This window comes from Mesorhizobium sp. M7A.F.Ca.CA.002.15.2.1, from assembly GCF_003998715.1.
Lineage (GTDB): Bacteria > Pseudomonadota > Alphaproteobacteria > Rhizobiales > Rhizobiaceae > Mesorhizobium > Mesorhizobium ciceri.
Genome location: NZ_RZPI01000002.1, coordinates 1 through 45,196 on the forward strand (window position 1 = coordinate 1; position 45,196 = coordinate 45,196).

Genomic DNA, 45,196 nt, shown 5'->3' on the forward strand with positions numbered 1-45,196 from the left:
GTCGTGTGCGGACCGGGGTCGATGGCGCAAGGGCACAAGCCGGACGAATTCGTCAGCGTCGAGCAGATGCGCCGCTGCGACAACATGCTGGAAAAATTGCTGAAGCGGCTTGCCGACCAGCAACTGGCGTAAGCGGGCGCTACTTCTGCGGAAGCGCTGCCTGGCCGACGGCCCGCTCGGCGCCGAACACACCTTGCTCGACGACAAAATGCCGGCAGTGGTCGATGAACGCCTGGGCGGATTGCGTACGATGTTCGGAATTGGGCAAGGCGACGCCCATGGTCAGCGGCCGCAGGTCACCGTCCAACGGCACGAAGACGAGCGGCTTGCCGTCCGGCGCCAGCGTGTTGAGCGGCCGCATGTTGGCGATGCCGTAGCCGAAGCCGTTGGCCACCATGGAGCGCATGACCGCAATGTCGCCGGTGCGCTCGGCAATGTTGGGCCGGATCCCTCGCTGGTGGAATGCCGACAGGAAATATTCGCGGCTGTACGGCAGGTCGAGCAGCACCATCGGCTCGTCGGCCAGTTCCTCCGTCGTGATCGACGCCTTGGCCGCGAAACGATGGCCCGCCGGCAGCATGACATAGGCCGGCACCAACATCAGCGGCTCGAAGGTCATATCCTGCGACAGTTCGAGATCGTAGGTCAGGGCAAGGTCGATTTCACCGCGCTGCAGCATCTCAAGCAATTGCCCCTGATTGCGCTCGAACTGGCGCACGCGCACATCGGGATAAGCACGCTCGAACCGCATGCGCAGCGCCGGCAGCACGATCTGCGCAAAGGTCAGCAGGCATCCCACCGCCAGCGGGCCGCGCACCTTCTCGGCAAAATCGCCGGCGACGTCATGCAAGGCATCGGCATCATTGAGCAGCCGGGCGGCTTCCTTGAGGAAGATGCGGCCACCGGCGGTGAGCGAGAGGCCGTGCGAATGCTTGCGGACAAAAAGCTGGACGCCGAACTCGGTTTCCAACTGCGCGATCGAGGCCGAAATCGATGGCGGCGACACATTGACCTGCTCGGCCGCCTTGGCGATGGAGCCGGCTTCGCCCACGGCAACGAAATATTCCAGCTGTCTGAGCGTGAAGCGTAGCGGCATGGCTGGCTATGTTGCCGGTTTGAGGGCTTCGATCAAGCCTAATGCATGTCGCGCAAAAGTGGCCCCGGTTTTGCGCAAACGACATGCATGGAGCAAAGGCCTAAAGCGCATCACTTGAATCCGTTCGATCGCGATGCGCTCTAGGCGCCCATCAATATTTGATCCATGTCGTTTTGAGCGCGGTGTACTTGTCGAGCGCATGCAGCGACAGGTCGCGGCCGAAGCCGGATTGCTTGAAACCACCGAACGGCGTCATCGGGCTCAGAGCGTCGACCTTGTTGACGGAAACTGTGCCGGCCTGCAGCCGCCCGGCGATGCGGTGCGCGCGCGACAGGCTGTCGGTCCACAGCGATGCGGCGAGCCCGTAGGGGCTGTCATTAGCGATGCGGATCGCGTCGGCCTCGTCATCGAAGGCAATGACCGAAAGCACCGGCCCGAAGATCTCGTCGCGGGCAATCGGATCGGCAGGCGTGACATCGTCGAAAATGGTGGGCTGGACAAAGCTGCCGCGCCCATTGACCGTGACCATGTCGCCGCCCGCGACCAGGCGCGCGGTCTTTTTACCGGCCTCGACGAAGCGCATGACATTGGCGGCGTGGCGACTATCGACCATCGCGCCCATTTTCGAAATCGGATCGAGCGGATCGCCGGGCTGCGTGGCCGCCGCACGCTGCACCAGTTTCTCCACCAAGGCATCCTTGATGCCGCGCTGGACGAGCAGGCGTGAATTGGCGGAACAGACCTCGCCCTGGTTGAAGAAGATGCCGAAGGCCGCCATATCGGCCACCACATCGAGATCCCCGCAGTCGGCAAAGACGAGGTTGGGGCTCTTGCCGCCGGTCTCCAGCCAGACCTGCTTCATGTTCGACTGCCCGGAGTACTGCAGGAACATCTTGCCCACCGCGGTCGAACCGGTGAAGGCGAGGCAATCCACATCCATATGGCGGCCAAGCGCCTGGCCGGCGGTTTCGCCAAGGCCGGGCACAACATTGAGCACGCCGGCAGGCAGGCCCGCCTCCATCGCCAGCTCCGCCAGGAGCAGGGCCGACAGAGGCGACTGCTCGGCGGGTTTCAGCACCACCGAATTGCCCGCCGCCAGCGCCGGCGCGCACTTCCAGGTCGCCATGTCGAGCGGGAAGTTCCACGGCACCACCGCGCCGACCACGCCAAGCGGCTCGCGCCGCACCAGCACCAGATCGCCTTCGCCGGTCGGCGCCACCTCGCCATAGATCTTGTCGATGGCCTCGCCATACCATTGGAAGATCGCCGCCGAACCGGGGACGTCGACCGAGGCCGCATCCCTGACCAGTTTGCCCATGTCCAGCGATTCAAGCAGGGCCAGTTCATGCAGGTTGTCGCGCAGCAGCTGCGCCAGCCGCAGCAACACCTCCTTGCGGTGCGCCGGGCTGGTGCGCGACCAGACGCCGGCGTTGAAGCTGCGCCTAGCGGCGGCAACCGCCAGATCGATGTCTTCCTCGCCGCAGGACGCCACTTCGGCCAGCACCTCGCCCGTTGCCGGATTGACGCTGGCAAAGGTCCGGCCCGAACGCGCCGCGACCGTCTTGCCGTCGATGAACGCCTTGTCACGAAAACGGATCGCGGACGCCTTGCCGATCCAGTCCTTGTGGCTGAGTTCACTCATCGCAGGTGACCCCTGTCTTGACTATTCGTCGCCCGGCACGCCGTAGCTCGGCGCATCGGATGGGTTGATCGCGCGGGTCACATAGGCATCGAGCTGTGGCTTGTAGAGTTGCCACAGCGCCGCCAGTTGCTCGATAGGACAATCGTCGGTCCAGTCGCAGCGCAGGTCGGCGACCGGCCACGCCACCTCACGCACCAGCTTCATGCCGGCGGAATGGACAGGGCCAGCCTCGCCGCCGGCTGTCAGCGCCGCGCGCATAGTCGCGATGAGGCGGTCGCCGAGATGCCCCTCCGACGCCAGGAAGGCCTCGACCATCGCTTGCGGCACGCCATCATGGGCCAGCATGTTGCCGCCGCAGGCGACATTGTCAGCTCGCGCCTCCGCCCAGATGCCAAGAGCTTTGGGACCCGAATGGATCGCGGTCGCTCCAGCGGCGTCGACAGCCAGCACCTGCCGGTATTCGGGATAGGCACCGGTGCGCTTCAATATGGCAATCGCCTCCGCCGCGGACGCGCCGCGCGCCAGCAATTCGAGACCGCGCAGTCCAAGCGTAGGATCGGTGACGTTCTGGCTGGCAATGGCCCCGGCGCCCGCCTGCGCATAGGCGCAGCGCGCCGCAACAGCAGGCGACGAGGAGGACACCGCGACCCCGAACATGCCGGTGCGGCCGCACCGCGCGACAATGGAAAAGGTCATCGCAATCAGTCCGGAATGACGGCGGTGCCGTCGATCTCGACCAGCCAGTCCGGCCGCGCCAGGGCCTGCACGACAAGGCCGGTCGAGACGGGATGCACGCCTCTGATATACGCGCCCATGGTACGGTAGACCGCCTCACGATGGCGCACATCGGTGATGTAGACCACCACCTTGACCAGGTGCTCCATGGTGCCGCCGCACTCCTCGATCAGCTGGCGGATGTTCTGCATGACCTTGTGTGTCTGCTCGACCGGATCATGGCTGTCGATGTTCTTGGCCGTGTCGAGGTCCTGCGGACATTGGCCGCGCAGATAGACGGTCCTGCCGCCCCGCGTAACGACCGCCTGGCACAGATCATTGTCGAGCTTCTGCTCGGGATAAGTGTCCTTGGTGTTGAACTTTCGAATTCTTGTATGCGCCATCTTGGTCTCCGTCGGATCAGGCTCGAGGTCGGGGCATCCCGTTTGAGGTGCCGTGTCTATGCCACCTTGGTCTCGCGCTTCGCGGACGCATGGTAGGCTAGGTATTTGCGCTGCGTGGAAATATGGTCGGCCACATGCTGCGCGTCGTGCCAGACGCCCCAGATGAAGCTCGACCCCCTGCGCGATTGCCAAGGCAGTCCGAGGAAATAGATGCCGGGCTCGGTCGACACACCGCGCTGGTGCTTCGGCTTGCCCCTTTCGTCGAACACATCGACCTTCAGCCAGTTGTAGTCGACGGTGAATCCCGTCGCCCAGATGATCGAACCTATCCCGGCTTCCGACAGGTTCAGCTCGAGAATGGGATCGGTCATGCATCGCGGGTCCGGGCCGATCTTGCGGGCCTCGGGCTCTGGGGGAAGGTCGAGGCCGTTGCGGGCGACATAGGCATCTGCCTCGTCCAGAACCGACATGTAATTCGCATCGCCGCGCGCGATATTCTTGGCCAGATCGGGTGCGAAAATCATCACACCGTGCCTGTAGGATTCGGTCCGGCCAACCAGCGTCATCCCTTGCGCGGCAAGGCGCCGGAAGTCGATCGTCTGGCCGCCACGCGCGCCGCTGACCGCGATGGTGACATGTTCGGTGCCGGGCGCAGGCGCCTGCGCGTCCCACTTGCCCAAAACCCCCAGCCACCAGCAGAAGTCACGTTCGCGATAGGCCCGCGGCGGCCGATCGTGCGGCCCGACCGAGAGATAAACCCGCCGTCCCGCACGCTGGAGTTCGTCGGCGATCTGCACCCCCGAAGACCCGGAGCCGACCACCAGCACCGCGCCTGCGGGCAGTTGGCCGGGATTGCGATAGGCGCTGGAATGTATCTGCATAGGTCCGGCGTCCCCGGGAACGACGGCCGGGATGACCGGATGCTGGAAAGCGCCGGTGGCGGCAACCACGCTCCTGGCTTCGATCACGCCATCCGAGGTTTCGATCCGGAAGCCGGGACGGCCGACAAGCCTTTCCACTTTCCTGACCTCCACGCCGCAGCGGATGGGGGCAGCGATCATGTCGGCGTAAGCGACAAAATAGTCGGCGACCTTCTCCTTGCCGATAAAGGCATCCGGACCGGCATTGGGAAATTCCATGCCGGGAAAACGGTCATGCCAGGCGGGACCATTGGCAACCAGCGAGTCCCATCTCTCGCTACGCCAGCGTTCGGCGATGCGGTCCCGCTCCAGCACGAGATGGGGCACGCCGCACTTGCTCAGATGCTCGCTCATCGCCAGCCCCGCCTGGCCGCCGCCAACAACAAGCGTGTCTACTGTTTCGACTGGCATTCAGCGGCCCTTTCTGGCTCTCCCCGAGAGTTTCTGCGCATGCGGCGGAGGTCTGATCGTTGGTTTACTGGAGGGACCGGGCAGCGAAAATTACGATTTCATGTGGCAGTGGTTAGCTTGTTCCTAAATGCTGAATTGGCCGCGCGCAGACGGCTACGCCAGTATTGCCATAGCCGCCTTTTCGCCAATCATCATGGATGGCGCATTGGTGTTGCCACCGATCAATGTCGGCATGACGGAGGCATCAGCGACGCGCAGATTGTCGAAACCGCGCACCTTGAGACCGGCGGGATCAACCACCGCCATGGCGTCGTTGCCCATCCTGGCCGTGCCAACCGGATGATAGACGGTAAGAGCCTCGGCACGCAGATAGGCGAGAATCTCGTCATCGGTGTTCACGTTGGGCCCAGGCAGGATTTCCGGTCCGCGGATGCCGCCGAAAACCGGCGAAGCCAGGATCGAACGCGCGACCTTTATGCCCTCGACGAGGGTCAGGGCATCCTGTTCGTCACTGAAGAAGCGATGGTCTATGAGCATATTGCGGCGGGTGCCGTCGCGTTGAAGCGTGATTTCGCCGACGCTCCCGGGTCTCAACACACAGGTGTGCACGGCATAGCCGTGGCCATATTCGACGAGCCGACCGCGATGGCTGCGATAGCCCGGCACGAAGTGGAACTGAATGTCGGGTATGCTCCCGGCATACTTCGTCCTGGCAAAGCCGCCGGCTTCGACATAGTTGGTCGTCAGCATGCCTTTGCGCCGGGCGAAATACTGGAACGGCGCCGCCAGCATCGCCGGAAGATTGGCAAGTGAAAGGCCGAGCGTCTTGCGGCTGTTCGATCGCACCGTGATCATGCCATCGACATGGTCGCGCAAGTTCTTACCGACGCCTGGCAGGTTCGCGACCGGTTCAATCCCCGCTGCTTTCAGCTCCCCGGCCGGGCCGACGCCGGAAGCAAGCAGAATGCGCGGCGATCCGATCGCACCCGCGCTGAGGACGACCTCCGCTCGGCACCCCAACCGTTGGGTTGCGCCTTCCCTGATCACGTTGACGCCGGTGACGCGCTCGCGTTCAATCGCCAGATCAAGAACCTCGACGCCTGACAATATCCGTAGATTCGAGCGGCCGAGAATCGGCCGGACAAAGGCGCTGTAGGCCGAGAAGCGCTCGCCTCTGTTCTGGGTGACGTTGTAGATGCCGAGGCCGAGTTGGCCACCGGCATTGAAGTCGCGGTTCTCGGGCAGGCCTACGCCTCTGCCCGCCTCAACCCACAGGCTGGATACCACGTTGGGATCGCGCGGATTGTCGACCAGCAATTCGCCGTCGAATCCGTGATAGGCGGGGCTCTGCAACAGGCAGTTCCGCTCCAATTTCTTGAAGACGGGCAGGACATCGGCATAGGACCACCCGGCACAGCCAAGCGCTGCCCATTCATCGTAGTCCTGCGCGGCGCCACGAATATAGACCATCGAGTTGATCGAACTCGACCCGCCAAGAACCTTGCCCCGGTTGACCGGTATGCGGCGGTTGTTGAGCAGCGGCTGCGGCACGCCCTTGTAGCCGTAGTCGAAGTTCGGATTGCCGTAGAGCGAGAGAATGCCGGCCGGCACGCGCACCCTGGTGCGGTCGTCGCTGCCGCCCGCCTCGATCAGGCAGACACGAACTGCCGGGTCTGCGCTCAGCCTGTTTGCCAAGACACAGCCGGCCGAGCCCGCGCCAATGACGATATAGTCAAATTCCGCCGCCTCGATGCTCATGCCTTGCCCGTTTCATCATCCACACCGAAGACTGCCGATGTCTGTTTCATGCATGTCGTCTGCCCAAAACCGAGGTCACTTTTGAGCGACATGCATTAGTGCTCGTCGTCTTCGTCGTTCTTCAGGAGCTCGAGGATCTCCCGCTTCATGGCGATGAAGTTCGGCTCCATGACCAGATCCATGCTGCGTGGACGCGGGAGGCCTACGCGGATTTCCTTCTTGATCTGACCGGGCCGGCCGGACATGACGAGCACCCTGTCCGCCAGCAGGATCGCTTCGTCGATGTCATGGGTAACGAACAGGACCGTCTTCTTGGAATGATCCCAGATCCTCAGCAAAAGCTTCTGCATGCTGTGACGGGTTTGGCTGTCGAGCGCTCCAAAAGGCTCATCCATCAGCAGCACGTCCGGATCATTGGCGAGCGCGCGCGCAATCGCAACGCGCTGCTTCATGCCGCCCGACAGCTGAGACGGGTAATGGTTGGCGAACTTTGCCAGACCGACCTCGTGGAGAAAATGCTCGACAATGACCCTGCGCTCGGCCGGCGCAATGCCCTTCCGCTTCGGGCCATATTCGACGTTCTGCGCCACCGTAAGCCAGGGAAACAGCGTATATGCCTGAAACACCATGCCGCGATCCGGGCCCGGCTCGGTAACAGGCTTGCCGCCGACTACGATCATGCCGCCGGTCCGCTCCTCAAGACCGGCGACGAGATAAAGCAGGCTCGACTTGCCGCAGCCGGATGGGCCGACGATCACACAGAATTCGTTGGGCACGACGTGAAAGGAAATGCCATCCAGCGCCAGCACCGCATTGTCACCCTTGCCGTAGCGCAGGACCACATTGTCGATGCCTATGTCGGAACTCTTTGGTTTCGTCGTAAGATTCAGGGCGTCCATGTGTGCGTGTTCCTCAATTGGCCCAGGGAGCGACGAGGCGGCGGATGCCCCGGAACAATTGGTCGGTGCAAAGACCAAGGATGCCGATCATGGCGATGGCCATGAAGATCACGTCGACCTGAAAGCCGCGCATGGCTTTGAGCGAGATGTAGCCAAGTCCGCTGCGGGCGGCGACGAGTTCGGCCACGACGAGATAGGTCCAGGCCCAGCCCATGGTGACGCGCAGCACATCCAGCACGCTCGGAAGCGTGGCCGGAAAGACGATGTGGAAGACCGTGTCGCCTCGTTTCGTGCCGAGCGTATAGGCTGCGTTGACAAGGTCGCGCTGGACGCTGCGAGCGCTGTCGGCGATCATGACGAGCTGCTGGAAGAAGACGCCGAAGACGATGACGGCAACGCGCTGCTCGATGCCGATGCCGATCCACAGGATGAAAAGCGGCACGAAGGACGTCACCGGCAGATAGCGTATGAAATTGACCAACGGTTCGAGAACGGCCTGGACGATGCGATAGGTGCCCATCGTCAATCCAAGCGGCACCGCAACGATGCTCGAAAGGACGAAGCCGATCAACACCACCTGGACGCTGGCGAAAACATGCTCCCACAACGACCCGTCAAGCGCCATGCTGATGGTGGTGGACAACACGGATTCGGGGCGAGGCAGGAACATTTCCTTGACCGCTCCGGAATAGGTCAGCGCGAACCAGCCGCCGATGACGGCGATCCAGACCATGAAGCCGAGCGTAATGGAGAGAGAGCGCGGCACAGCCCGAAACGGTGTGGCGATGACTTTCAGGACGGATCGACCGGCCTGACCTTCTTCAACTCTCGCGGTCACGCCATTGCTGACCAGAGAGCTCGTGTTCGGTGCTAGTGTCACGGGATACCCTTTTGGGCCGCTTGGACCGGAGGCGCGAGGTCCGCCTCCGGTTCAGCCAAATCACTTTGCAAGGTCAAATTACTTCGCAGGCCAAGCTACTTTGCAAGGCCAAGCTACTTCCAAGGCCAAGCTACTTTCCAAGGCCAAGCTACTTCCCAAGGAAGGACGTATCGACGAGGTCGTCATACTTGACGTCCATTTTGAGCTTGCCGAAGCCGCCCCAGATATCGCCGCCCAGCTTGATCAGCTTGCCGGCTTCGCCAGTCTCGCCACCGGCGAAGAATTCGGCATTGCGCTGCTTACCGTAGAAGTTCACGCCAGCGGCCGAGGAAGCGAAGTCCTTCGGATCCTTCAGCCAGCCGCCGACGCCTTTGGCCATCACCTCATACGCCTTCTCAGGATTCTCCTTGATGAACTCGTTGGCCTTGTAGAGGCCCTTCACCAGCGCCTCGACATCTCCGGGGTTCTTCGTGATGTAGTCGCAGTTGAGCGCCACCACATCGACGATCAAGCCGGGTGTCCTGGAGGAGTCGATCAGCACCTGTCCCTTGTTTTCCTTCTTGGCCAGCGTCAGATGCGGTTCCCAGGTGACGGCAACGGGAATGCGGTCGGCCATGAAGGCGGCAGCGGCATCGTCTGCCGTCATGTTGGTGATCTTCACATCGGCCTGGGTGAGACCGGCCTGCTTGAGCAGGATATTGAACCAGAACTGCGACACTGAACCCTCGTTCAGCGCTACGTCCATGCCTTTGAGGTCGGCGATGCTCTTGACCCCGCTGGGCGCGAGCACGCCATCGCCGCCATGGCTGTCATCCAGCGCATAGACCGACTTGAAGCAAACATCCTTCGAACGATACTTCATGATCTCGTCGACGGTCGATGCGCTGCCGTCGAGCTCGCCGGCGGCAACAGCCGCCATATACAGCGATGCTTCCTCGATGATTTCAAGCGAGACATCGAGCCCACCTTCCTTGAAGTAGCCCATGTCACGGGCAAGGAAGAGCGGTCCGTACCCCACCCAGGTCGTCATGCCCAGTTTCAAGCTGCCAGCTTCGGCGTGGAGGCTCACCGATATGGCGCTGAGCGCAATGCCGGCCACCAGCGCGGCCCGGCGAAACTTCGAGATTATTGTCGTCATCACGTTCCCCTGTTTTCTGAAGTCGAGCGTTATCCCGGCCCGAACGAAACCCGCTCCGGAGGCATCGCCGAAGCCTGTCGCCTGACGTTCTTTTCTTGTTTTCTTTCAGCCGATGGCGGAGCAAAGCACGTTGGGTGCGCTGCACAAATTATGATTTTCAGTAGTTCGGCTTAGGCTGGACCTAACCAGACTGCGTTGCGTCTGCGCCATCGCGATTTCGCCCTCAGCAAGCTGCACCATTTCTTCTTTCCTCGGCCGGCCCGGGGCCACACCATTTTACGCGCCATTTATTGGCCGGGGCTGAGAGACGGGGAACTGGAGCCGAGCCATCGCGGGCTGCGGCCTAAAACGAACGGGTTGCAGTTCGGCGATTTCGCCATTCTGGCAGATCCGTCCGGACGGCTGATCCGTCTTTTCGGAATCGAGCCACCTGGCCTGACAAGCGCGCTGGCGCTGTCGGATTGGGTTGTCCAATTTGTCGGAAAGACGAACTTCTTCTTGCTTTAGCCCTTGACCGCCCCAGCGGTCATGGATCCCGATATCTGCCGATACATCACAAGACCCAGCAATGCCGGCGGCAAGGCGCCCAGCATCATGACGGCGGAAGCGGTTCCCCATTTTACGCCACCGCCGCTCGCGGCGAAGAAGAAGGATGCGCCGACCGTCATCGGCACGGCACGACTGGTTGTCAGCATGAGGCCGAAGAGGAATTCGTTCCAGGCGGTGATGAAGCCGAAGATGAAGGTTGTGACGAGCGCCGGTCGGATGACGGGCCGGACGATCATCATCATCACCTGCAAGGAACTTGCGCCATCGACTTTCGCCGCCTCGTCGAGTTCGACTGGTACATCTGAAATCGCGTTTACCAGGATGACGAGTGCAAGCGGCGCGTTGACGATGGTCAGGATGAGCCCGAGCCCGATCCGCGTATCGAGCAGGCCCAGCCACTGGTACATCATGTAAAGCGGGATCGCGAAGATGATCAGCGGCACGGCGCGAAGATTGATGACGATCGGCAGGACCAAGCGCTTTCCCGCCTCGCTGCGCGCGATCGCATAGGCAGCCGGGAACGCGAGCACGATCGCAAGGCCGGTTCCGATCAGCGCCGCCACGGTGCTGTTCAGCAGATAGGCATAGATGTTGAAGCGGCTGGTCTGCGTCAGGACCTCCAGATAGTTGTCGAGCGTCGGCTGGCTGATCCACAAACCGGGGTTCGTCGAAAGCTCGCGCTGGCTTTTGAGCGATGTGATCAGCGTCACGATAATGGGGAAATTCATCGCCAGCACGGCGATGGCAAAAACGATCCAGCGCAGTGCCCCGGCCATCGTCAACGCTTCCTGCGGCCGGCAAGCCGGTTAAGGCAGTGGAGAACGATGAACGACGCCATGAACAGGACAACCGAGGCGGCGACCGCCTTGCCAATAGCCCCTTCCTTGAAGAAGGCTTGGTAGATGTAGATCGACAAGGACGTCGTTGAACCTCCTGCACCACTGCCGGTCAATGCATAGACATTGTCGAACACCCGGAAACCGTCGATGAAACGGATGAAAAACGCGATGACCAGCGTCGGCTTCATCAATGGCAGGTCGATCCACCGGACGATCTCAAACGGTGATGCGCCATCGAGCGAGGAGGCTTCGCGCACGTCGAGCGGTATGGCCGAATAGGCCATGTAGAAGAGCAGGAAGGCGAAAGGCGTCCATTGCAGCGTCTCCACGACGACAAGGGTGCGGAAGGCATTGTTGATGTCGAGGAAGGCCGGGCTGTCACCGAACCATTCGAAGAGATAGTAGGGGACGGGGCCCGCAAATTCATGCAGCACCAGCCGGTACATGAGACCGACCATGGCCGGCGCGACCATCAGCGGCAGCATCAACGGCGCCATCAGGACTGGTCGCTTGCTCAGAAGCGGTGCCAGGAAGATGGCAAGGAAAAGACCGATCAGACATTCCGCTGATGCGGTAAGAATACCGAAGCGCAGAGAGAACCAGGCCGAGCTCCAGAATTCGCGGTCGTTCAACACCGCGACATAGTTGCTGAAACCGCTCAACACCGGACTGCGCAGCGTCTCGAATGTGACGGCCGAAATGGAATAAATCAGATTGACGATCGCCGGAAAGCCGAGGAACAGCAGCAGGAAGCCGACCAGCGGCGTCAGATACATCCTGCCTTCGGCACGTGTCACAAGGGCCATGTCGATCCGCCAAACGCGCCGGACGCCGAGCTCGACCCGGCGTCCGGCAAATGGTTCATTTCTTGAGAAGGTCCTGCATGCCCGCCTTGGTGTGGGCGAGCGCATCCTCGAGGCTCTGCTGGCCGGACCAGTAGCCGGTAAACTCCTTTGCCTGCAGCTCATAGACCGGGAGCGCACTCGCGGACGTCGCACCGGTCATGACATAGCCGTACTTGCTGGCGAATTCGCCGAGCTTGACGAGATCGGGACGTTCCTTCGCAACCTTGGCGACGACATCGGGAGACAATGCCGGCGAACCGCCGCTGCGCGCATAGAGCAAGGCCGCATCCTCGGTGGCGAGCCACTTCAGGAACTTGACGGCGCCTTCCTTGTTCTTGGCGTTCTTGTTGAGGCCCAAACCAAGGCCGTGGATATGATCGGCGCGTCCGTCGGGACCTGCCGGCGGCGCGACGATCCCGGTCACCTCGGCGACCGCCGGAGATTTTTCGGTGCTGGTCAGATCCGCCGCCGCGGCATTCCACTGCAGTGCCGTCGCGGCCTGACCGGATGCGAAGGCCGCGTTGGTTTCCGCATATTCGTAGCTCAGCGAATCCTTGGGCGATGACCCGGCATCATAGAGTTTCTTGTAGAGCTCGAGGCCGGTCTTGTAGGCATCGGAATCCACCGTGACATTGCCGTTCTTGTCCATCCAGTCGCCGCCGTAGGAGCGCGGCAGGGACTGGAAGACCATCATGTTGAACAGCAGGTTCTTCATCTGCAGGACCGTGCCGTAGCGCACCGGGCTGTCGGGGTTCACCTGCTTGGTGAAATAGAGGGCGGTGGCCGCCCAGTCGTCCCAGGTCCAGCTGTCCGGGTCCTTCGGCTGCAGCGGCTTGCCGAGATATTTCTGGGCGATTTCACCATAGGTCTTCTTGGCGGCGTCATCCCTGCTCAAGGCGTCGACGAGATCCTTGCGGTAGTACATGAAGTGCAGCGAAAGGTCGGTCGGCACGCCGTATTGCTTGCCGTCGAACTGCATCGTCTTGAGAACGGATTCGCCGAAAACCTTGGCCGCATCCGCGCCAAGATCGACCGGCTCCATATAGGGCGCGTAGCGACCGAGCGAGTAGGTGGCGACGAGATTCACGTCGAAGGCGTTGGATCCGGCCGCCATGTCGGCCTGCAGCTTGTCGTAAAAGCCTTCGCGGTTGAAGAACAGCAGCTCCACCTTGTCGGCATCGCTTGCCTGCTTGTTATAGGTTTCCACGGTTGCCCGCAGTGCGGTTTCCTCGGACCCGCCAGGCCAGCCGAGCACGGTCACGGTTGCGTTGGCAAAGGTCGGCAAAGCTGTCCCCGCGAGGAGGGTGGCCATAAGCGCAAAAGACGTCCTGCTCAATTTCATGATCGTTCCCTTCTTTTTTGATGATTTTTGCATGGCATGACCGGCGGCGCCGCTACTTTGCCCATTCGGCAAGATCGGCAACACCGATGACGCCGGCGTGGCCCGCGAGCTTCGCCGCAACGAGATTGGAGGAAAGGCGCGGTGGAACCTCGCCCAGATGCGCGCGCACCCGGTCGAGATAGCCATCGGCAAGACCGATGCTGCCGCCGATGACGATCGATTTCGGATCGAACATCATCTGAATGTCCCGGCACAGCGTCGCGACCCGCGAGGCGCTCCGCGAGACGATGGCGTCGGCCCAGGCCTCGCCCTTCAGCGCAAGCCCGAACACATCGGCGGCATCGGCCTTGAAGCCGGCCTTGAGGGCCTGCGAAGCGATCCAGCGGCCGGAGGTGCTGTCTTCGAGCGGGGCCTGGTCTTCAGACAAACCACGGATCAGACCGAAGTGACCGGCAAGACCGGACAGCAATCGGCCGTTGCAAACGATGCCGCCGCCAATTCCGGTCGAGATGGTCAGAAAGACGATGTCGCGACCTTGCCCGGCGCCGAATTTGTATTCGCCCCAGGCGGCTGCCTGGGCATCGTTGAACGCACAGACGGGCTTGCCGAAAACAGCGGATGCCCTTTCGACCAGCGGGTAGCCGTCGGGAATGCCAAGCGTCGCCGGATTCAACGCCGACCAGCGTCCATCGTGCACCAGCCCCGTCACCGCAATACCGATACGACTGAAGCGGCTTGACCAGGCCGACGTGCTTTGCGCAAGGGATGCCAGCCAGGCGTCGGGTCCAGCCTCTCGCGCGGTAGGCACGATCATGTCCTCGACCACCTTGCCGCCGCTGACCAGCGCGGCCATGGTCTTGGTTCCCCCGATGTCGATGCCCAGCACGGTTGGGCCAAGCACGGTTTGCGTGCCCCTTGCCGCATAGGCCCCGGAAATCGCCTGGTGGAACCACGAGGTGACGTGCTCGGTACGGGTGATCGCCGATCCGACAACCACGGCACAGGCGCCGGCGCGCGCGGCGGCGGCCGCCTGCTCCGGCGACCGGATACGCCCTTCGGCGATGACGTAGGGGCTCAGGGTTCGCATTTGAGCGATGAGGGCAATGTCCGGATCCTCCGGCTCCGGCCCGCCGACATAGCCGGAAAGCGTCGTGCCGACGAAATCGACACCCGCGGCAAGGGCCCGGCGCGCATCGTCAAGGCAAGAGCAATCGGCCATGGTCAGCTTGTTCCTGGCCTTGACGGCTTTCACAAGCGCTTCGACAGGAACGGGACGGACACGGTCCGTCGCATCGAAAGCGATGATATCGGCGCCCGCCTCGGCCAGCGCCTCGACATCGGCCAGATAGGGCGTGATGCGCACGGGGCTGTCGGTCAGATCGCGCTTGACGATACCGATGATCGGCTCGCGGACGGCCAGGCGGGCGGCCGCGACATAGGGCACGGATTCGATGCGCAGGGCCTTGGCTCCGGCTTCAAGAGCGGCCCTGGCAAAGCCCGTCACGAATTGCGCACTGTCCATCGGGCCGCCGGGAACCGGCTGGCAGGACACGATGAGACTGTTGGCGATGTCTTCCCGCTGCACGTCGGCACTCCCCTGTCGCCATCACGATAAATGGAAAATACCAGATTACAACCAGTTCATAACTGGTATTATCTTTGCAGCTCGAAGACGAAGTCGTAGACGTCTCCCTTGTAGCGTGTCTCGCAGTATTCCACGATCTGTCCGTCGGCGAGAAAGCAGCGGCGCTCGGTCATCAGCAGCGGTGCGCCCATCTCGCAATGAAGGTGTCTTGCATCCTCCAGCGATGCGCCGCGCGAGCGCATGCGCTGGATTGCCCTCTGAGGCAGGAAGCCGCGTGCATCTAGCGCTTCATAGAGGGAGTCCTGAACCATCTCGGGCGAAGGAAGGAAGCGAACCGGCACGGCCGAGACCTCGACGGCGATCGGCGCGCCATCGGCCGTCCGCACGCGGCGCATGCGGATTACATTGGTGTTTGCGGCAATACCCAAAGCCATCATTTCGGCTGGCGATGGACGGCTTATCTGTTTGGAAAGCCATAGGCATCCAGGCTTCAGGCCGCGCGCCAGAATGTCCTCCGAAAAGCTCGTCAGCGTCGAAAGCGATTTTTCGACCCGCGACCCGATCTCGGTTTTGGAACCATGCCGGCGATTGAGCTGCCCTTCCTCTTCGAGCAACGCCAGAGCTTTTCTCACAGTGACACGCGAGATCGACAGGGCTTCCGCCAGAACCCGCTCGCCCGGCAGAACCGCGCCGGCCTTCAAAGCGTTGGAACGGATCGCTGCCTCGATCGCCGATTTCAACCGTCGGTAAAGCGGCACATCGGAGGCTGTCGCTTCCATCTCCCGACTGACAAGCCCGATCAGGTTCACGGTTGTCATTGCTCTTCCTCCCGCGCGAGAAGCACCCAGGATCAAAACATTCCTGACTGGACCCATACTGGTATTATCAATCCGGTGCAAACGTCCCGCGGGCGGTGCCTCGTCCGCGCCGTCAGCGCACCACGGCCCCTCAGCGAACCCGCGGTGACAGCTTCATGGAGATGCGATCGCAGGCAGCACGCAGGACCTCCAGAGTAAAGGCATGGCGGCTTTCACGCGTATGGCGATTGATATAGGCGACGATAATGGAGGCGACGGCGCTGCCGTCCGGTCCGATGACCGGACAGCAGATATCGGTGATGCCGACGAAATCACGGCTCTCGCGCATCCAGTAACCGTCCGCGCGGATGGTACGAAGCTGCTTTTCCAGCGCCTCTCGATCCAGCGGCGCCGGCGAATGTGCCGCACATTCGTCGATCATCCGCGTCGCGACCTTTGGCGGCTGGAAGGCAAGGATCACATGGCCGGAGGTCGCGTCGGTGGCCAGGCGGCCGTAGCCGAGGCGCAGCGTGAACGCCATGTCCTCGCCGCCGGGAACGGCCGCGGTCACGACAGTCAAGCCATGATTGAAGACGACCAGGTGCGGCGACTGATTTGAGTCCCCGGCAATCCGCGTCAGCTCGGGCATTGCGGCGGACATGAGATCCTGAGCGCTCGGCGTGTGCAGCCCCAGCTTGAAAAGCTTGTCGGTCAACGAATAGGCGTCGGTCTCGGCGTTGCGCTCGATATATTGACGCTCCTGGAGCGCGATCAGCATCCGGAAAATCTCATTCTTCGAACGACCGAGGCCTTCCGCGATCTCCTTCATCGTCAAGGGCGCTCGCGCCTCCGCCAGCAGCTCCAGGACATCCAGACCCTTCGTCAGCGCCGGGGCCGAATAGGTCGGTTTGCCACTCTCTTTTGCGTCATCTGCCATTCGAAGAATCCCCGGTGGTCCACGCACGATAGAGACAAGAAATCGGAATTGCCATTGGTTTTATATCCAAACTTGGCACCATATATAAAACTGACATGATGACGGGGACAATGAATTTCGAGGCCGAGCCGATGACCGTCCAGAGACCAGCAAACACTGTCCGCGCGACCATCACGCCCCGGAACAACAGTGTTTACACGTCGGTCGATTTCGATCGCGAGGGCAAGCAGATCGGCTTCTTCCATGTGCCCCAATCGCCGCACGACGATGCCTGGGGCACGGTCCGCGTTCCGCTGGCCGTCATCAAGAACGGAGACGGTCCGACGGTCCTGATCGAGGGTGGCAACCACGGCGACGAATATGAGGGGCCGATCGCGCTCGGCGAGCTTCTGCGCGAGATCGATCCACGGGATATAGCCGGTCGCATCATCGCGATTCCGGCCATCAACATTCGGGCCGTCGAGGCCGGCACCCGCACCTCCCCGGTCGACGGGTTGAATTTCAACCGCAGTTTTCCAGGCGATTTCAACGGCACGCTGACAAGCCAGATAGCGGCCTATGTGCATGACATCCTGTTTCCGAAGGCCGACTATTTCCTGGATCTCCACTCCGGCGGTTCGTCCCTGATGATCCTGCCGAGCGCGATCATCGAGCCCTCCCCGACCGCGCAGGGGCATCGCAAGAACATCAAGGCGACGCTCGCCTTCGGGGCGCCGACCGTTGTCATGGTCGACAATCTCGGTGAAACCCGGACCTCGACCGCGTCCGCCAATCACCAGGGGCTGATCGTCATCGGCAGCGAGATGGCCGGCGGCGGCCTTGTCAGTCCGGATGCGTTGGCCATCTGCCGCAGGGGCATCCGCAATGTGCTGAAACATGCAGGCGTCCTGAAGGGCGCGCCTGACATTGCCCCTGGCGCCAACGCACGCGTGCTCAAGGTGCCCGGAAGCGAAGGCTATCTGCTTTCCGAGGAGGACGGTGTCTTCGAACCCTTGAGCCCCCTCGGCAGTGCCGTCAGCAAAGGCGACCTTGCCGGACGCATTCACTTCCTCCACACGCTGTCGCGCGCGCCCATCGATCTCCTTCACCCCATCGACGGCATCGTTTTCGCCAAGCGTCAACCCGGCCGCGTGCGCCCGGGGAATTGCTGTTTCGTGCTGGCCAACGAATATCCGGAGGCACTGACCGATGAGCCATGAAGACATCATGGCGGCTGCCCGGCGCATTGCCCCCTTCATACGGCGCACCCCGGTCGTCAAGCTCGACCATGCCACGGGCGCGAACCTCCAAAATGATGTCTATTTGAAACTCGAATGCCTCCAGGTGAGCGGCTCCTTCAAGATCCGGGGCGCCACGAACCGGGTGAAAACGCTCGAGCCGGGCCGGATCGAAAACGGACTGGTCGCCGCATCCGGCGGCAATCACGGCCTGGCCACCGCCTATGTGGCTGCCCGGGCCGGCGCTCCCGCCACCATCTACCTGCCGAACAATGCAAGCCCGCTGAAGGCGGAAAAGCTGCGCAAATGGGGCGCTGACGTTCGCTTCGAAGGCAAGGTCTGGGATGAAGCGCATGAGGCTGCATTGGCCGAGGCAAAAGCGCGCGGCGCCTTCTACATGCATCCCTTCGCCGATGCGCAGATCGTGTCCGGCCAGGGAACCGTGGCGCTGGAGATGGTCGACCAGATTCCCGATGCCGACATCTACATCGTCGCGATCGGCGGAGGCGGCCTCATCAGTGGCATGTCCGAAGTCCTGAAGCACGTCAAACCCGACGCCAGGATCGTTGGTGTCGAGCCGACCGGTTCACCGACCCTTCACGCCTCCCTGACTGCCGGCCGTGTCGTTCGCTTGCCCGAGATAACGACGAAGGTGGCGACCATGGCCTGCGGCCGCACGGACGAAAGTATCTACGAGATCGTCGCCAAGCACGTCGACGACATCGTCCTTGTCGAGGATGCGGACATGCAGAAAGCCGCTGAATTGCTCTGGTTCGAATTCGGCATCGCCGCCGACCTCAGCGGCGCGGCATCGCTGGCCGCGTTGATGAGCGGAGCTTTCAAGCCACCGCGCGGCGCCCGCATCGCCGGGCTTGTCTGCGGCGCCGGTGTCGAAGGCCTGAACGGCTGAGGTCGAGAAAGGCCGGTCCACGCAAGACGCGGCCCGACATGGATACGGCACGAGTGCCGCGGAATACCGCCGGAATGCCTGTCGCTGGGACGGTCGTCGTGCGGGACATGAAAAAGAGGCGAAGAATCGTCCTGTCGCAACAAGAGGAGAACTGAAACATGCGCATTTCCCTGAAAGCATCCATTGCTCTGCTTGCACTCGCCATCGCAACGCCCTCGCTTGCCGCGGAAAAGGTTCTTGGACTTGCGGCAATCGACTTGCAGAACTCCTTCTTTGTCCGCATGAAGGAAGCCGGCGACGTGGCTGCCGCCGACTATGGGGTGAAATCCACCTGGCAGAGCGCCGAGGGTAGCCTGGAAAAACAGGTCAGCATCATCGAGAATTTCATCAATCAGGGCGTCAGCGCGATCCTGATCGATCCGATCGACAAGAACGCGGTCATTCCGGTGATCCAGAAAGCCACTGCCGCCGGCATTCCGGTGATCACCATGGGCAACAAGGTCGAGGCAGGCTCGAACTATTCGACGCTCTATCCGGACTACGACAACATGTCGATGGTTGCCCGCGCGCTCGGCAAGTCGCTTGGCGGCAAGGGCGAAGTCGCCCTGCTCGTCGGTTCGCGTGGCAACTTCGTGTCCGACACGCGCGAAAAAGGCTTTGTCGAAACCCTGAAAAAGGAGTTTCCGGACATCAAGGTCGTCGGCATCGAGCCGACCGGCTGGGACGCAGCCAAGGCAACGAATGCCGCCCAGACATGGCTCACCACCTATCCGGACCTGAAGGCCATCGGCTGCATCTCCGACAGCCTTTGCCTGGCAGCCGATTCCGTTGCCAGTTCGATGGGAACCCAGCTGCTCTACGGCGGCTATGACGGCGACGCCGAGATGAAGCCGCTGATCGACGACGGCAAGATGGTGATGGACGTGCTGACCGGCGCCTATCGTGTCGGCTACTGGAACATCGCCGTTGCCGCTCGCCTGGCCAACGGCGAAAAGCTGCCGCAGGATCTCTACATGCCGACCTATTTCGTGACCTCGGATGCGACGGCGGCGAAGCTCAAGGCGGATGGCCTCACCTTCGAATACATCAACACCGACAAGGAGGCGGTGGAAGCCAAGAACTATACCGAGCAACTCGGTCCCAAGGTTCCGGCGACCGCCATGACCCTGGCAAAGTAACAGCCTAAAGCGGCTCAAGCGCCGGATGACGTATCATCCGGCGTCCCCTTTTCCTGACGATCGCCGTCGCCGCTTCCGTGGTGACCGCGCATGATGCTCGATAAGAGGACCGACCCATGTTCCAGTCCTGGACCTCTCCGTTACTACGGCGCAACGAACCGGTTCTCATCGCGGTGCTGCTGGTCGCCATCGCCGTCTTCGGCTGGATCGATCCGCGCTTTCTGTCGACCGGCAACCTTGTCAGCATCGCGCAGCAGAGTGCGGTCATCGCCCTCATCTCCTTTGCCATGACGGCCGTGATCATCGCGCGCGGCATCGATATTTCCGTCGGCAGCAACCTCGCCTGTTCCGGCATCGCCGCGGGTCTTGCCTATACGGCAACCGGCTCGGCGAGCCTGAGCCTTCTCGCCGCGATCGGTGGCGGTGCCGCGATAGGTCTGCTCAATGGAGCGCTGATCGGCTTTGCCGGCATCTCCCCTTTCATCGCAACGCTCGCCACCATGGCGTTCGCGCGCGGCCTGGCGCTCAGTCTCTCCGGCGCATCCAGCATCGCGGTCGCCGATCCGGTCCTGCTTTTCGCCGGACGCGAGACAATCGGCCTGCTGCCGGTCTCCGTCATCATCGCCGCCATCTGCCTGAGCCTCTGGTGGTTCGTGCTCAATCGAACGGTATACGGGCGTTGGATCTATGCGATCGGCGGCAATGCGGGGGCGGCGCGGGCCTCTCTGGTTCCCGTCGACCTCGTGCGCATCTCCGTCTACCTGATTGCCGGTGCGACAGCCGGGCTCGGCGCGATCCTCACCATCGGCCGCCTTGGTTCGGCACAGCCGCTTGCCGGCACCGGCCTTGAATTTACAGCCATCACAGCCGCGATCATCGGCGGCACGAAACTCTCCGGCGGCCAGGGCTCGATCTGGGGAACGGCGATCGGGGCGCTGCTGCTGGGCGTCATCAACACCGGCCTGTCGTTCCTGCAGGTGCCGCAGATCCTGATCTATTTCGTCACCGCGAGCCTCATTCTGGTGGCCGTTCTCACCAGCCAGCCGGAGAGTGTCGCCGCCTTGTTCAAGACCGGTGGCCGCAAGTCCACCCCGTCGCCCCGCAACACCGCCGCAACATCGGTCGGCAAACACAGCATCGCCTTGCGCGGGCTTGGCAAGTCTTTTCCGGGCGTCAAGGCACTCGACGGTGTCAGCTTTGCCGTCTCGGCCGGCGAGGTGGTGGGACTTGCCGGCGAGAACGGGGCCGGGAAATCGACGCTGGTGAAGTGCATTTCCGGTCTACATCGCCCGGACGAGGGTGAGATCGTCATCGACGGCAACGCCGTCCAGTTCCACTCCCCCAGCGCCGCCAAGGGCATCAGCGTCATCCATCAGCATTTCAGCCTTTCGCCGGACCTGACCGTGGCGGAGAATCTCTTCATCGGCCGCGAACCGCACACCCGCCTGGGATTTCTCGACCGGGCCCGGATGCGGCGCGATGCGAAAGCCATCATGGACGAGCTGTCGCTCGATATCGACATTGGCGCGGAACTGCGAACGCTTTCCGTCGGGCACCGGCAGATGGTGGAAATCGCCCGTGCCGTTCTGTCCGATGCCTGGTTCTTCATCATGGACGAGCCGACCAGCGCGCTCTCCAACCGCGAGCGCGACCAGCTCTATGACCTGATCGACAGGCTGAGAGCTCGCGGCGCCGGCATCCTCTACATCTCGCACAAGATGGAAGAGATCTTCAGCCAGTGCGACCGCGTCGTCGTTCTGCGTGACGGGCGCTTCATCGGCGAGCGCCAGACCAGCCAGACCAGCGAGGCCGAGATCGTCTCCATGATGGTCGGGCGCGATGTCGGCGACATCTTCCCCTATCTCAAAGCGCAAGTCGGCGAGACCGCGATCGAGATCAGCAACATCTCCGATGGCAAGCTCTTGAAGTCTGCGACGCTCAGCGTGTGCAGGGGCGAAATCGTCGCGCTCGCCGGCCTGATGGGCAGCGGCCGCTCCGAAGTGCTCAGGCTGATTGCCGGCCTCGATCCCATGCATGGCGGCACCCTCAGAATTTTCGGCGGGCAGCAGACCAGCGGCGACACCAAGACCGCCAATCGCGCCGGCATCGTCTACATACCGGAAGACCGGCATCTGGAAGGCTTTGTCGGCACGATGTCGATCAGGGATAACCTGTCCCTCGCCTGGATTCGCGACAACAGTCACTTCGGCCTGCTGAGACCTCGCCACATCCTGGCTCTCGCGCGCGATCTCATCGGCTCACTCGGCGTGCGGCCGGCCCAGCCCGACAAGATGGCCATCGAACTCTCGGGCGGCAATCAGCAGAAGGTCGTCATCGGCAAATGGCTTGCCACCAAGCCGAAGATCATCCTGCTCGACGAGCCGACACGCGGCGTCGACGTCGGCGCAAAGTCCGAACTCCATCACCTGATCGCAAGATTGAAGGCCGAGGGCGCGGCGATCCTCATGGTGTCGAGCGAGTTGCCCGAGGTCCTCGGCGTTGCCGACCGCATCGTCGTCATGCGCGAAGGCCACTCTGTCGGCACGCTGGCGCGTGGGGCGACGGAAGAAGATGTGATGACGCTGGCCTTCGGTGATCGCACGATCACACCACCAGCCTGCGCACCCCGGCCAGCATCCAACCTTGCACCATGCCTGTAAGGAGGACCCTTTGAGCAAATTGAAGATCGCCATCGTCGGTGCCGGCTACATGGGTCTCCTGCATGCGCAGGTGGTTGCCGAGAGCCCTGTCGCGGAACTATCGGCATTCGTTGATCCGAACGCTGCCTCGGGAAGCAAGGCCGCGTCCGATTTCGGCGTCCGGCATTTCACCGATGCCGCCGCCGCGCTGACTGCCAATGCCGCCGACGCCTACATAGTGGCGGCACCCGATACGCTGCATGAAGACGTCTGCCGCACTCTGCTCGATGCCGGCAAGCCGGTGCTGCTCGAAAAACCGATGGCTCATGATCTTTCCGCTGCCAAGGCGATTGCGAAAGCGGCGGAGAGAAACGGCGCGCGTCTGTTGGTCGGCCACATCCTGCGGTTCGACCCGCGCTATTGCGAAGCCGCGGCAGCGGTGAAATCCGGGCGGATCGGCGAGCCGATCCACGGCAGCAGCGGCCGTTTCACCAATCGCGAAGTCGGTCTTCGCATGAACGGAAACTCGAGCGTCTGCTTCTACCTCGGCGTGCACGACGTGGATGCGCTGCAATGGATCTCAGGTTCAGACATCATCGCCGTCTACTCCCGATCGGTCGCCAAGCTCATGCCTTCGCTCGGAGTTCGCTCCGAAGACGCGATCTTCTCCACCGTCGAGCTGTCGAACGGAATGAGCGGACAGCTCTACTTCGGCTGGACGCTGCCACCGACCGTTCCGACCGGCATCTGGGCGCGCACCGAAATCATCGGCACCGAAGGCATGATCGACCTCGACGTGCGCGACCACGGTCTACGTATCCTATCGCATGGACAGTGGTCGCAGCCCGACGCCTTGCACTGGCCGACCGTCAATGGCCGCATCACCGGGGATCTCTTCGAGGAGGTCCACCATTTCATTTCCGCGGTTCGCGACGAAACCCCTTTCGTGATGCCGCTCGACGACGCCCTGCGCGCCGTCGCCGTCAATGATGCAATCCTGCGCAGCGTCAAATCAGGCCTGCGCGAACCGGTCGAAGATTGGCACATCCGATGAGAGAACCCTCATGACCCGCCAACAGAACATTTGGTGCAGGCGCTTTCTCGACCTCTCGCCGTTGATCCTGCTGGTCATCCTGCTGGCGATCTTCGCGCTCATCGACGCCCGCATCGTTTCAACCGCCAGCCTCATCAACATCGTCGCCCAGGCGACCCCGATCGCCATACTGGCGCTTGGCGCCCTGATCGTTCTGCTGACGGCAGGCATCGACCTGTCCGCCGGCGTCGGCGTCGCCTTCTGTGCCGTCTTCATCGCCAGCCTGATCGACGGCGGCGCCAGCCTGCCGCTTGCCTTGCTCGTCGGCTTTGCCGTGATGGTGGTGATCGGCCTCGCGAACGGCGCCGTTATCGCACTGTTGAAGATACCGCCCTTCGTGACGACATTGGCCACAATGGTCGCGCTGCAGGGCGCAACGCTTGCCGTTGCCTCCAAAGGCGTCCTGATGCTGAAGGATCCGACGCTTCGCGCGGTCGGCATCGAACGCAGCTTCGGCATTCCCAATGTCATTTTCGCAACGCTGCTGATCGTCGCCGTAGCAGCAATCCTGATGCGGCACAGCCGTTTCGGGCTGCGTACCTATGCGCTCGGATCGGATGCCGGAGCCGCGGAACTTGCCGGCATCCCGGTGACGAAACACACGATCCTCGTCTATTGCGCCTCCAGTATCTTCGTCTTCCTGACAGCCGTGATCATGATCAGCCGGGTGCCGGTCGTGACGCCCAACATCGGCGGGACCTCGCTGCTTCTGGACGCGATCGCCGCGGCCGTACTTGGCGGCACCAGTATTTTCGGCGGCAGGGGAACGGTGTGGGGCGCGGTCGTCGGCGCGCTGATCGTCAGCCTGCTGACGACAGCGCTTCGGGTGTTCGGCACGGACCCGTCCAGCCTCGAACTCTACAAGGGAGCAATCATCATGGTCGCTCTCCTGGCCGATTCCGGCATGACCTACGCCAAGGCCCGGCTTGTCGAGGCAGCACGATGAACGAGCCAGCTCCGGCCTTGCCGATCCCGCCTGGATCCAGCTTTGCGCTGATGACCTCCCCGGATACGGAAAGACACGCGACAGCCGGCGTGCATAAACCCGTCGTCATTCTACCGCTCGGCGCTGTCGAGCAACATGGCCCGCATCTGCCGCTCGGCGTCGATTGCTGGCTTGCGGAAGCGGTTGCGCTCGCCGCGGCGGAAGGACAGGCCTCCATCCGTGTCGCCGAACCTTTCGCCTATGGCTCGTCCGAGCATCATCGCTCTTTCTCCGGCACCATGAGCCTCAGCCCGCAGATCTTCATCGCCGTTCTCGTCGATCTCTGCACCTGCCTTGCCGAAGACGGCTTCCTGCCGGTCATGCTGAACGGCCATGGCGGAAACCGCGCCGCCATCCAGGTGGCGATCACCACCCTTGGCAAGCGTGGCATCGTCACCGCGGGTTTCTCGTATTTCGATCTCATCGCCGACGTGGCGGCGCAGGCCCTGCCCGATGCCGCCACAGGCACCGGTCACGCTTGCGCGCTTGAAACGTCGTTGATGATGCATGTGCTTGGCGACAGCGTTCGCCGCGATCTCATCCCGCCAGGCGGCACTCCGCCATCCTGGCCGGATCCTCACCTTTACGCCGCGCCGGCCGTCACCGTCTGGCGCCGTTTCGAAGCCATCCGCGACAACGGCGTCATCGGCACGCCATCGCAGGCAAGCGCGGAGGCCGGCAGCAGACTTTTCATCGCAGCCGTGGAACGCAGCCGCGCCGCCATTTTGAACATCCAATCCGAATTCGGCCAAAGGAACGCATGATGACAGTCCATTTCAAATCTTCTCTCGAAGGCCCCAACCTGCGTGGCATGGCGATCGTCTCGGAGCCGGAAGCAGCCGCCCGCATCGGCATCAACCGCATCGGCGGCGAGTGGATTGCCGGCAGCTCGGGCAAATTCCTGAAAATCGATAGTCCTTCGACGGGCGAGCATCTCGGCTATCTCTCCCTTTCCACCCGCGCCGATGTCGGTCGCGCGGTGAAAGCCGCCGAAGGCGCACGCGGGACCATGCGCAAGATGGGAACCTTCGCACGCGCTCAATTGTGCATACGCATCGCCGACGCGATCGACAGGCGCGCCGAAGAGCTTGCCCACCTGCTCTGCCTGGAACAGGGTAAGCCCTTCCACAGCGAGGCAAAGGCCGAAGCATCGGCGGCAGCTCTCGGTTTCCGCAATGCGGCAGAGCAGATGAAGTGGCTGGAGACGGCGGCGTTTCCCCTGGCCGATGCCAACAAGCGCGCCTTCAGCTTCCTGCAGCCGAAGGGCATCTTTGCCATCATCACGCCATGGAATTTCCCGCTCGCCCTGCCCTGCCTCTACTATCTCGGACCGGCCGTCGCAACGGGCAACACCGTTGTCTGGGTGCCGGCGCCGACGACATCGCTGATTGCCACGGCACTTGTCGAATGCTTCATCGAGGCGGGCTTGCCGGACGGCGCCATCAATCTCGTTCTGGGAGATGGTGCGGAGGTGGGCGACGAGGCCGTCGTTCATCCGGGCACCCATGCCATCGGCTTCACCGGCAGTTCCGCCACCGGCGCGACGATCGCCCGGCGTGGCGCGGGCAAGCCGCTTCTGCTCGAAATGGGCGGCAACGGCCCGACCATCGTGCTAGCCGATGCCGATATCGACATGGCCGCCGCCCAGGTGGGGGCCGGCTGCTTTGCCAATGCCGGGCAGATCTGCACGGCCACCGAACGCGTGCTGGTGCATAAATCCATCCATGACCGGTTTATCGAAGGTCTGGTGAAAGCGGCCGCGAAGGTGAAAATGGGCGACCCTTTCGATCCCGCGACGACGATGGGGCCGATCAACAATGCGGTCGCCGTCGACAAGGTGCTCAGCCACATTGCGGACGCCCGCGCTCGTGGCGCCGAGATCGTCACCGGCGGCAATGTGGCGTCGGGTTTTGCCACCAATCTCTATTTCGAGCCGTCGATCGTCACAGGACTGACCCGGGAAAGCCTGCTCAACGTCGAGGAATCCTTCGGGCCGATTGCACCCGTGCTGACCTTCGAGACCGACGAGGAGGCGATGGAACTTGCGGCGTCCAGCCCCTACGGCCTGTCGGCCGCGGTCTTCACCAGCACCATCAAGAACGCCTTTGCCTTTGCTGAAAGCCTGAGGGTCGGTATCGTCAACGTCAACGAGATGAGCTGCTATTGGGAGCCGCATATTCCTGCCGGCGGCGCCGCCGGGACGCAGAGCGGCCTCGGCCGCACCGGGGGTCGGCACACGCTGATGGAAATGTGCGACCTGAAGACGATTACCGTGGACGTCACTCGCTGACATTCAAGGCCCGCGCCTTTTGCGCGGGCCTCCCGTGCGACCGTATGCCGTTCGGCAGCGAGCTGTCAGATGGACCGGCGCAGGCTGTCGGCCATTTTCTCGCCAATCATGATCGAGGTCAGATTGGTGTTTGCCTGGCAATCGAGCGGCATGATCGACGCATCGATAACCCGCAGCCCTTCAAAACCGTAGACCCGGCATTCCGGATCGACCACGGCCTCACCGGGCCTACCCATGCAACAGCCGCCGATCCCATGCTGCGCATCGGAAGACTGCGCCAGCAGGAAATTGTCGACCTCCTCGTCGCTTGCCATTTCGAGCCATGACAAAGGCAGATCGGAATCCCCCAGCAGGACGCGCTCGGCGATCGCCTGGATCGGCGCTTGCCGGGCAATCTCGCCAAGGTGGCGATAGGCGATACGCATGCGCTGAAGATCCATCGGATCGTCCAGCATGTTCTCTTCCACGATCGGCTGGTCGAAGGGATTGGCGGAACGCAACTGCACGGTGCCCCGGCTCTTGGCTTCCATCAGGATCAGATTGACCATGGCCTCGCCGAACTGGGCGCTGTCGGATTCCACGCCGATACCGCCATGGTTCATGGCGACGTAAAGAATGTCGTCGCGCTCGGCACCCGGCACGCCGGAACTCGTCCGCACACAGCAGTTGGTATGCCGCGCGTCGACATCGGTCGCCTTGAATTCCGGCTTCAGCTTCAGTTCGATGCGGCAATAAGGATGGTCGAAGAAACCTTCGCCGACCGGCAGGTCGGCAAGCACCTCGATGTCCTTTCGATTCAAGAGAGCCGCCGGACCGATGCCCGAGCGCTGCAGGATGACTGGAGAGTGGATGGCGCCGGCCGAGACGATGACCAGCGGCGCCTCGAATTTGCGAACCTGACCGGCCACGATGGCCAAAACGCCGATCGCTTTCTTGCCATCGAAAAGCACCTTGTCCACCGTCGCCTGCCCGATGATGGTGAGGTTCGGCCGGTCGCGGGCAGCTTCCAGATAGCCGTCATTGACCGACACGCGCTTGCCGGCTCGACTGTTGATGGGATAGGTGCAAGCCCCTTCGGCATCCGGAGCATTGAGATCGTCATGCCAGGGATGGCCGAGGGCCATCGCGCTTTGGCGCATGGCCTTGTCGACGCTTCCCCAGCTTTCGACAGGCGCGCGGTAGATCGGAATCGGGCCATCGCTGCCGTGAAAATTAGCCGCGATCGGGTCATCCTCCAGCCGGCGGAAGAAGGGCAGCACGTCGGCTCCCGACCAGCCCTTGCATCCGATTTCCTCCCAGCGGTCGAAGGCATGGAGCACGCCGCGAATGGCAATCTGCCCATTGACGGCCGTCGAACCGCCAAGCCCCTTGCCGCGCCAGTAGACCCGATGCTCCTGCCGCTTGGTGCGGCGAGCCATCAGGTCGGGGTACATATATTGTTGCTGAAAATGATCGGGAAGCAGCAGGTTGAAGGGATTTGGACTCGCCATCTCGGCAGGTTGCTCGCCGCTCCGGTAGTCCGGCCCCGCTTCCAGCAAAAGCACGTTCGTGGCCGCATCTTCGGTGAGCCGGGCGGCAAGGACAGCCCCGGCTGCGCCGGCTCCGACAACGATGACATCAAAGGGCATGCCGCACTCCCTACATCCGACCAATGCACGGCTCACTCGACCGCGACATCATCTTTGATTTCATTGTGCACGATCATCTGCTGGCATTCAGGCTCGGCGACGGACGCCGGAACCGACCACCTTAGCCGCCGTTGCACGACAGCAAGATCATCATGATTTGTTTTATATGTAAATATGATTTCGTATATGAACCCATCGGAAGTATCTCTTTTCACCATCTACTCCATACAGCGCGACGAACCCCGGTGCTTTCCGTCCCCCCTGCCGGCGGCTCTCACACCGTCATCGTCCATCGCCTTTTGATGTCGATCGGCCCTCGATAAAAGCGGTGTTCGACGCGCTGCCCTTCCACGTCGCCCCCAGGGAACAACTGCTTCCATGGAAAGTTAGTCCATGGCTACACCGCCGGTGAGCTTTCACGACAATCCAAGGGAGACAAATCATGGCGACTGCAAAAAGAGCGACGACCAAGGGACTGGAGGCTTTGTTCCTCGATGGGCTGAAGGACATCTACTACGCTGAAAAGAAGATACTCAAGGCCTTGCCGAAGATGGCAAAGGGCGCCGAATCCGAGGAGGTGGCTGCGGCCTTCGAAAAACATCGCATGGAAACCGAAGGCCAGGTTGATCGGCTCGAGCAAGTGTTCGAACTTATGGACAAACCGGCGCGCGGCAAAACCTGTCCGGCGATCGACGGCATTCTTGAGGAAGGGTCGGAAATTCTCGACGAATACAAGGGCGACCCAGCCCTGGATGCTGGGCTGGTCGGCGCGGCACAGGCCGTCGAACATTATGAAATCGCGCGCTACGGCACGTTGGTCGCGTGGGCTGAACAGCTTGGCAAGAGCGACGTGGTCAAGCTCCTCAACGAGACATTGAAAGAGGAGGTCGCGACGGACGAAGCGCTTTCCGGGCTGGGCGAAGGCGGTGTCAATGAGCGCGCCCTGGAGCAAGCTGCCTGACTGGGCGTCCTGACTGAAGTCGCCCCGGCAAAGTCGCCGGGGCGACTTTCGCGACCCTAACCGCAGCGTCGTCGATAGCACCTCTTTCAGATGCAATCAGACCCACCCCGATACTTCGGGGTGGGTCTGCTGAAATCACCCGCGATCAGCGGTTTTTGTGACTTTGTTCGCCAGCTTTCACGTGCTGTTCGTGGGTTCCACCACGCATGCCGGATCCATCGCCCTGCTGCCGTTGACCACCACCAGCGGCCTGCTGTTGCTGACGGTTTTTATTGTCGGCATTCTTGTGGCTCTGCTGGCCTGCCTTCACATGCTGTTCGTGGCTACCACCTTGCTTGGGCATTCTTCTTCTCCTTCACAATGCACGAGGCGACAACCGCCTCGATTGCCTAAGAAGAGTCAGGCGCGAACGTTCCCTTACGTAACATTTTGTGAAGACCCTCAGACAAGCCGGGCGTTCGAAGGAGCTTGAGATGGATGCCGACCCGGAGAGCGTTGCGCCAACCTCGGGAGTAAGGTGCGTTGCACTGTCCCGCTGAATTGAAATGGGTGGTCTCGAAAGCTTGCTGGATAGCGAGATGCGCACCTTGCCACGCCGTTTATGCATTTGCGCGGAACGGTGGTGCTGTTCGCGTAGGCCGCATTGGGAGTCATCAGAGGTGCCATGAGAACGGCGATTGTCGAGATGGCGGTGAATGTTTTCGTCAAGCTGCGTAGCATGATCGAATTCCATCCTTGGATTCAGTTGAGGTTCAGGTTCGACCGCTCAGCCTTTTGCGGATGTCAGTCTGGCGTTGCGGCTGTGATGTTGGGCAACTCAGCGTAATTCAGCGTGAAATAACGATCATCGTTCCCCGGTGTCTTCGCATGATCGTCGAGAGATGATTTCCGGTCTTCGCGGCCCGTGCATCCGGATGGCTGTCAATGGAGGCTCGGCAGGCGATCCGCTTAGACAATGTCGTCGGCCAGGGCTGCAAGGCCCCGCCGACACAGAAGCTCGCCGCGGGATAAGGCTGGCCGAGGCAATTGAGAGAAGTAGATCAACCGTCACCTTGCAGGAACCGCCAATGCGATCTGCCTGTTAGCCTGGACGGACCCATTCCAGCGCAATTCACGTTGAGATCACGCGGAGCACTGCAAAGCATGCGTCATAAGGGAGGAACCCGACATGACGCTCAACATCAATAAGCCGCTGCGTGTAGCCCCAGTCGAAATTTCAGCTCGCGAAACAGCCTCATCCTTCACGGTTCGGTCTCCGCGCCTCCTTGCTTGGCGCAGCGCGTTAACGGCACGGATGTCTGGCCCTGGGGGAGCCTACAATGTCGGCAACCTCATTGGTCTTTGTCAGGGGATTACGGCGCAGATTCTCGTATCCGGCGATCTGAACCAACTCCTCTGGACAGGCGCGCCGGCCGCCATCAGCCATTATTTGACGGGCAATTTCGCTGCGATCGCAATGACCTCGGCGACGGCGATCTTCTTCGCCAGCGGCGAGATCTACCATCGCGCCTGGAACGGACGTCTCAAGCCTAGGGAAAATCTCAACCGCCTGGGTGATTTCCTGTCCGGCGTTGGTGCCGGTTGCCTTGGCCTGGCCCTGTTTGAACTTGGCCATCCGTTGCTGGCGTTGACATCGGGCCTGCTTCATTCCGTTGGAAAATTCGGCAGTGCTTGCCACCGACCCGGTGTCCGGATCCTCAACTTGTCGGAATACGGCCCCGACCCGTTTCGCGTCATGGTCCTTCTCAGCCGGCTGCCGGCCCTCATCGCCGCCGGGACAGAACTCTGTGCATCGCTGTTCAAATTCGAAGTCGAACAGCCACAGCATTGGTCTACGCCCGCCAGCCTTCTCGTTTGTTACCTGCTCTGGTCCTGGGCTGACCTGCTTCTGTTCCGATCGAGCCAACCTCGCGCAGCCCGCGATCATTCCGCCGGCTGATCAAGCTTCGCTATTCCAACCTCATTTGGAGAGACACCATGTTTGGATCATCATCCGACAATTCCGCAGAACAGATCGGCCGCTCCTATCCCTTGCAGCGACGCATCGGCACGATCTGCGTTTTCGGCGGCGCCATGCTTGGCAACGATCCCGACCACGCCCGTTGCGCCACCATCCTTGGCGAGACGATAGCCGCAGCAGGTATTCGCCTGGTCTATGGCGGTGGCTGTGATGGCCTGATGGGCCAGGTGGCTATTGCCGCAGCAGAAGGGGGTGGAACCGTGATCGCGATCACCCCGCAGTTCCTGATCGAGCGGATGAGAATGCTATTATCGGGATGCCAGACGATTTCAGTTCCCGACATGAGTATCCGCAAACAGCTCATGTTTGACTACGCGGATGCATTTGTAGCCTTGCCTGGCGGCATCGGAACCGTTGAGGAACTGACCGAGGTCATGACGCTTCGCAAGCTGGAAAGGCACTGCAAGCCGCTGGTCCTGGCGAATTTCAAAGGCTTCTGGTCACCACTTCTCGGCGTCTTCGAGAGCATGTCCGAGGCTGGCTTCATGAACTCGTCAACTCGATGCACGCAAATGGTTTCGGCAACCCCGGAGGCCATCCTTCCGCTTCTTCAGCGCAGCGTCAGTTTCGAGCAGAACGAACCGCCAACGCCCGTCCTGCTGCCCACCATCCCCGTCTTGCGCAGATCACATATATCGAGTGCTGGCCCCGGATAGATCGCGAACCAAAAGACGCGTTCTTCCGCGCAACACCAGCCACCTCGACGATGACGGGGTCCGTCGGCCCCGATCATCGCTTTCAAACCCGATCACAAACCGTTGGAGCCATTGCCCGCTGTGGTGATGCGATCAATCATGTCCAGATTCAAGGCAAATTCCTTGCTAATGCTTGCTGCGCTCATTTGGGGAGTGGGCAATGTGTCCCACAAGACCATACTGGCCCACCTCGATCCCATGGCGGTTGTTTTCCTGACCAGCGTGATCGCCGGACTGGTGACGTTGCCATTCGCGGTGCGGGAGCGCGACCCCGAAACCAACACCGGCTGGTTTCCAAGTGTGGCGAGAGTGGTTCTGCTTTTTGCTCTCGGCTGTGTGGTCCAGCAATTGTCCTATGTCAGCACGACGGTGACGAACTCGAGCCTCCTTATCAGCGCTTCCACTGTTATCACGCCGATCGCCGCATGGCTGATCATGAGGGAGCGTCCAAGTGCACTGATCCTATTCGTCGCAATTCTGACGGTCGTGGGATCGGCTCTCCTGGCGGGCGGCTTCAATGGTTCGGCAACCGCCGGCGACGCTTTCGCCGTCCTGACTGCAATCTGTTTTGCAGTATGGACGGTCGAACTCGGGCGGCATGTGCAGGCACATGGCCATCCCTTCGCGACGGCGGCCGCACAGTTCATCGGCACGGCCGTTGCCACGCTACCTTTCGCCCTGCAGGGCACAATGACATTTCAGGCAATTATGGCAGCATGGCCAGAACTCATCACGCTTGGTGTGTTCTCGACCGCTGTCGGCTTTTGCCTGCAGACTTCTGCACAGCGCTACACCACTTCGTCCCATGCGGCGGTGATTTGCAGCGGAGAGGGTGTGTTCGCCGCCATTTCCGCTGCCGCTCTGCTTGGTGAACGGCTTTCGCCCGACGGGCTTCTGGGTGCGGGCGTCATTCTGTCCTGTGTGCTGTTCACCGCCGTCTCGGCGGGCCCGAAGCTCGATCCGTCAGTGTCATGATCGCCTCGGCAATGTCGCTCTGCTCTGGGGCCGCGCCATTCAGACCACCGACGGGCAAGTCTGTTTCTACTCCCGGATTCATGCCAAGCTACTCGCCTGGCCGCATTCATCCTTCTGGAAAACGAGGTCTACTTCGATGCTCCACGGCGAAACGTCCTCCTTCGAAGCCGCCAACATACCGAACCGGTCAAACCAGAATTCAGACGACGGCCTCAACGACAAGCCGACCTTGAGAGGCATCAGGCTCTTCCCGTCCCTGGCGGACATGCCGATCGCCTTGTTTGACGCAACCGAAGACGAGAGCGCCATCGACCGCACCAAGGCGGGCTTGCTGGACATCACGGCGGAAATGGTCGGCCCGACCGATGGACTTGAAGGCAGTGATCTCAGCCCTACACCAGCCGGCTTTACCTATTTCGGTCAATTCGTGTTCCATGACATCGTCTTCAGCCAAATATTCGGATTGCCCAAGCCGACAGGCAAAACCCATCATTTGAAGAACGCGTCCTCGCAAGGCCTTGACCTTTCGGGGCTCTATGGGCGGGGGCCAATCGTCGACGCCCATCTCTACGATGTTGCGGATGGGGCGGACCTGTCGGCTTGCCGCTTTCCGATCGGCTTGCCTTGCATGAAAGGCAGTATGCTTCCGGTCGACGGTAAGACCATGCAAGGCCGTGATTTGCCGCGCATCGACTTCTCGGGCAAGTTTATCAGTGTCGAGGGTCGGCGATCGCCTTATCGGCCCTTGGTGGCGGATCCGCGAAACGACGACAATCTTGTCCTGTCGCAACTGCTCTGCACACTCATGGGCATCCACAACAGGATCGTGGATCTGCTGCTTGGCATCGGCACCGACCCAGCAGAAGCTTACAAGCGTGCCAGGATCTATCTGACCTCGGTTTACCGCACTGTGATCATCAACGACTATCTGAGAAAAGTTCTGGCTCCGGAAATATGGGACCATTTTTTCGCCAGTGACGATTTTCTTGGCGCCGGAGTCTCGGCACTTGAGACTTTCAATGCGCTGCCTTTGGAATTCACCTTCGGTGCGTCGCGCTTTGCCCACGCCATGGTCCGGCAGTTCTATGTCGTGAACGACAGGTCGGTCGAAGAACCAGCCAATCTGCGCAAAATGCTGTCCTTTTCCAGCCTGCGCCCGGGTGGGGAGATTCCAATACCCGAGAACTGGATTGTCGACTGGAACCGGTTTGCCTCAGCCGACCCCCCGTCGAAAGCTCAAAGTGCCCGGCGCATAGGACCATTCCTGTCGAAAGAACTGACGATTGCCGGCCTGAGTGCGGAATTGAACGGCACAGTCCGGCCGGTTGCCTTCATGGATTGCTGGCGCTGTTACGACCTTGGTTTGCCATCCGGGCAGGACGTGGCCGGTGCGGTGAAGACCGCCCTGGGCGACAACAGTATCGATGTGCCGGTCCTGACGGGCAATGACATGCTTCCCACGGCCGCCTGCGCCAAACGTTACGTCTACAACGCCGGCCGACTTCGGGCCGCTTTGCAACGGTACCCGGAGTTCCTGAGGCAAACACCTCTCTCCTACTATATCATCCAGGAGGCGTCCGTTCTTGGTAATGACGGCAGCCATCTTGGCCCAGTTGGCTCCTATGTGGTGGCCGCCACGATCGCATCCGCACTGTTCAAGGCTGCCGATACGGATATCACCTCTCGCAGGCTCATTCCGGACGTAGAGCCAAAAACGCTGGCAGGACTGCTCGATCTCAATGATACTGCGAAGGTATCGGATGAAGTGCTTGGCGGCCTGCTCGGCAGTCAGGGTTTTCAATAGCGCTGATAACGGCAGCGCTACAGTGCTCAATCTGGTTTAGCGGGGAAAGTGGACATGGTGAAGTTCAAAGATGTGCAGTTCGAGGCGCTTGGCGAATTCATCCGAGACCTGATCAAGGATCCGGCCAAGCAAGCGATCTTCAGAAGTGGAGATCAGGAGGCGATGAAGGACCTGCTGCGTGGGTTCATGACGCCCAGGGACAAAACCTGGGAGGAGATCACCATCCAACCATACTTCGACCAAGACCTGATCGTGAACATCGCCTTTCCCTTCACCGGCGACGTCGAGCAAACGATCGCCACCATTGCGCCGGCGGATGGACCCGGTGAGGACTATACATTTCCCGATCACTACAATCTCGACCCGAACGCCGGCCCGCCCGATCAAATAAAGAAAAACCGTTTGAGCGCATATCATAAGCGCCTCGGCGACTACGTGATGTCACGCTGCAAGTGAAACCCGGCGCAATTGCGAGCAACGGTTCGGCCGTGTCAGCCCGACTGGGCTGCCAATTCGATGCCACGGGCCAGCTTCTCCTGATCGACTGGTAACCGGATCGGAAAAGCGGTCTTGAACCACTCCACGGCGACAGCGCGGTCAAGCCTACCCGGCCCTTGCCACGCCGCCGTTAGGTTGCGTAGAAAACGTCTGAACTCATCCCCGGCCTCGCGGTTGCGTTTCAGCAACGCAAGTGCCGCCGCCGACCAGCCGTGGATGTCGGCGAACAGTTGATCGCTCTTGACCGCAGCGGCCACGCACCCCTCCAGATCATTGGCGAGAAAGGCAATGGTCGCCTGGTAGCCATGATAGTGAGCGTCGGGCATGGGATTGAGGTCGAAACTGCGCTTCGAAAGCTCCGATGCCCGTTGATGATCACCCATGAAGGAGCTGGCCAGCGCGTAGGCGATCAACGTCGCGGGGTTCCCGGCATTTTGCTCATGTGCAAGGCTGAAGTGAAAATCGGCCAGCTCCCAGCGTCGCGCCAGAAGGTGGCTCCAGGCCAGATTTACCTGGTTGCGGTGGTCGAATGGGTCGAGCAGGACCGAACGCTTGGCCAGTTCGAATGCGCGCTTTAGATCCTGCTCGATCGACGATGCACCCGGAACGACGATCCAACGCGAGTTGAGCACCGCAGCGAGGCTGGAATAAGCGCAGGACAGATCGGGATCAAGCCGGATGGCTTCCTCGTAGCGGGCGATGGCAGCTTCTTCGGTGTCCTTTCGCCACATGATCGAAAGCCGCTGTCCGTCCAGCCAGCAATCATAGGCCGAGAAATGGTTCGGGGAAGCTTGCGATATGCGATGCAGCCTGGCACTGGACAAGGCAATCTGCAGGCGCGCGGAAAAGCGTGCGCAAACTTCATTGAAGGCCGAGCGCCAGGAAGACGGATCCGACGGAACGGTGAGAACGAAGGCTTCTCCTTCTTGCAGGAAATCATAGCAGGTAATTTGGAACACTGCTGGTCCATCCGTGTCGATCAGACGGATGAGGACGCCGATATCCACGTGTTCGCCTGCCGCCTGATGCATCTGATCCAGTGAGAATTCACCGGCTTGCAACTCCGTTGACACGGCTGTCCAATGCCTAAATCGGGAAATCGAAGCCAGAAGCTCTGTCGCCAAGGCAAATTGCAGGTGCTCGTTCTCTGCTTCGCGCCTGGCAATGATGATGGCGATTGTCGGCTTCCCTGGGATGCGGCTGTCGTGATCGCTTTGCGCAAGGTCGGGGTCAGCCGCCCGCTTTTCACCGTCGTTGCCCGGCTTGAGCGCCTCTAGAAGGTGGAGGATTTCTGCCGGTGGTCGCAGATCCATGTCCGCTTTGAGTTCGGCCGCGTAGCGGTCGAAGAACGCTAGGGCGCGGGCATAACCGCTTTCCTCACAGACCCTCCGAATGGTCTCCACCACGGCATCGTCGAAAAACGGATCAAGTTGCAGGATGCACGCAGCGATGGATTTGCGCTGTCTCGGGTCTGTCTCGGCCGCCAGCCAGGCTGCGAGCCGTGTCACCAGCCTGTCGGTTATCATCGTCGACTGCATTCTCAGCCAGTTGTCGAAGACAGGATCGCAATCGTCCAACCCGGCGCAAAGTCCATCCCTGGCTTTGGCCAGCAGGAGCAGCGCACCGTCATAATTGCGGTCGTCGAGCGCACGTTCAAGCTCATCGATGTCGGAACGGATTGCAGTCGGATCGATTCCCAGGACGAGCTTGTCGACCGCGAGGTAATTAAGCCTGGTCTCGCTTGCCAGGCGTCGGAGATCCTTTATGCACTGGCGCAGTGATCCGCGCGCATGCTCCTCGTCCTGCTCGCTCCAAAGCAATGCCGCCAGTCGCCCGCGCGTCTCGCGTGACCTGCCGCTCAGTAACAGATAGGCGAGAATCGCGCAGGCCTTCCGCTTGCCCAACGAGAACGTCTCCGAGCCCTTGCGAAGCTCGAAACCGCCGATTAGCCTAATCGCCAGACCGTCTGTGGAAATTGTCAACTCCGCCGGCTATCGTCTCGGTCGCCAACGGGCGCCACCGCTTACCCTACGTAAACAGCAGAAGCCAAGATATTGAAAGAGCCAACATGCTGTTGCGCGGGTCGCATTGGACAACGCTTGCTCTGCTGATGCATCACGGCCGGCCGATGACGGTGAACCAAGACGACCCGACCTGGGACCGCCAGTCGAGTGAAGATGATTTGGATGTTTTGGAGAATCTGGCTGCGACCCTTGTCGCTGCGCCCGAGAATGGGCTGCCCCTTTTGCACTTCGCGACACGGCACGACATTGGCGTTGAAGTGTTCGATGTTCCGGGTGGATTCCTGGCTATGTCCAACATTGCTCCATTCGAAGGGAATGAGAAACGATTCACGGCAAGTGGCAAAGGCTTTGATGCCGGCACGGCCGTGCTGTCTTGCCTCGGAGAGGCCGCGGAGATTTCCAGCTGGGCCTGCAGAGCCGAAGACGTCACGGCGTCAGCACGCATCGGCTCTCCAGGCGATGGAATGAGGATCGATGCGATTCAGGTATTGGGCTTTTCGCTGGAACAGATCCGACATCGCGATCGGCTCAACAGAATGTGGCGTGGCTGGGACAGTATCCCTTCAACGGATCATCTGAACAATCCCCAGCTATGGGCGTCCGTTCGCAGCTTCCATGACGATAGGGTCGCGCTTTGTCCGGCGTTTCTCTGCTATGGCCGCTTTGGTGACGTCGCATATGGCGATTGCAGCTTGAACGTCGACACCAATGGTTGCGCCGCTGGCACAACGCGGGCGGATGCAAGAACCCGCGCCTTGCTTGAACTCGTCGAACGAGACGCCACAGGGATATGGTGGCACCGAGGCTCCCTGAGAAAGCGGCTGGATATCGCGCGGCTTGATGACCAAGGCTTGGCGTCTCACATCCAGCAGCATCGCCAAGAAACGGGACGCAGGCTCTGGCTTCTCGATATCTCGTCCTTCCGCACGGCCATTGTGACGGCGGCGATCAGCTGCGAAGACAGTGGCGAGCATATGGCGGTGGGTTTCGGGTGCAGCTTCGATATGGTTGCTGCCGCCCGGTCCGCGTTTTTGGAATTGATACAATCCGAAGCTGCAATGCAGGCCCATGCCGAAAGGGCAGAACGGCCCCGTAATAAAACGATGAGCGATGACGATTGTCGGATGACCCGCTGGAAGCGTTTCGCTGACGTGCGCAACTTTCGTTTCGCCATCGGCAAGCCTGCCGACGGCCTGGAAAGCGCTGGCGAAAGCAACGTCACCGACCTGCTGAATGAAATCGGCGAAGTTTGTGGTTCGCAGGTCTGGTTCGCCGATCTTTCGCGATCCGAGATTGGTATCCCCGTTGCAAAGGCGATCTGCGAGGGATTATCCCATTTCAAAGCGCGCTGGGGCTGCCACCGAAACGCCGCACCTTCCATCGCAAGTGATTCGAGCAAAACAGCAGGCCGCCTCTCGCAGGCCAGAAAACTTTTGATCTAATTGTTACAGGCAATGACGACACGGGCACGTTGGAGACCCGTCGCCGGTTACAGGACGCTGATGAGGAAGCCGGCGTTACGATTGTGGGCGGGGCCAGGACTTCGTGTACGTCGGAATTTGCTCAAGCAGGGGCTCCGAGTTCGCCGGGATCTCGTACAGCAGGGAAGTTGAGTGAACCCCTGTTGACTTGAGGGCGCGAACGCTGCTGTTTTGGGTCGCAAAGCCGCCCGACGGCTAGCGGTGCAAGAAGGGCGAAAAAAGCGGACTTTTGTCGAGATATCTAGGGCAAACTGAAGCAATCCGTGGGACCGCACACCGCCGACCAATGTCTGGATCTCTTAAGACGCTGGTGCGCGCGAACTCGGCAGATGCAAACTTGTGTCTCCAGATCGGTGTTCGGCTATCCGGCTAAGGTTGCGCCCAGTCGCTTGGAAATCGAAACAATCCAGGCTCGCAGCTCAGGACCAAAAGGCTTCTCAAGAATGGCCCGATCCCAAGCCAAAAAATAAGGTTCCGGCAGCCTGATCCGCTTGTCGAACGGGGCGACGAGCCTGCCCGACGCGATATCGTCGGCAGCCATCGACAGTTGCGCCAGCACAAAGCCCCTTCCGTTGGCCGCCGCATCGATCGCCGCGCTCGACAGGGAAAAGGCCACTTCGCCGGATGTTCTGCGGTGCACCGCGCCGATGCTTGCGGCCCATTCCGCCCATGTCGGCGGCGAGCGGTGATCGCGGGCCCATTCGATGCTGAGAAGCGGCAGATCGAGAATATCGGCGGGCTTGCCGACCGGATGTTTCGCCAGCAGCGTCGGCGAGCAGGCCGGCACCACCCAGTCGGTGAACAGTTCGGTGTAGTGCTCGAAATCACGATATTTCGTGCCGTACGAAATACGGAAGTCAACTTGTTCGGCGCCCAGCCTTGGCTCCGTCTCGGCGCCCACCAGCCGCACGGTCGCGCCGGGGTGGTCGACCTGCCAATCCAGGAGCTGCGGGCCGATCCATTTGCTGGCCAACGACGGCAGGCAGGAGATGGTCAAAGTGTCCGCGGACCGGGCCTGTTCGATGAGATCCTGGGCGTCGCGAATGTGTTCGAAGCCGACGGCAACCGCTGCGTGGTAAACGCGGCCCAGCGCGGTGAGGGCGACACTCCTGCCGCGCCGTTCCAAAAGCCGCGCCTCCAGCGCGTCTTCGGCCTTGCGGATCTGCTGGCTGACCGCGCCGACGGAGACGCCGAGTTCGTTGGCGGCCGCCGTCACACTGCCACGCCTGCCGAAAGCCTCGAAGGCCTGTATCGCACGCAGTGGGGGCGTCTTCTTCACCTGGGCAACAATCCTGGGGTCAGCTTGATTTAGTTTTTCTAAAATAGAACACAGATGCAAGCCCTATGTCGTCCCAGGCCCGCAAGATATTCGTTTAGGCGTCACAAGCTCGGGAGGACGCCATGTTTCTTCGAAACTGCTGGTACGTTGCCGCATGGGACCATGAGGTCGCCGACAGGCTGGTGCCGACCCGGATACTTGGCGAGGACATTGTCCTCTACCGCCGGACCGATGGCGTGGTGGCGGCGCTCGAGGATGCCTGTCCCCACCGCAAGCTGCCGCTGTCCATGGGCCGCATCAAGGGCGACACTGTCGAATGCGGCTATCACGGGCTGACCTTCGACAGCACCGGAACCTGTACGCGCGTGCCCGGTGCTGAAAAGATACCGCATGTGGCATGCGTTCGTTCCTATCCGATCGCCGAACGTTACGGGCTGCTGTGGATATGGATGGGCGAAGCGGCAAAGGCCGACCCCGCGCTGATTTTCGCGGTCGACCACTGGGGCGATCCGGCATGGGGCGTCAATCGCGGCGAGTCCATGGCGCTCGATTGCAACTACCTCTACATGACCGACAACCTGCTCGACCCCTCGCATGTGTCTTGGGTCCACCAGTCCTCCTTCGGCGGCGTTCAGGCGATGGAGGATGCGCCACTCGAAACCACCGTAGGCGCGGACGGCGTGACCGTGTGGCGCTGGGTGGTCGATGCCGCGCCGGCGCCCTTCTATGCGCCTTTCCTCAAATTCTCAGGCAATTGCGACCGCAAGCAGCACTACGAAGTGCGCTACCCCTCCAACGCCATCATCAAGGCGATCTTCGTGCCGGCCCGCACCGGCGGCGAGGGCAAGCCGCTGCACGAGGACGTGTTCCTCATGGACAGCTACAACTTCATGACGCCGGTCGATGAGAACCAGACGAAATATTACTGGTTCCAGATGCGCAATTTCGCCCCCGACGATTTGGAGGTTTCCCGCCAGTTCGCCACCTCTGTGCGCGGCGCCTTCGACGAGGACCGCACCGTGCTCAATGCCGTGCACAAGGGCATGGCAAACAAGCGCACGCCCAATCTCGATCTGAAGATAGATGTCGGACCGCTGCGCTTTCGCCGGAACCTGGCCAAGCTGATCGCCAGCGAGAGCCAGCAATTGGCAGCTGCCGAATGAATGCATTCACCGCTCGCGACACCATCGCAAGAAGCGGATTTCGCGACCTGAAATTGGTCGCGAAGGTGCGCGAAAGCGCCCTCATCACTTCATTCCATCTCGAGCCGGTCGATCCACAGGACTGGCGCGACTTCCAGCCGGGCCAGTTCCTGGTGTTCCGGATTCCGGTAGCGCGGGAGGCCGCCGGCGAAAGGGGATATGTGCTGCGCAACTACAGTATCTCCTGTTCCCCAGACAGCGCTTCCTATCGGATCAGTGTGAAGCGTGAGGCAGCACCCGGGCCGGGGCTTCCCGATGGGATAAGCTCGTGCTTCCTGCATGACCGTATCGACGTCGGTGATGTGCTTCAGGCGGAAGGGCCGCGCGGCGATTTCGTGCTCGACAAGGCCAGCAACCGTCCAGTCGTGCTGCTCAGCGGCGGCGTCGGGCTGACGCCGATGGTGTCGATGCTGCATGCGTTGGCTTCGTTGCCGGACCGCCGTGCCGTCTTCATTCACGCCTGCGACAACGGCGATGTGCATGCCTTGCGCGATGAGGTGACCGACCTGGTCTCGACCCGTCCCGGCCTGACCGCACACTTCTGCTACCGGCTCCCGTCCGAGCGCGACAAGGCCGAGCAGCGCTTTCATAGCGAAGGCATGATTTCGCGGGACGTGCTGCAGCGTTTGCTGCCGATCGATGACTATGATTTCTACCTCTGTGGCCCGCCGCCGTTCATGCAGGCGATCTACGTCATGCTGCGCGAGCTTGGCGCGCCAAGGTATCGCATTGCCTACGAATTCTTCGGCCCGGCGACGGTGCTTGAGCCCGATGCAGTGCGAGTTCCCGCGGTTCCAGCGCAGCCGGCAAGGATCGAGCCGGCCGGGGAAGCGACAACCGTGGAATTTCGGAAGTCGGGCCTGACGGCCGTCTGGGATGGCTCGGCCGTATCGTTGCTCGACTTCGCCGAGAACCAAGGTCTGTTGCCGGAATTCAGCTGCCGGGCCGGCATCTGCGGCACATGCAAGTCGCGGCTGATCTCGGGCGACATCGCCTATTTCGAGGAACCGCTGGACGAGCTTGGAAGCAGCGAAGTGCTGTTGTGCTGCTCCAAGCCGCGCGGATCAGTCGTCCTCGATATTTGACAAGATTGCCGCGCGTGGGCGCGGGGAAACGGAAGTCGGGATTTGGAACAGTCGGTCAAACCAGCGTCGAGCCTGCCGCTCAATCCGCATATCGCCGCCTTGCCGCCCTACAATGCCGGCATGAACATCGCGATGGCGCGGGCGCTGAGTGGCCGCAACGATGTCGCCCGGCTGGCCAGCAACGAGAACCCGGATGGGTGTTCTCCCGCCGTCATGGCCGCATTGGCCTCCTCATCCTTCGAGCCATGGCGCTATGCCGATCCGGCCTGCACGGCGCTGCGGGCGGCGCTTGGCGAAAAACTGGCGATCGATCCTGGCATGATCGTTGCCGGCAATGGTTCCGAGGAGATGATCGCCGCCATCTCGCGCGCCGTCCTGGTGCCGGGCGCCTCGGTCGTCACCACGGTGCCGAGCTTCGGGCTGCATGAGATAGAGCCGCTGGCTGCCGGTGCCGATGTCGTCAAGATTGCGATGAAACCCGAGATGGGGTTCGATCTTGCCGCGCTCGAAGCGGCGATCGCCGTTGGGCCACGGATCGTTTTCATATCCTCGCCGTGGAATCCGGTCGGGCCGGGTCTCGACCACGCTGGCCTGCGACGGCTGATCGGCGCCGTGCGACCCGGCACGCTTCTTGTCCTGGACGAGGCCTATTTCGAATTCGCCGATCCCGGCGCGCCCGACGGCATCGAGGTCCTGCGCAACAGCAGCATCGACCATGTCGTGCTGCGCACATTTTCGAAGGCTTATGGCCTGGCGGGGCTGCGCGTTGGCTATGCCGTTTGTTCGGGCTTCGAACTGGCAAGAGTGATCGCGGCCGCCAAGACGCCGTTCAACGTCAATGCGGCAGCACAGGTCGCCGCTATTGCGGCACTGGCCGACGAAAGCTGGATGAAGGCGTCGGCGGGCCGCGTCAGAGCCGAGCGCGTGCGCACCGCCGCCGCACTTACGGGCCTTGGTTTCCGGGTTGCCCAGTCGCAGACAAACTTCCTGTTCTTCGACTGCAAGGGCGACAGCTCCAGCGTTGCCGCCGGTCTCCTGAAGCAGGGGATCATCGTCAAGGCGTGGCGCGAAGCCGGCTACGAGCACTATCTGCGCGCCACCATCGGCTTGCCGGCCGACAACGACCGGCTGATCACGGCGCTTCAGGGATTGGCTGGGCGATGAGCGGCCACGCGTCTCCCAGGCAAACGAACTGGATCGAGCAAGCGGTGCCGTTGTCGGTTGTCGACGCGATCCGCCATGTCGTTGGCGCCTCGAATGTGCGGATCGGTGATGATGCCGGGGCGATCGACCTTGGTTCGAACGGGACGGATTGCGCCGCCGGCATCGTCGTTGCGCCTTCATCGACCGGCGAGGTCGCCGCGGTGGTGCGCATCTGCAGTCAAAATGAGATTCCGATCGTGCCGCAGGGCGGGCGGACCGGCCTGGTCGGCGGAAGTGTCTCGCGGCCGGGCGAGATCGTTCTTTCCCTGGCACGCATGAACCGGATCGAGCGGCTCGATCCCGTCGAGCGCGTGGCGATCGTCGGTGCCGGTGTTACGCTCGAAGCTTTGCAGTCTGCCGCATTTGAGCACCGCCTGGAGCCCGGTATCGATCTTGCCGCGCGCGGTTCGGCGACGATCGGCGGCATGGTTTCCACGAATGCGGGTGGCGTGATGGCCTTTCGCAACGGGGTCATGCGCCACCGCGTCCTTGGCCTGGAGGCCGTGCTGGCCGATGGATCGGTCTATTCCGATCTGACGCGGGTGGTGAAGAATTCCGCCGGCTACGATCTGAAGCATCTCTTCATCGGTGCGGAGGGCACGCTTGGCATCGTGACCCGCGTGGTCGTCAAGCTCGACCCTTCGCCCCGAGCCACCGCCACCGCGCTTTTCGGGCTGCCGTCTGTCGAAGCGGCGCTGCAAGTCATTCGTCTGGCGCTTGAATCGGATGCGGGACATTTGCGCGCGGCGGAGGCGATGTGGACCTCGTATTTCAGCCTGGCCGCAGCCGCGCATGAATGGTCCGAACCGAGCGTGCCGCTCGACCAGCCGCTGTTCCTGCTGCTGTCGCTTGGCGGCGCGCGCGAAGAGGCGCTGCGCGAAGATTTCGAGCGGATCTATTCGGAAGTGATGGAGCGCTATCCTGAAGCCACCGGCATCATTGCCGGCTCGCGGCGGCAAGAGGAAGACCTGTGGCGGTTGCGCGAGGACACCGGCGTGCTCTATCGCGCCCATCCCCAAGCGCCTTCCTTCGACGTGTCGGTGCCTCTGTCGGAAATTCCGGCCTATCTCGACAGAATCCTGCCCCGGCTCGCAGCGATCGAACCGGGTCTGGCGCCCTATGTCTTCGGTCACCTGGCCGATGGAAACCTGCATATCATCCTCAACCGTCAGGGTCCGCTGGCGCCTGACGTAGCGGAGGCTGCCGAGAGCGTCCTGTACCAACAACTGCGGGAGATTGGCGGTTCTTTTTCCGCCGAGCACGGTGTTGGGTC

At 61.6% G+C, this 45,196-nt stretch carries 39 protein-coding genes and 1 pseudogene; 21 read left to right on the forward strand and 19 right to left on the reverse strand.

Annotation, left to right across the window (positions count from 1 at the left end):
• Positions 1–132 (forward strand): annotated as a pseudogene (locus ENZ74_RS34870) (acetylornithine deacetylase); the annotation flags it as partial.
• Positions 133–139: 7 nt separating this feature from the next.
• Here the strand turns inward: ENZ74_RS34870 and ENZ74_RS00205 are convergent.
• The 9 genes from ENZ74_RS00205 to ENZ74_RS00245 all read right to left on the reverse strand — a co-directional run bounded on the left by ENZ74_RS00205 (position 140) and on the right by ENZ74_RS00245 (position 9,862).
• Positions 140–1,096 carry a LysR family transcriptional regulator gene (locus tag ENZ74_RS00205; protein ID WP_063168703.1) on the reverse strand — a complete coding sequence of 319 codons (957 nt, stop codon included), beginning with the start codon at positions 1,094–1,096 and terminating at the stop codon, positions 140–142.
• A gap of 151 nt (positions 1,097–1,247) precedes the next feature.
• Positions 1,248–2,738, reverse strand: coding sequence for an aldehyde dehydrogenase (locus ENZ74_RS00210; RefSeq protein WP_024503970.1), 1,491 nt, complete (start codon positions 2,736–2,738; stop codon positions 1,248–1,250).
• A 21-nt stretch (positions 2,739–2,759) separates the two neighbouring features.
• A complete protein-coding gene (locus ENZ74_RS00215) occupies positions 2,760–3,434 on the reverse strand; it encodes a DUF1028 domain-containing protein (RefSeq protein ID WP_013530450.1) in 675 nt (224 codons plus the stop codon).
• Positions 3,435–3,439: 5 nt separating this feature from the next.
• Positions 3,440–3,856 (reverse strand): RidA family protein, encoded by a 417-nt coding sequence (locus ENZ74_RS00220; RefSeq protein WP_063168704.1) that lies wholly within the window; start codon positions 3,854–3,856, stop codon positions 3,440–3,442.
• 56 nt (positions 3,857–3,912) lie between these two features.
• Positions 3,913–5,187, reverse strand: a complete 1,275-nt coding sequence (locus ENZ74_RS00225; protein WP_063168705.1) for an NAD(P)/FAD-dependent oxidoreductase — start codon at positions 5,185–5,187, stop codon at positions 3,913–3,915.
• 153 nt (positions 5,188–5,340) lie between these two features.
• A complete protein-coding gene (locus ENZ74_RS00230) occupies positions 5,341–6,945 on the reverse strand; it encodes a GMC family oxidoreductase N-terminal domain-containing protein (RefSeq protein ID WP_063168706.1) in 1,605 nt (534 codons plus the stop codon).
• 95 nt (positions 6,946–7,040) lie between these two features.
• Positions 7,041–7,844, reverse strand: coding sequence for an ABC transporter ATP-binding protein (locus ENZ74_RS00235; protein WP_013530446.1), 804 nt, complete (start codon positions 7,842–7,844; stop codon positions 7,041–7,043).
• 13 nt (positions 7,845–7,857) lie between these two features.
• Positions 7,858–8,724: an ABC transporter permease gene (locus ENZ74_RS00240; protein WP_024503974.1), complete on the reverse strand. Its 867-nt coding sequence runs from the start codon at positions 8,722–8,724 to the stop codon at positions 7,858–7,860.
• Between the two features lie 148 nt (positions 8,725–8,872).
• On the reverse strand, positions 8,873–9,862 hold the full coding sequence (locus ENZ74_RS00245; RefSeq protein WP_063168707.1) for an ABC transporter substrate-binding protein: 990 nt from the start codon (positions 9,860–9,862) through the stop codon (positions 8,873–8,875).
• 195 nt (positions 9,863–10,057) lie between these two features.
• On the opposite strand from ENZ74_RS00245, the gene ENZ74_RS00250 reads away from it, so the two are divergent.
• A complete protein-coding gene (locus ENZ74_RS00250; RefSeq protein ID WP_127224133.1) occupies positions 10,058–10,369 on the forward strand; it encodes a hypothetical protein in 312 nt (103 codons plus the stop codon).
• On the opposite strand, the gene ENZ74_RS00255 is transcribed toward ENZ74_RS00250, so the two are convergent.
• From ENZ74_RS00255 to ENZ74_RS00280, 6 genes are all read right to left on the reverse strand, one after another.
• Positions 10,366–11,187, reverse strand: a complete 822-nt coding sequence (locus tag ENZ74_RS00255) for a carbohydrate ABC transporter permease (protein WP_027160930.1) — start codon at positions 11,185–11,187, stop codon at positions 10,366–10,368. The two genes, ENZ74_RS00250 and ENZ74_RS00255, sit on opposite strands and share 4 nt — an antisense overlap.
• A 2-nt stretch (positions 11,188–11,189) precedes the next feature.
• On the reverse strand, positions 11,190–12,056 hold the full coding sequence (locus tag ENZ74_RS00260; protein ID WP_013530442.1) for a sugar ABC transporter permease: 867 nt from the start codon (positions 12,054–12,056) through the stop codon (positions 11,190–11,192).
• Between the two features lie 55 nt (positions 12,057–12,111).
• Complete coding sequence (locus tag ENZ74_RS00265; RefSeq protein ID WP_244514326.1) at positions 12,112–13,407, reverse strand: sugar ABC transporter substrate-binding protein; 1,296 nt, start codon at positions 13,405–13,407, stop codon at positions 12,112–12,114.
• An 82-nt stretch (positions 13,408–13,489) separates the two neighbouring features.
• Positions 13,490–15,022, reverse strand: coding sequence for a putative N-acetylmannosamine-6-phosphate 2-epimerase (locus ENZ74_RS00270; RefSeq protein ID WP_082826518.1), 1,533 nt, complete (start codon positions 15,020–15,022; stop codon positions 13,490–13,492).
• Between the two features lie 68 nt (positions 15,023–15,090).
• Positions 15,091–15,840, reverse strand: a complete 750-nt coding sequence (locus tag ENZ74_RS00275; protein ID WP_027160933.1) for a GntR family transcriptional regulator — start codon at positions 15,838–15,840, stop codon at positions 15,091–15,093.
• A gap of 130 nt (positions 15,841–15,970) precedes the next feature.
• Positions 15,971–16,756: an IclR family transcriptional regulator gene (locus ENZ74_RS00280; protein ID WP_013530438.1), complete on the reverse strand. Its 786-nt coding sequence runs from the start codon at positions 16,754–16,756 to the stop codon at positions 15,971–15,973.
• Positions 16,757–16,851: 95 nt separating this feature from the next.
• Between ENZ74_RS00280 and ENZ74_RS00285 the strand changes: the two genes are divergently transcribed.
• From ENZ74_RS00285 to ENZ74_RS00320, 8 genes are all read left to right on the forward strand, one after another.
• Complete coding sequence (locus ENZ74_RS00285; RefSeq protein WP_244514328.1) at positions 16,852–17,955, forward strand: succinylglutamate desuccinylase/aspartoacylase family protein; 1,104 nt, start codon at positions 16,852–16,854, stop codon at positions 17,953–17,955.
• Positions 17,945–18,883 (forward strand): threonine/serine dehydratase, encoded by a 939-nt coding sequence (locus ENZ74_RS00290; protein ID WP_013530436.1) that lies wholly within the window; start codon positions 17,945–17,947, stop codon positions 18,881–18,883. The genes ENZ74_RS00285 and ENZ74_RS00290 overlap by 11 nt, the downstream gene beginning before the upstream one ends.
• Before the next feature lie 158 nt (positions 18,884–19,041).
• Positions 19,042–20,061: a sugar ABC transporter substrate-binding protein gene (locus ENZ74_RS00295; RefSeq protein ID WP_013530435.1), complete on the forward strand. Its 1,020-nt coding sequence runs from the start codon at positions 19,042–19,044 to the stop codon at positions 20,059–20,061.
• Positions 20,062–20,177: 116 nt separating this feature from the next.
• The gene (locus ENZ74_RS00300) at positions 20,178–22,721 is read left to right on the forward strand and encodes an ATP-binding cassette domain-containing protein (protein ID WP_063168708.1); all 2,544 of its coding nucleotides are present in this window, start codon (positions 20,178–20,180) and stop codon (positions 22,719–22,721) included.
• A gap of 10 nt (positions 22,722–22,731) precedes the next feature.
• Positions 22,732–23,754 carry a Gfo/Idh/MocA family oxidoreductase gene (locus ENZ74_RS00305; protein ID WP_013530433.1) on the forward strand — a complete coding sequence of 341 codons (1,023 nt, stop codon included), beginning with the start codon at positions 22,732–22,734 and terminating at the stop codon, positions 23,752–23,754.
• 10 nt (positions 23,755–23,764) lie between these two features.
• A complete protein-coding gene (locus ENZ74_RS00310; protein WP_024503985.1) occupies positions 23,765–24,739 on the forward strand; it encodes an ABC transporter permease in 975 nt (324 codons plus the stop codon).
• Positions 24,736–25,542 carry a creatininase family protein gene (locus tag ENZ74_RS00315; RefSeq protein WP_013530431.1) on the forward strand — a complete coding sequence of 269 codons (807 nt, stop codon included), beginning with the start codon at positions 24,736–24,738 and terminating at the stop codon, positions 25,540–25,542. Before ENZ74_RS00310 ends, ENZ74_RS00315 begins: the two co-directional genes overlap by 4 nt.
• Positions 25,539–27,068: an aldehyde dehydrogenase family protein gene (locus ENZ74_RS00320; RefSeq protein WP_245465976.1), complete on the forward strand. Its 1,530-nt coding sequence runs from the start codon at positions 25,539–25,541 to the stop codon at positions 27,066–27,068. Before ENZ74_RS00315 ends, ENZ74_RS00320 begins: the two co-directional genes overlap by 4 nt.
• A 65-nt stretch (positions 27,069–27,133) precedes the next feature.
• Here the strand turns inward: ENZ74_RS00320 and ENZ74_RS00325 are convergent, their stop codons facing one another.
• Positions 27,134–28,696, reverse strand: coding sequence for a GMC family oxidoreductase N-terminal domain-containing protein (locus ENZ74_RS00325; RefSeq protein ID WP_063168709.1), 1,563 nt, complete (start codon positions 28,694–28,696; stop codon positions 27,134–27,136).
• Positions 28,697–29,138: 442 nt separating this feature from the next.
• Between ENZ74_RS00325 and ENZ74_RS00330 the strand changes: the two genes are divergently transcribed.
• Positions 29,139–29,657, forward strand: coding sequence for a ferritin-like domain-containing protein (locus ENZ74_RS00330; protein ID WP_013530428.1), 519 nt, complete (start codon positions 29,139–29,141; stop codon positions 29,655–29,657).
• 145 nt (positions 29,658–29,802) lie between these two features.
• On the opposite strand, the gene ENZ74_RS00335 is transcribed toward ENZ74_RS00330, so the two are convergent.
• The gene (locus tag ENZ74_RS00335) at positions 29,803–30,000 is read right to left on the reverse strand and encodes a hypothetical protein (protein WP_127312634.1); all 198 of its coding nucleotides are present in this window, start codon (positions 29,998–30,000) and stop codon (positions 29,803–29,805) included.
• A gap of 825 nt (positions 30,001–30,825) precedes the next feature.
• Here ENZ74_RS00335 and ENZ74_RS00340 point away from each other — a divergent pair.
• The 5 genes from ENZ74_RS00340 to ENZ74_RS00360 all read left to right on the forward strand — a co-directional run bounded on the left by ENZ74_RS00340 (position 30,826) and on the right by ENZ74_RS00360 (position 35,607).
• Entirely contained in the window at positions 30,826–31,596 is a 771-nt protein-coding gene (locus tag ENZ74_RS00340) for a hypothetical protein (protein WP_013530426.1), read from the forward strand.
• Between the two features lie 38 nt (positions 31,597–31,634).
• A complete protein-coding gene (locus ENZ74_RS00345) occupies positions 31,635–32,333 on the forward strand; it encodes a TIGR00730 family Rossman fold protein (RefSeq protein ID WP_013530425.1) in 699 nt (232 codons plus the stop codon).
• A gap of 138 nt (positions 32,334–32,471) precedes the next feature.
• Entirely contained in the window at positions 32,472–33,347 is an 876-nt protein-coding gene (locus ENZ74_RS00350) for a DMT family transporter (protein ID WP_244514330.1), read from the forward strand.
• Positions 33,348–33,483: 136 nt separating this feature from the next.
• Positions 33,484–35,151 (forward strand): peroxidase family protein, encoded by a 1,668-nt coding sequence (locus ENZ74_RS00355; protein ID WP_063168713.1) that lies wholly within the window; start codon positions 33,484–33,486, stop codon positions 35,149–35,151.
• 54 nt (positions 35,152–35,205) lie between these two features.
• Entirely contained in the window at positions 35,206–35,607 is a 402-nt protein-coding gene (locus ENZ74_RS00360) for a hypothetical protein (RefSeq protein ID WP_013530422.1), read from the forward strand.
• A gap of 35 nt (positions 35,608–35,642) precedes the next feature.
• Here the strand turns inward: ENZ74_RS00360 and ENZ74_RS00365 are convergent, their stop codons facing one another.
• Entirely contained in the window at positions 35,643–37,553 is a 1,911-nt protein-coding gene (locus ENZ74_RS00365) for a hypothetical protein (protein ID WP_063168714.1), read from the reverse strand.
• Positions 37,554–37,717: 164 nt separating this feature from the next.
• On the opposite strand from ENZ74_RS00365, the gene ENZ74_RS00370 reads away from it, so the two are divergent.
• Positions 37,718–39,115 (forward strand): YcaO-like family protein, encoded by a 1,398-nt coding sequence (locus ENZ74_RS00370; protein WP_063168715.1) that lies wholly within the window; start codon positions 37,718–37,720, stop codon positions 39,113–39,115.
• Positions 39,116–39,515: 400 nt separating this feature from the next.
• Here the strand turns inward: ENZ74_RS00370 and ENZ74_RS00375 are convergent, their stop codons facing one another.
• On the reverse strand, positions 39,516–40,433 hold the full coding sequence (locus ENZ74_RS00375) for a LysR substrate-binding domain-containing protein (protein WP_013530419.1): 918 nt from the start codon (positions 40,431–40,433) through the stop codon (positions 39,516–39,518).
• Positions 40,434–40,555: 122 nt separating this feature from the next.
• On the opposite strand from ENZ74_RS00375, the gene ENZ74_RS00380 reads away from it, so the two are divergent.
• The 4 genes from ENZ74_RS00380 to ENZ74_RS00395 form a co-directional block, all read left to right on the forward strand.
• Positions 40,556–41,596: an aromatic ring-hydroxylating dioxygenase subunit alpha gene (locus tag ENZ74_RS00380; RefSeq protein ID WP_013530418.1), complete on the forward strand. Its 1,041-nt coding sequence runs from the start codon at positions 40,556–40,558 to the stop codon at positions 41,594–41,596.
• Positions 41,593–42,720, forward strand: coding sequence for a 2Fe-2S iron-sulfur cluster-binding protein (locus tag ENZ74_RS00385; protein ID WP_063168716.1), 1,128 nt, complete (start codon positions 41,593–41,595; stop codon positions 42,718–42,720). The genes ENZ74_RS00380 and ENZ74_RS00385 overlap by 4 nt, the downstream gene beginning before the upstream one ends.
• Positions 42,721–42,762: 42 nt before the next feature.
• A complete protein-coding gene (locus ENZ74_RS00390; RefSeq protein WP_082826519.1) occupies positions 42,763–43,884 on the forward strand; it encodes an aminotransferase class I/II-fold pyridoxal phosphate-dependent enzyme in 1,122 nt (373 codons plus the stop codon).
• Positions 43,881–45,196: FAD-binding oxidoreductase (locus tag ENZ74_RS00395; protein ID WP_164760934.1), on the forward strand; the 1,316-nt coding region annotated here is incomplete at its 3' end. The genes ENZ74_RS00390 and ENZ74_RS00395, both read left to right, overlap by 4 nt.

Excerpts from the sequence above, each read along its gene's own strand:
- ENZ74_RS00280 (WP_013530438.1), bottom strand. The coding sequence starts at position 16,756 with ATGGCAGATGACGCAAAAGAGAGTGGCAAACCGACCTATTCGGCCCCG.
- ENZ74_RS00245 (WP_063168707.1), bottom strand. The coding sequence starts at position 9,862 with ATGACGACAATAATCTCGAAGTTTCGCCGGGCCGCGCTGGTGGCCGGC.
- ENZ74_RS00235 (WP_013530446.1), bottom strand. The coding sequence starts at position 7,844 with ATGGACGCCCTGAATCTTACGACGAAACCAAAGAGTTCCGACATAGGC.
- ENZ74_RS00325 (WP_063168709.1), bottom strand. The coding sequence starts at position 28,696 with ATGCCCTTTGATGTCATCGTTGTCGGAGCCGGCGCAGCCGGGGCTGTC.
- ENZ74_RS00220 (WP_063168704.1), bottom strand. The coding sequence starts at position 3,856 with ATGGCGCATACAAGAATTCGAAAGTTCAACACCAAGGACACTTATCCC.
- ENZ74_RS00360 (WP_013530422.1), top strand. The coding sequence starts at position 35,206 with ATGGTGAAGTTCAAAGATGTGCAGTTCGAGGCGCTTGGCGAATTCATC.
- ENZ74_RS00230 (WP_063168706.1), bottom strand. The coding sequence starts at position 6,945 with ATGAGCATCGAGGCGGCGGAATTTGACTATATCGTCATTGGCGCGGGC.
- ENZ74_RS00275 (WP_027160933.1), bottom strand. The coding sequence starts at position 15,840 with ATGACAACCGTGAACCTGATCGGGCTTGTCAGTCGGGAGATGGAAGCG.
- ENZ74_RS00255 (WP_027160930.1), bottom strand. The coding sequence starts at position 11,187 with ATGGCCGGGGCACTGCGCTGGATCGTTTTTGCCATCGCCGTGCTGGCG.
- ENZ74_RS00370 (WP_063168715.1), top strand. The coding sequence starts at position 37,718 with ATGCTGTTGCGCGGGTCGCATTGGACAACGCTTGCTCTGCTGATGCAT.
- ENZ74_RS00315 (WP_013530431.1), top strand. The coding sequence starts at position 24,736 with ATGAACGAGCCAGCTCCGGCCTTGCCGATCCCGCCTGGATCCAGCTTT.
- ENZ74_RS00285 (WP_244514328.1), top strand. The coding sequence starts at position 16,852 with ATGATGACGGGGACAATGAATTTCGAGGCCGAGCCGATGACCGTCCAG.
- ENZ74_RS00290 (WP_013530436.1), top strand. The coding sequence starts at position 17,945 with ATGAGCCATGAAGACATCATGGCGGCTGCCCGGCGCATTGCCCCCTTC.
- ENZ74_RS00320 (WP_245465976.1), top strand. The coding sequence starts at position 25,539 with ATGATGACAGTCCATTTCAAATCTTCTCTCGAAGGCCCCAACCTGCGT.
- ENZ74_RS00295 (WP_013530435.1), top strand. The coding sequence starts at position 19,042 with ATGCGCATTTCCCTGAAAGCATCCATTGCTCTGCTTGCACTCGCCATC.
- ENZ74_RS00205 (WP_063168703.1), bottom strand. The coding sequence starts at position 1,096 with ATGCCGCTACGCTTCACGCTCAGACAGCTGGAATATTTCGTTGCCGTG.
- ENZ74_RS00350 (WP_244514330.1), top strand. The coding sequence starts at position 32,472 with ATGTCCAGATTCAAGGCAAATTCCTTGCTAATGCTTGCTGCGCTCATT.
- ENZ74_RS00335 (WP_127312634.1), bottom strand. The coding sequence starts at position 30,000 with ATGCCCAAGCAAGGTGGTAGCCACGAACAGCATGTGAAGGCAGGCCAG.
- ENZ74_RS00210 (WP_024503970.1), bottom strand. The coding sequence starts at position 2,738 with ATGAGTGAACTCAGCCACAAGGACTGGATCGGCAAGGCGTCCGCGATC.
- ENZ74_RS00355 (WP_063168713.1), top strand. The coding sequence starts at position 33,484 with ATGCTCCACGGCGAAACGTCCTCCTTCGAAGCCGCCAACATACCGAAC.
- ENZ74_RS00300 (WP_063168708.1), top strand. The coding sequence starts at position 20,178 with ATGTTCCAGTCCTGGACCTCTCCGTTACTACGGCGCAACGAACCGGTT.
- ENZ74_RS00225 (WP_063168705.1), bottom strand. The coding sequence starts at position 5,187 with ATGCCAGTCGAAACAGTAGACACGCTTGTTGTTGGCGGCGGCCAGGCG.
- ENZ74_RS00310 (WP_024503985.1), top strand. The coding sequence starts at position 23,765 with ATGACCCGCCAACAGAACATTTGGTGCAGGCGCTTTCTCGACCTCTCG.
- ENZ74_RS00345 (WP_013530425.1), top strand. The coding sequence starts at position 31,635 with ATGTTTGGATCATCATCCGACAATTCCGCAGAACAGATCGGCCGCTCC.
- ENZ74_RS00340 (WP_013530426.1), top strand. The coding sequence starts at position 30,826 with ATGACGCTCAACATCAATAAGCCGCTGCGTGTAGCCCCAGTCGAAATT.
- ENZ74_RS00215 (WP_013530450.1), bottom strand. The coding sequence starts at position 3,434 with ATGACCTTTTCCATTGTCGCGCGGTGCGGCCGCACCGGCATGTTCGGG.
- ENZ74_RS00330 (WP_013530428.1), top strand. The coding sequence starts at position 29,139 with ATGGCGACTGCAAAAAGAGCGACGACCAAGGGACTGGAGGCTTTGTTC.
- ENZ74_RS00260 (WP_013530442.1), bottom strand. The coding sequence starts at position 12,056 with ATGGCCCTTGTGACACGTGCCGAAGGCAGGATGTATCTGACGCCGCTG.
- ENZ74_RS00380 (WP_013530418.1), top strand. The coding sequence starts at position 40,556 with ATGTTTCTTCGAAACTGCTGGTACGTTGCCGCATGGGACCATGAGGTC.
- ENZ74_RS00385 (WP_063168716.1), top strand. The coding sequence starts at position 41,593 with ATGAATGCATTCACCGCTCGCGACACCATCGCAAGAAGCGGATTTCGC.
- ENZ74_RS00265 (WP_244514326.1), bottom strand. The coding sequence starts at position 13,407 with ATGGCCACCCTCCTCGCGGGGACAGCTTTGCCGACCTTTGCCAACGCA.